The sequence below is a fragment of the Rhodomicrobium sp. R_RK_3 genome (genome assembly GCF_002198715.1).
GTDB lineage: Bacteria > Pseudomonadota > Alphaproteobacteria > Rhizobiales > Rhodomicrobiaceae > R-RK-3.
Map to the genome: position 1 here is coordinate 1 of NZ_MWLK01000002.1, position 44,541 is coordinate 44,541.

Genomic DNA, 44,541 nt, shown 5'->3' on the forward strand with positions numbered 1-44,541 from the left:
CATCACGCATCGACGAGCTGATGCCCTGGGCTTACGCAAAACCAGCCTGAGCCAGGATCAAGGTGGGGTGGCTGGCCCGCTTACGGTGAAAAGATAGCCGGGGCGGATTTCCAGCGTCGGCTGGATGTGGGCATTGCGGCAGGTAAGCTACTCACTAAGCTGACCGAATTGCTGGCCAAGGCCAGCAGCAATCGATTGCTGGGCGTTCAGCCCGTTCTCCGAAGGGGTTTGGCCGCCGAGCAAAATCTGCACGCCGGCACTGAGCACTGCACAAGATAGACGGCAAGACTGAGCCCAGTCAGGATGCGAATTCAAGGATGAGGCTTGCGATGCGGGGATATCCCCCTTATATTGAGCGATATGGGGATATACCCGCTTTAGGGTCCCGTTCGCGGATACGATGTCATGAGCTTGCCTCTTCACTCCACCAGCCCCTGCATCGCGGCGGCGATGCGCGCCGCCTCGCGTCGGCTGACATTGCTTTTCGATGAAGCGCTGGCGCCGTCCGGGCTGCGGGTCACTCAATTCCATATTCTCTCCGAACTTGAGCGACGTGCATCGGAGCCGCCGACCGTCAGCGAGTTGGCAGAAATTCTGACGATGGAGCGATCTGCGCTTGGTCAGACGCTTCGGCCGTTGGAGCGCGATGGCTTCATCGCGCTTGGCCGGGACAAGCGCGACGGCCGCCGCCGGCTCATTCAGCTCACGCCGGTCGGAGGGGACGCCGTGGCACGGGGCCGGCCCTACTGGGCCAAAGCCCATGCACAGTTTCAGTGCTTTTTCGGCGATGCACCGCTCGCGGCATTGCGCACGACTTTGCGCGACATCGCCGAAAATCCAAGCCTTTCCGAAGTACTCCAGACAGAGACCAACGCGCGTTGAGCAACACACCATTCTCGATCCGTGGAGAGAAGCATGATCCGTCAGATCACTGTAGAGCACGTCACCTTCGTCACTGATCGCCCGTTCGATGCGGTCGTAGAGGCCTTTAACGAGCAGGTTGGCTCGCTGGAGCAAATGGGCTGGCCAGCAATCCCGGCGGCTTCGCGTGACCAGGAAGACTTCGAGCGACGTGTTCGAGACGTTTTGGGCCCGAGCGGGTTCACGCGGTTTCTCACGATCGATCATGGCGAATGGGTCACCAAGCAGGGGCATGCGACGCGATTTTTCATGTACACGATCGGCAATCCCATGATCGCGATCACCATGATCGAGCATCACGTCGAGGCGGGCCTCGACGTGCCGGTGCGTCTCGCCATCTACGAGCATCCCGATGGCAAGACGCGGCTGGTCTTCAACACGCCGTCAAGTCTGATGAGCGGCCTCGAAAACGAGGCGGTTCATCGTGCCGCGCTCAAGCTCGACGCCAAATTGATGGCACTCGGCGAAGCCGTGACAGGCGTAAAAGCATAATTTGCGCAGGGCGGCGCCGGAGGCATTCGATGGGCAGGCACCTCAAGTCAGACCACGACGACGGCGCGGTCACGCAGAACCGTCGGGCGATGGAGAAACCGGCGCCGGAGCGGATCCCCGCCTTGGCCGTAAAGCCACAGCGGGAAACCGGGCATGCCCTCACCCCGCTTTGGGTCGTGTTCGGACTGGCCATGGGCCCGGCCGTCGCCTTGGGACTCTCGCGGTTCGCCTACGCGCTTTTGCTTCCGGCGATGCGAGCCGATCTCGGCTGGAGTTTTGCCGATGCGGGCGCGATGAACACCGCGAACGCCGCCGGCTATCTGGCCGGCGCACTCGCGGCCGCACCGATCGGCCGCCGCATCGGTGATAAGGTCGCCTTCATACTCGGGCTGCTGTTGACTGCGGCGGCAATCGGGATCTCCGGTCTCACTGCAAACTTTACAGTGCTGCTCGCCTTGCGATTGCTGGCCGGCGTCACCGGAGCCATCGCCTTCGTCTCCGGCGCCGGGCTTACATCGGCCGCCGCTGCAGGAGGGTCCCGGGCGCGCGCGCCGACCTTGCTTGGGGTTTATTTCGCGGGGGCGGGGATTGGCATCACGGCGTCGGCTCTCGCAGTCCCGCCGCTCCTTGCCACGATGGGCTGGCGCGGCGGCTGGCTGGTGCTCGGCGTATTGTCGCTGTCGGCGACGCTGTATGGCTGGCTCGTTTTGAGCCGAGCTCCAGAACCTTCTTACGGCGTCCACACTGCGCGCGGCGGTTGGTCCGCCCGGTTCATGGCATTCAAGTTGGTGTCCTACGCTCTCTTTGGCGCAGGCTATATTGCCTATGGAACATTCATCATCGCCTATCTGCGCGCCAGCGAAGGATTTGACAGTCGATCGGTCACGGTCTTTTGGGCGATCCTCGGACTGTCGGCAATCGTCGCGGCGTTCGCCTGGGGACCGATCCTTGCCCGTCTTCGAGGCGGCTGGGGGGCTTGCGCGACGATCGGCACCGTCACCATCGGGGCAGCACTGCCACTCCTCTGGCACGGTCCGATAGCGGCCTATCTCTCGGCCATTCTGTTCGGCGGTTCCGTTCTCGCCGTCGTCGCCGCAGTCACATCGTTCGCACGCAGGGCCGCAAAGCCCCATGCCTGGACGGCCGCGATCGCAGCATTGACGATCGCCTTCGGTATCGGTCAGTGCATCGGCCCCTTGCTCAGCGGCGTGCTCTCCGACGGGCCCAATGGCGTCCGTACCGGCCTTTGGCTGTCCGTCGGTATCCTCATGGTGGCGACCGTTGTCGCCGCCTTTCAACCCGAGCCGACGGCAATTGACGACGGTCATGGGCTACGAAATCGGCGATGACACAGGCTGCGCCGGTCACGGGTTTGAGCGCGGCCTCATCGGCTCAAACTTTGCAGGACTTTCAACTCGGGATCAGGCCAGATTCGCGAAAGCTAGCAATCAGCGCGTCGAACAGACTCAAATCCGCACGGCTCCGCGCCATGAGTTGCGCACCGACAACGGCGGCGTAGATTGCGCGCGCGCTTGCCTCACCCTCGCGTCCAGCAACGGAAGCCGCGGCAAGCATCCTAGTGAGCCACGCCACGTGAATATCGGCGAAGGCCTGCACCTCGGTCTTCACGGCGTCGGGCAGGTCGTCATACTCGGCCGCCATGAAGCTGCACAGGCACATCCGGTTATTCGCCTCAAGCGATTGGCGGAAAAGATCCGGATAAGCCTGGAGCGCTTTTATCGGATCGCCGGTCGCCGCCGAAATCGCTTCAAGGTCCCCCGCCGTGTCCTCCCAGTAGCGCTTCGCCACCGCGGCACCCAGATCGGCCTTGCTGGGAAAGTGGTGGTAGATGCTGGCCGCCTTGATGCCGACGTCAGCCCCGATGTCACGGAAGTTCAGGCCGCCATAGCCATGGGCCTGAGCCATCCGCCGAGCCGCCGCAAGGATCGCTTCTTTCGCATTTGCGTTCATCGCCATATCTCACCCAATCCTACCGATTGTTAGGTAGGGATTGAAAAGAGAAAAAGGAAGCCCAAGTCTATACCTAACAACTGACAGGTAGGACCAACGTCATGACTGATCCCATCATTCACATGGATGCCAGCCGCATCGCCGAACTCATCGCCACACGGGAGCTTTCGCCGGTCGAGGTCATGCAGGCCCATCTCGATCGTATTGCCGAGGTCAATCCCAAGGTAAACGCGATTGTGACGATGGCCGATGGCGCACTGGACGCTGCCAAAAAAGCCGAGGCGGCGGTCACGTCGGACGCTCGATTGGGTCCTCTCCATGGCGTACCATTCACGGTCAAGGATGGAATTGACACCGCGGGCGTGTTGACACAGCGCGGTTCGCCGATCTTCAAGGGACGCGTTGCCGAGACTGATGCAACCGTAGTAGGCCGGCTGAAGGCCGCCGGCGCCATCCTCATCGCAAAGACGAATCCGCCGGAATTTTCCTACTCGATCGAAACGGACAATTTCCTGACGGGCCGAACGAACAACCCCTGGAATCTTGACTACACTCCAGGCGGATCGAGCGGTGGTGAATCCGCCGCCATCGCAGCGGGCATGTCGCCACTCGGCGTGGGCAGCGATCTCTCGATCTCATTGCGCGGCCCGGCGGCGCATACCGGTGTCGTTGGATTTAAAGCCACGCACGGTCGGCTGCCGATGACAGGCCAGTGGCCCCGCGTGCCGCGCCGCTTGTGGCACATCGGTCCGATGGCGCGCTCGGTTCGCGATGTGGCGCTCGCTTATTCTTTAATGGCAGGCCCCGACGGTGCCGACGGCTTCTCAATCAGCTCGCCCGACATGGATACAGGGGTCGGCCCGAAATCGACCCGTCCGCTTCGTGTGGGTTGGTTTGCCTCTCCGGGCTTCTTCGGACCGATCGATCCGGAGGTGGTCGCCACCGTGAAGGCCGCGGCTCAAGCGCTCAGCGGTACCGGCTGCAAGGTTGAGGAAGTCCGCCTGCCCTTGCTGGAGCAGACGGATACCAGCACCGTCCTCTGGCAGCTTCAACAGATGGAAAGCCGGCCCGAGTTCGAGAGGGTCACCGCCGGTCATGAGGCCCAGATCTTCAGGCATGCCAGATTCGTCCTTGACGCACCTGACACGCCGATCGGCGACTTCGTCGCCGCCGAGCAGACGGTGGAGCGTCTCCGCGACACCTTCGCCGGCTATTTCCAGCGATATGATGCGCTGCTTTGCCCGGTGACCCCGTTCCCGGCGACCAAGCACGGACTGAATGAGCTCGTCGTCGATGGCAAGACGGTTTCGCCATTTCACGTGCAGAGTGCGACTGCGCCCTTCAGCCTGACCGGCCTCCCAGCCCTAGCGATGCGGTTCGGAACAAGCCACGACGGTCTGCCGATCGGCGTGCAAATCGTCTCCTCCTGGTTGGCGGAATCGACGGTGCTCGATGTGGCGGCGCGCCTCGAAGCGGTGAGCCCCGTCCGCGACCTTCACCCCGCTCTCTAACGCCAAAGGGCGGGAGCTCGATCGCCAGCTCCACATGGGCTGGAAGTTGGGCCCGCCCTGGCGGCCAGTCGATCCGAGGGCGTCGCGACCGTGCAGTCGATAGCCGAGGCGCTGCCGGATCTCAAGATGCAGAATGACCTATCTTAGAGCGCAATGGTGTCGATCAAAATTGAAAGGCGATTCACATGCCCCTCGCTCGCATTGATTTGCTCAAAGGCAAGGATGCCGCTTATCGGCAGAATGTCGGTCGCGTCGTCTATGAGGCGATGATCGGTGTTGGCGTTCCGGAGAAAGACCGCTTCCAGATCATCAACGAGCACGACGCCGACAATTTTCTTTTCGACCCTATCTATCTTGGTATCGAGCGTTCAAACGACCTCATCATAATACAAGTAACCTGGAACGACGGGCGGACGGTCGATCAGAAGAAGGCATTCTACAAGTCCATCGTTGACGGCTTGGTCCAGGCAATCGGTATCCGGCCGGAGGATGTGCTGATCAACCTTATCGAGGTGAGGAAGGAAAATTGGTCATTCGGCAACGGCATCGCGACCTACGCGGGCTGAGCCGAAGGTATCGCGAAAGCATGCAGGCCGAACTCTGGGGAATCCTTCCCTTCTCAGCCGGCCCCAGAGCATATTGCGTCCGGTCTGGTTGCATGATTCATCGGTTCGGATGAGCGGCGCGAGAATGGGCGGTGTAGTAGGCGACACCGGACACCTCGCCGAGGTCGATGCTTGGCATCAATCGGACGCAGGCCATCGGCGTGGGCGGCCGGCAGAGAGTCCAAGGCGAATGCTGCTGCAACAAGCATGCTACGGATCGACATAGCGATCTAGCGTAAAGGCTGAAGAGCACCGCGACGGGCCGGCTGGGCGGTGTTACGTCCACCCGGACCCTTTTGGCATCTAGGCGTTCGCGCCGCCGTCGACGGTCAGCGTCGAGCCGGTGATGTACTGAGCCTTTGCGCTCGCCAGGAACGCTACCGCGTTGGCGATGTCCTCCGGCGCGCCAAACCGACCTAATGCCATGAACTGTTTGAGTGTCTCCGCGTACGGGCCGTTTGCCGGGTTCATGTCGGTGTCGATAGAGCCCGGCTGCACGAGGTTGGCCGTGGCCTCCTTTGGCCCGAGCTCCCGCGCCAGCGCCTTCGTGAGCGCGGCCAGCGCCAACTTGGTTGCCGCGTACACGCCGAGGATCGGATTAGGGACGCGGTCTGCGAAGTAGCTGCCTACGGTGATAATGCGACCGCCCTTGGTAAGGTGGGCCAGAGCGGCCTTGCTTGCGATGATCGGCGCGCGCAGGTTGACGTTCAGGAGGACGTCGATGTCGGCGAGCGAAATGTCCTTGAGTTCGCTCAATCGAAGAATCCCGGCGTTGTTGACGAGGATGTCAAGCCCGCCCAGCTCGGCGACTGTCTTCTCGACCGACGCCTGAACTGCGGCGGCGTCCGCGCTGTCAGCCTGGATCGCCACGGCTCTACGCCCCTTCGCCTTTATGGCGCTGACCACCTCTGCGGCAATCTCCGCGGACTTCTCATAAGTGATCGCCACATCCGCGCCTTCGGCGGCGAGCGCTTTTGCGATCGCTGCGCCAATACCTCTGCTTGCCCCCGTCACCAGAGCCCGTCTTCCCGTTAGCGTCATTGTAATCTCCTTTTCTGTAGTGATCGACACAGAGGTCTTTGGCCTCTTGTTCGCGCATCTCAGCGCACCCTGCGTCTCGGCCTGTTGCGCCTGCGGGGACCGCGAGGCGCGCAGTTCGAGTTCACCCTCGCCGGATCGCGCAAAATCGGCGCCGGCTTGCCAAACTGGCCGTCCATCCCCCGGACATGACGACAAAGTGCATGGCGTAAGCGTCAGTTCGTCCGGGTGCGTGAGCGTCGTCGCGTGAACGGGGTGGCGCTGCCGCTCTCCATGGAGCGCGCGGCGCGAACCGGGTTGGCCAGGGCTTCAATCAGCTCAAGCACCAAGTGCCTCCTCCTCACACTCCTGACTTTTGCAACAAAATCGGCCGACAGCGGCAACAACGCGCACCAGGTCGTAAACGCCGTCGCCAAACTCCCGTGCCTACGCTGGAGATCGTCAAGCGCACGGACGCCATGAGCGGTTTCGTCGTCCTACCGCGCTGATGGGTGGTCGAGCGCACCTTCTCCTGGTTCGGACGAAACCGACACCTCAAGGACTGGGAAAACCTCGCCGACGCACTCCACGCCTTGGTCACTATCGCCGCGATCCAACTCACCCTCAGAAGACTCGCGCGGAGGTAGGCTTTTGAGCCAGGCTCTCAAGCGACGGTCGCACCGTAGCGCGCGGCTGGAGAAGAACTCGACAGGTTCTGGAACAGCGCCCGACGGGCCTGATCGAACGTGTCCCATTGGGCCGTGTCGGGCAGGGAGGGAGCGGTGACGAATTCGCCCTGATCGAAGCCGGACAGGGCCGCATCGACCATGACGCCCGGCGACATCACCATCTCCTGCGGCAAGGTCTCGATCGGCATGCCGTTATTGGCCCAGCTGTCGGTCGCGACCACGCCCGGCAACACCACCTGAATGCGCACGCCCTTGTCCGCGAGCTCGTGCCTCAGCGACTGGCTGAAGGCGAGCACGAATGCCTTGGAGGCGCTGTAGACGCCGTTCAGAAATTCGGGGCCGATCGCCACGCCCGAGGACATGTTGATGATAGAGCCGGCGCCGCGTTCGGCGAATCTCGGCGCGGCGGCGTAGGTGAGGCGCATCAGGGCGTCGATATTCAGCGTTACGACGTCGCTCATGGTCTCGACATTGGAATTCAATAGCGGGGCCACCGGGCCGAGGCCGGCATTGTTGACCAGCAGGGAGATCCGCGCGTCGTCGCGCAGGATATGCTCGACCCGCCCGAGGTCGGCGCGGTCGCCGAGATCGGCCACGACAGTCTCGACCTTGCGGCCCGTCTCGGCGGCAATGCGCTCGGCAATGGCTTGCAGGCGAGCGGTATGGCGGGCGACCAGGATCAGGTCGTAACCCCGACGCGCCAGGCGATCGGCGTAGGCGGCCCCGATCCCGGCGGAAGCGCCGGTGATCAGAGCGAAGCCCTTGGTCTGCTCAGTCATGTGAACATCTCAGTGGTTGGGCGGCGGCACATGACATCTGCGCGTGTCTCTGCACTCCATTCGCGAGCGCCGCCTCCGCCGCGAGCCGAGCGTCGACGTGTCGCGATGCGACCGGCCAGTTGGTGATTGAGGTATTATGGTGCCTGGATGCTGCAATCTGTATCGTCGCATCTGCCATCTTTAGAGGCATTTACGCCAAACGATATCGGACCCGCCGCTTCGCGCTTCAACATCATCCAATGCCGGCCAAGGAAGGTGATCCGGGGGACAGATTGGCGGCGCTCAGCGCAATTCGGCACGAAGATCCCGCACGCCCCTGCCCAGGCGCTCACGCAGGAGCGTTCGCAATGTGGCTCCGTCGAGATAGCCAACTTCGGCTGCGATGGCGTCCACGTCGAGGCCGCTGCCGTGAAGCAGCGACTGCGCGCGCTCGACCCGCAGATCCTGGAAATAGGCCAGCGGCGACTTGCCAAGGACGGCTTGGCAGCGGCGCTGCAACGAGCGCGCGCTCGTCCCCAGGGCCTTGGCGGCCCCCTGCAGCGAGAAACCCTCCTGGAGGTGTTCCCGTGACCATCGCTCGAAGCAAAGGATGAGGGGATCGGCTTGCGCGATATGATTGGGGATGATGTAGGACGCCTGAGACGAACGGATGTCGGCCAGAAGGTAGCGCGAGACGAGGGTTGCCAGTTCCGGGCTGGCCTTGCGGATCAGCCACAAAGCGAGATCGAGATGGCCCATCGCCGCGCCGGCTGTCACGCCGACATCTGTCGGCACCAGCATGCGGCCCTCGTCGAGCGAGACCTTCGGATAGCGTTGCCGGAACAGGGGCGCGAGCCACCAGCTCGTCGTCGCTTCCCGTCCATCGAGAAGGCCGGCATCCGCGAGCAGGAAGGTGCCGACGCAGGAAGCGCCGATCTGCACGCCTTCGCAACGCCATTTCAGGAGCTGCGCCTTGGCCTGACGGACGTCGGCCCGATCTAGGGCCGGCACCAGCGTCTCCAGAGTCGTCGCTTTGAGCGCCGGAACCACCACCCAGTCCGGCTTCAGATCGGGCGTGAGGGGTTTCGCAGGGATCGTCAGACCGTGCATCGAGCTGACCTTCCGGCGGACGCCGACCACCCTCACCTCGAAACGCGGTGTTCCCGCGACCAAATTGCCTGCAAGAGCGTTTGCGGTGGCAAAGGCGTCGAGCGTTACGGAGAGCCCTGAATCGAACAGGTCTTCCAAGGCAAGTACGGCAATCCGCATGGCGTGAATGACCCCAACGTTGGCGTTTACGACAGTAGCCGTTTAAATGCTGAAAGAAAAGGTACAAACATGAAGATCCCCCGGACGATGCGCAGGGGAAATTATAAAGGCACTGCGCTCCGGCATGCCATTGGAAATGCAACGGGAAGCTCCCGCGAGATCTGCTTGATCGTCTTGCCCTTGACATGAAAGGCATGCCGTACACGGCCGATCGTCTCCACCCTCACCATCCCCCGTTGAGCCCCCGCTCGCGAATCGCTTAGCGGGAGAATGAGCAATCGGGGACGGGGTCAAAATTGAACGCCGATTACCCCTGGCAGGGGGTCAAAATTGCATGCCGGTTCACAGGCCGGATCGCCGTGCAGACGCTTTATATCGAACCCGGCAGCCCGTGGGAGAATGGCTACAATGAGAGCTTCAATTCGAAGCTGCGCGATGAGTTGCTCAACGGCGAAATTTTCACCACGCTCCGCGAGGCTCAAGTCCTGATTGAGTGCTGGCGCCGGCATTACAATACTGTCCGGCCACACTCCTCGCTCGGCTATCGTCCGCCGGCCCCAGAAACGATCTTGCCGCCAGCGTTAGACCTGTCCTACGCTTCGCTCCGGCCAGCTCTAACGCTGGCACCTGAGCGCCGGATTCTAACTTAGGAACTGGTATCGCGATGTGGGGCAGGCCAGCTCGGATCGCTCAACCGCCGATGTGCTCAGGGGGGGCAACGCCAGCAGCATCGGACTGGGCCAGCGCCACTTTTTCTGGAGGGTCTATAGTGCGCGCATTGAATGTCTGGATGTGGGGAGCTTCTTCCCGCTTGTTTGCCGCTTAGCAGCGTGAGCCCTGAGGTTACAGGCAAGATTCAACTACGTGGCAATGCGAATTGCTTCCGATATGCAATCCGTCCCAAGAACGCGGGATGATCGCGATATCGCCCAAGATCGGCAATTTCCGGCCGTTTCAAGCAGCTTCAAAGCGAATGAGGCACCTGCTATTCGCCATCGTCGGCATGGCGATTTCGTCCTGCTCATGCCTCGCCGCTGGTCCGGTCTCAATCGAACTCCAAGGCCAGATTAAAACGGAGTGCCGCCTGACCGCGGTTGCTCCAACCGTTGATCTCGTTCAGATGACAAAATCCGGCACTCGAACGGTTGATTTTGGCCTCTATTGCAATGCGCCGTTCCGTTACGCCGTCAGGTCCCGGGAGGGCGGGCTCAGGAATAGCGGCCACACGATCGTCCGCGCACCGTTTACCGCGCTGATCCCTTATGTGCTCCGCGTATCAATCCTCACCGATGCGGGAGGGATCTCCGATACTTGCGGGAGCGCTCAGCTCACTGGCGGCGGCAGCTGCGCTATCAGCGACTCCGGGCAAGGTATCGCAATCGCCCAGACCGGTTCGCTCGCCTTTTCATGGTCCGTCCCCCAGGAGTTGCTCGCCGGCGATTATGCCGACGTCGTTACGCTCAGTCTTCAGCCCATCTTCTGACAAGGCCACTCCGCGTCCGGTGAGGACCACCTTACAAGCGCTCCCGCCGGAGCTGGCCATCTCGCGGCGCCCGCTCGTCGAACCAAACCTCGATAAGTGCTTGATGCGTAAGTTTCCTACTAAGCATTGTTGCGTCTGATGAGGGCGCACTCCGAGGTGCTAGACGTGGTCATGGCACAACCTAGGGACAAGGCGATGCCACGGAACGGCTCAACACTTTGGTTCGGGGCGCCATCGATTTTGCTGGGGGGCGGCGTGTAGGCAGGGTGCATGCTGACGGTCGCGGGCCGGCCGTCAGCGCCTCTCCGGCCAGGCCACGATCATTCTCAAATTACCTTTTCAAATCGGTTCATCCTTCAAGTAACGCCAGAACGATAGGAAAAAGCATGAAAACCGCACATTTGTTTTATGCTCTCGCGTCCGCAATTTTGCCGCTATGCGCCGCCGCCGGGGTGAACGCCGCCGAGAGCCAGTCCAGCGATTTCACCATCAAGGGAACGGCACAGCCGGTCTGCCTGATGCCCGAGCCGCAGCCGGGAACCCTGACCAACACCACAGTCGCGGGCAGGACGGCGACGATCGGCAATCTGGTGAACCAGACCGACGCCAAGATCAATCCGTGGTCGGTCACGTTCAACTTCGAGCAGGTCATGTGCAACTACAATTCCACCGTCAGCATTCGAAGCGACAAGGGCGGCATGATGCCGGTCGGTGCGCAGGACGCCGCGGTCAGCGGCAGCGGGGAGTTCCTTTCCCGGGTCGACTACACGGTGGTCGCGAACTGGGGCGCCGTGCAGATCCAGCCATTGAATGCAGCAGGCGGCAGCCCCGTGGCGGTCCAGGCGCAGCCCGGCGGAGCCAATCTGGCCAACCTGACCATGATCATCTCAGCGCCCGCCAGCACAAAGCCCCTGATCAAGGGCGACTACCAAGACACGATCCGCATCAACGTTGGGCTGTTGATGTAGCAGCGATCTTTTATACTCTATATGCAATTTTGGGGGTTTCCATGTTTTCGGTCAGGGGCTTCGGCTATTTTCGAATATTTTGCGCTTTTGCATTTCTGCAGCTTGCTGCCCCGACCGCTCAGGCCATGAGCGTTACCCCTCTGTCGATGGAACTGACAGCGAGCGGAGCGACCAACAAGTCGACGCTCCGCGTGCACAATGACGGCGCGGTCCCGATTCCGGTGGAAATACAGATCTCGCGGATCACCCTGAACGAGGAGGGAGAGAGTCAATCCGACCCCGCGGCCGGACAATTCCTGCTATTCCCCGCGCAGGCAATCATTCCCGCCGGCGCCAGCCAATCCTTCCGCGTGCAGTGGCTCGGTGCTCCCGATCTGAAGGAGAGCCAGACTTTTATTTTTTCGGTGAACCAGCTTCCCGTCGATCTCGGCGCGAGCAAATCCGGCGTCCAGATTGTCTTCAATTTCTCGGTCATTGTGAATGTCGCGCCGCAAGCGGGGCAGAGTCTTCTGAAACTTGTCTCCTCCAACCTCGTGGCGGACGGTAAAGGCGCCAAGCGCACGGTGATCCGGGTACAGAATGCCGGCAATCGTTATGCGCTTCTGGGCGACGGCGCGGTCGTGCTGTCGAGCGGCACCTGGTCGAAGACCATCACCGGCGGCGAGTTGCGCCAGATGATCGGCCTTGGCCTCGTCCAACCGGGCAGGACGCGCAAATTTTCGCTGAGCGCGGAGATACCGCTGCAAATAACCAAGGTCGATGCACGGGTTGAGTACGCATCAACATCGACCTCAAACTGAACGTCCCCTACCGATTGAAATTGTCTTCGAGCGCGATTTTTTCATGCGTCCGGCCGGAGATCTACAGTGCCGCTTGTTCAAAAGTGGGCTCTTGGTGCCGGCATTGCGTTTGTCTCGGTGCTCAGCATGTTCAGCCAGCCCCTGCTCGCCCTTACATCGCCGCCTATCATCGAGGCCAAGCCGGGCGCCGCAACGTCTGATTTTGCCAAGGCGACGGAGTTGACCATGCCGGTGAAGGATGGCGGGTTCAAGCTCGGCGAGGTGATCGTGCTCGTCGGCACCGACCAATCCTTGCGGGTCCAAAAGGCCAGCTTGCTGACGGCGATCCGCGGGGCATTTCGCGCGGAGGCTTTGAAAGAGCTCGATGGCAAAATTCCCGGCGCTGACTATGTCGATCTTGCCGACATCACGCAGGCGGGTCTCAAGACGAGCTACAACCCAGCCGATCTGGAAATCTCCATCGAGCCGACGGTCGAGCAGCGCCCCCGCGGTGAAGTGACCGGATCGATCACCAGCAGCAGATCGCCAGCCGACCTTAGGGCCCCGGCCGATTTTACCGGCTTCATGAACGTGCATTTCGGCGCTGCCTATTCCGCCGACGAAAAGGCTTATTCCGAGCAATTTGAGTTTCCAGCCTTGTCGCTCGATGGTGCCGTCCGTTGGCAGGGTTTGGTGCTGGAGGGTGACGGTCAGGTAAGCATCGACGGGGCGGTCACGCGCCGCTCGACCCGCCTGATCTATGATTTTCCCGAAGAAGCCATCCGCGTCTCGGCGGGAGATTTGCTGCTTCATCCGGGTCCGTTTTTTGTCACGCCGCCTCTGCTCGGCGTCGCGATTGAGCTGTCCTACGCCGATCTGCAACCGATGCGCAACGTGCGGCCTACCGGAAAGCGGTCCTTCCGAGTTGAGCGCCCTTCTGAGGTAAGTGTGCTCATCAACAACAGCGAAGTGCGAAGACTCCGCCTCGCGCCGGGCGAATACGATCTGGACGACCTGCCGCTCGGCGCGGGCAACAACGATATCCGGCTGGTGATCAAAGACGAGTTTGGCAATGAAGAGAACGTCGATTTCACGATCCTTTTCAACCGCACCCTCCTCGAACCAGGCCTGTCCGAGTGGTCGGTGGCCGCGGGGCGGACGGCGACGGTCGGTCTGTTTGAGCCGGACTATGAAGACGGGGAGCCTGCGATCTCAGCCTCGCTGCGCGCCGGCCTTTCTGAGACGCTCACCGCCAGCTTCGGCGTCCAGGCGACGAAGCGCGCGACCCTCAATAGTGCCGGCGCGTTGACTCAGACCGATCTCGGTCTGCTGAGCCTCGATGCAGCAACCTCCTTGGGCGTGGAAATCGGATTTGGCTGGTCGGTGGCGGCGGGGCTCGATCTTGAGACGGACAGGATCTGGGAACGCCTTGGGACGATTCGCTTGGGGGCTGAGTTTCAAAGCAAAGGCTTTACCTCCTCCTTGGATGAGGTGTCGGACAGGCCGGCCCGGATCCGCCTCAACGGCTCGCTGTCGCAGCCGCTGCCCGCGCGCTTCAGCATGGGCGTCTCGGGCTATTATCTGTTTTCGCAATCCGAAGCGGACCAGGGTTTCGGCACCAGCCTTTCGCTGTCCCGTCTCGTCAGTCCCGAACTCATGCTAGGGCTTTCAGGCGGCTATGAATATAGCGGGAGGGATCGCCAGGAGGAGAGCGAGCTGGAAGGCTTCTCGATGCTTGCGCGGCTGAACTTCCGGCCGAGTTCATCGACAAATCTGGCCTTGGAATATGATGGCATCGCGAGATCCGCGACCATGTCGATCGGCACCGAATATCAGCAGGGTGCCTCCCAGGCCAGCATCGACGTGGATTTGGAACGCCTGCCGAGAAACGGCAGCGATCCTATCGAGCACGCTCTCGAAACCGACGTCAGCTACGCGAATAGCCGTGTCGAGGTCAATGCCAGCCACTCACGTCAATTCGAGCGCCTCGGCACCACCCAGCTCAGTTCACGGACGTCCGCCAATATCGGAACAGGTGTCGCATTCGCCGACGGCAAGGTCGCCGTCGGCCGGCCGATCCGCGGCGCCTTCGCCATCGTCGACACGCACCCGAACCTGGCGGCCAGCGGCGTCCATGTCGATCCGTTCCAAGAAAGCTATCGCGCCTCGTCCGACGGGCTCGGACCGTTGGTCGTCTCCGACATCACCGCCTATGTACCGACAGATCTCGCCTATGATGTAGACGATCTTCCTGTCGGCTATGACCTGGGTAGCGGCGCCTTCAATCTTTTTGCTGCCTATAAATCGGGGTTTGCCCTTTCCATCGGTTCGGATTCTCCCGTGACCGCAATGGGCGTGCTCCTGGACAACGACCATAAGCCGGTCGCCTTCAAAGCGGGCTTCGCCTCCTCTCCGGTGCAGCAGGACAAGCGCATCCTGCTGTTCACCAATGCCGCCGGCAAATTTTCAGCACAAGGGCTCAACGCGGGCGATTGGACCATCGAAATGAACCATGATCCCCGCATCCGCTACGCGCTGAAGATCCCAACCGAGGCGACTGGTTTTGTCGACCTCGGCGACCTCCAACCTGAGGGCGGAGTGAAATAATGAAGATCAGCCTCCTCATCGCCAGCCTGTCTTTTCTGGCTGTCCCGCCGCCACTCGCGGAGGCAAGCTGCCAGGGCCACATTGTAGGATCCAATCGGATCTTCCTCAGCGATTACGACCCGTTCGCGCCGACGGATGCGCGTTCGCCTCAAACGCTCAGCGTCCACAATCACAGTGATGAAGGGTGCCGGTATCGGATCGCCTTGATCCGTACGCCTCCAAATGACCGGCTGGGCCAGTATCTCAACTATAATTTGACGACGCCCGCGGGTGTCAGTCTGCTGCAGAGCGAGGACGCCCAGCTCGACACCGGCAAGCTCTTACAAACATCCAATCTCCTGCCCAACAATACCGGTTCGGTCAGCTACTCCGTCTTCCTCGGGCGCGGTCAATTCGCCCCGCCCGGCGTCTATGGCGATCATTTTCTCGCGATCTTGCTGTCCGATCACGGCTCTGCGGAACTCGATAGAAAGTCCATTCTCCTGCTGCAGCGGGTCCAGCCGATTGCCAATGTCAGCATCGCCGGCGGCGGTTTGGCGACATCCATCAACTTCGGATATTTCCATTCAGGCGAGCGCCGCTCCGTCGTCCTGCAGGCACAATCGAACGAGGCTTACACAATTCGCCTCAGCTCTCAGCACAAGAGCCGTTTGAATCTTGATCCGCCCATCACGGGCCAGAACTGGTCGGTCGACTACCGGATGGAGGTCGACGGTGCCGCCGCCGATCTGACTGGAGACGCCGCGCTCGTACAGGCCGGCATGCCCAGCGCGGGTCTGAGGTCGCATTCGCTTTCGTTCAAAATCCTCGACATCGCAAACAAGCGGGCAGGTCTTTATAAGGACGTAGTTACAGCAACGATTAGTCCAAACCACTAAAAATTGGAGGATTCTATGCGTTATTTCTATGGCGTCTCGGTATTTTTGAACTGTCTGTTGATCGCAATACTGATGTGGCCGGAGGCACGGCCGCTCGACGCGTCGGTGGCCAAGCTTGTGGTGCAAGAAGAAATCCAGAACATATCCAACGAGACCTTTGGCGGTCAGGTTAGCATGGGCGCCGCATGCGCCGAACAAGCTGGAAATGAAGGCATTGTGTCCGGCAAAGGGCAAACCATGCGCCGCGCGCGCACCATGGCCGGGGTGAATGTGATCGAGCAAACGCAATTTTCCTATGAGGCCGAAGTCCTCAACCGCTGCACCCCGGGTAATCTGAATTGCTATGACATTCGCAGCCTGGGTTTTTCGGGCATAAATTATGTTGAGCCCAAGATTTAGCGCGCGAGAGGTCTACCTGATGGACTGCCGCTTTTTGGCAGCCCATCAGCGCCTGTTCTGCCCGTCTCGGATTTGCTGAAGGTTGCGAGCGCCCCTTGCCGGCCGCTTAAGCCGCCGAAGCCGTCCAATCGCCCCGCGCCTTGCTGGAGCGAGCTTCCTCAGCCGCCATGTGTAGCAAATAAGCGAGAAATCTGTTCTCCATCTTCGCGCTTATCCGGGTCAGCTCCGACGCCATATTCTCAATGTAGCCGTAGGCCTCTTCATTCGACATCGGTTCGGCGGAACCCTGAATCATTACGAGGATTTGCGCCTCTACCTTATCGTTCGTTAGACCACCCAAGTTCTCGTCTCGCCGAGTAAGCTTACGCATGCCACACATCCCTTGCTTTGTTATTGCACGCCTTGTTTACGCCTTAATTGCCTTGATGTTGCCTAAATCTATGCCCATGCGTAAGCTCGGGCTCATACGGATGTGGGTAACTCGCATCGGTCGGCGCTTCGCGTGCCGCCTGGACGAAGTTTCTATTTAATTTACTGAAATCAATACAGTTTATTTGATGAGCTTGAGCGCGCACACTCAGAATCAACGCTTAGGTTTGCGGTCCGAGGGCGTGGTTTCATGGACCAAATGCGGCGACACAGGGGCGAAATTGCGTTTACTTCGCGGCGTCAAAATTTGTCGCCCCCGCCGGCGTGGCGTCTGACCCCAGGGAAAAACTGCTCGTAGGTGGCTGCTTGCGGTCCGCATGAGGGCGTCCTTACCGGCGGGAAACGCAGCTCGCCTTCTTCGTCCAGGCGGCCGCGAGGATTGCCCGGCAATCAGACCTTGGGCCCGAACTGGCACATGAGCTTGCTTGGAGGGCACGCCCGCTTGAGGCCAAGTTCGGCCATAGCAAGCCGTAGTGAATTTCCGGGCTATCGGCTTCGGAGTGCCTGCGTCGGCGGCCGGCGGCTGCATGACTGGTCAGCTATCCAATCCCCCCTCTCCTAGGCAACAATCCGTCCGTCAGCGGACAAGTCCATGAAACTCACCTGAGCGGGATCGACGCCTTGACCACCGAAGGTCCAGTGTAGTCGGGCGCGGGTACGATACGACGAACACCGATAGCGACGCTCCTCCGGGATGGACATGAGGGGCCCTCCGGTGAATGTCGCGCCTGGCTCTGGCGACGCTTGATCGTGATGATCATCTTAGTCATGGATCATCACAGCGCGGATCGAACGGCTGGCAGTCAATTCTGAGACCCGAGCGATGTCGTCGGTCGTGCGCGGACTGTCAGTCGATGACGCCGGACGTCGGGACGACATTACCGCGCGAGCCTTGCGTAAAGGGATGAGCGAGTTCTTGGCGGGAGGGTGAATCTCCTAGGCATGCGAGCCTGATGCCTTACTCCCGCAAACGTCGTTGAGAGAAGCCCTTCTCTTCCTAGCTGAGACGATTCTCTAAAGACACGTCGAGCGCGCTGACTTTCGGCGAAGCCCCCGCAACTGCTATGTGGCGCCTACCGCTCTCATGGCGTAAAGCGCGCCAATACTGAGCAAATACAGTATTATCGAAAAATATTGGCTATAAAATTACTACATTAATTGTACATTTTTCAGGTTGAAATCCTGCTACTTCATTAACTTGCGAGCTATAAAATGTTGAATCGACCTGATATTCCAAAATGACTCGGATCCAACTATGGAGCAGTTGCCGGCGAATCAGTGCCCAACGGAGGTCTTCCCGAAGCCATCGGCGGCGGAGATCAAAGCAGAGCAAATCCAGCTGCTATACGGCGCGGCGATCGTCCCGATGTTCAATCTCATCACGGCGCCGATCGCGGCGATCCTGCTCGCGCCGGTCTACCCACTTTGGGCGCTCTTGAGCTGGCTTGCGCTGGTTGCCACAATTATCGTTGCCCGGTTCTTACTATGGCGCCGCTTCCAGAGGAGTCAGCCTGAGCACCGCGACGCCGAACGCTGGGGGCGGGCCTTTGCAGTCGGGGCCGCCGCCACCGGCTTGGCCTGGGGGATGCTTGGCTCGGTCGCGCTCATGACCGACGACCCGGCGTATTACGTCTTCGTCGCCTTCCTGCTGGCAGGGATGACCGCCGGCGCGACCATGCGAGATTCCGCCTATCTGCCCGCTTTATACGGCTTTATCGTCCCCGCAGTCCTGCCGATGATCGCCGCCTTCCTGGCGCAGGGCAGCCTCATCTCGGGCGGCATGGGATTCTTGCTCACGACATTTGCCGTCGTCTTGGCTCTGATGGGGCATGAAAATAATCAGCGGATCCGCGAAAACATCCGCATGCGCCTCGAACAAGTTGGCCTGAACAAAGTCCTGCGAGACGTGACCCGAACCCTGACTAAAGAGATGAACGACCGTGCAAGCGTCTCCATCGCTCTGGATGAGACTAGTGCGCGGTTCAACGCCATCGGAGATCGCGCACTTGACCCCATTATCATCACAAATGCCGAAAATGGGGTGGTTTATTGGAACTCCGCTGCGGAGCGTGCTTTCGGCTATCCGCGAGAGGAGATGATGGGACGCAGCGTCCATGAGATTCTCACGCCAAAGCGCTACCGTGAGAAAGCCATCGCCGGGTACAAACGCTTCATTCTAACCGGACAGGGGCCTGTGGTGGACAAGACCCTCCCGTTCAGCGCCCTTCGCAAGGATGGCTCCGAATTCCCCATCGAGCTTTCGGTATCGGCGATCCAGATGGGCGGGAGCTGGCACGCGCTCGGCATTGCCCGGGACGTCAGTGAACGGGAACTAACCGAAACCGCGCTCAGGGAGCGGGGCGAAGAACTCAGGATCGCGCAGCGACTTGCCCATGTCGGAAGTTGGATGTGGCAAGAAGATACCGACATGCTGGAATGGACTGAGGAGCTGTACCGGATGTTCGGCCGGGATGTGGCACTTCCGGCGCCAAGCATCGAGGAACATTCCAAGTTTCTCACGCCTCCGAGTTTTGGGCGGCTGCGTGGGGCCGTGTTGGCTTGTCATGCAACGGGAAGCCCCTTCGAGATCGACCTGGAAGGTGCAAGGCCGGACGGCAGTCTGATCTGGATCTCGATGCGCGGCGAATTCCAAAAGCCCGTGGACGGCCGGCGCGTGCGCATTCGCGGCACCGCGCAAGACATAACGGAGCGCAAGAGCGCCGAACTTGCAAGCCGCGAAGCCGAGGCGATGCTGCGAGCCCTGGTAGAGCAGGGCATGTCCGGCATCTTCATTGTCGGAGAGGACGCGACGCTCGCCTATGCCAATCCGCGCTTTGCGGAGATGATTGGCTATACCGCGCCGGCTGAGGCCATTGGCCGTTCCATGCTCGAATTCACCGTCGAGGCCGAGCGACCAGCCATCAGCGACGCGATCGGGGCTCTGTTTTCCGGACGAGAACTTTCTAGGGAACTGGCGCTGACGTTATTACGCAGGCAGGGCGGGACCGTGAATGCGCTCGCACAAGGCGCGCTCGCGACTTTTCAAGGCAAGCGCGCCGTTATCGCTGTTGTCATGGACATCACTGAGAGGCGCCGGGCTGAGGAGAAGGTCGCGGTGCTGAACGAGCAGATGATGGCTGCAGTCGCGGTACTGGAGCGGCGCGCCGGCGACCACGGTGCTATCGCCCAGTTGAGTGACATCCTGCAAACCTGCCACGCGCGCACCGAGGCATATCCGATCATTGCCGCGAGCGCCGCCAATCTCTTCCCCGGCACCAGCGGCGGCCTGGCGCAGGTCAGGCAAGAGACGCGCGAATTGGTAAATGTTGCACATTGGGGCCGCGATGCCGCGATGCTGCCGAATTTTTTGTTCGACGATTGCTGGGCGCTGCGGACCGGGAGGCGCTATGAGGTCGACCAGCCCGCGACCGGCACCCCTTGCCGCCACTTCACCTCGCCTCCGCACGGGCCCTATATCTGCCTGCCATTGACGGTGCACGGGGAAACCAGCGGTTTGCTGCATCTCTATATCGGTGCGACCGCGGTTATCGACGATGAGCTGCGCCAACTCATGCTGACTTTCGGCGACGTCGTTAAATTGTCTCTGTCGAATCTGAAACTGCGCGAGACTTTGAGCGAGCAGGCCGCACGCGATGCGCTGACCGGCTTGTACAACCGGCATTATCTAAGCGACAGCTTGAAACGCGAGGTCGGGCGGGCACGGCGGAACGATGAGCCGCTGTCGGTAGCGATCATGGATATCGACCACTTTAAGACCTTCAACGACGCGCAAGGGCACGATGCGGGCGATGCAGTGTTGAGCGGCCTAGGAACCCTATTGCTGGATCAGATGCGGACGGGCGATATCGCCTGCCGTTATGGCGGAGAGGAACTCCTGCTTGTGTTCCCTGATTGCAGCGTGGACGACGCCAAGGCTCGCCTGGAACAGATTTGTCAGGACATCAAACGCAAGAGCTTCGTGTTCCGCGGCCGCGCCATGCAGCGCGTTACCATGTCAGTCGGCCTCGCCCAACTCAGCGACACTATCAATTCTGCGGCCGGATTAATCACCGCGGCGGACGAGGCGCTCTACGCGGCCAAGCGCGGCGGGCGAGACCGGATCGAGATCTTCGTTCCCCCCGGCGCGCAGGCGGCTTTGTCGGGTCAAACCTCGTGATGCTTGCAAACTCCGGAACCGGAAGCGGCCCGCGGAATGTTACCAAGCCCGCAAGAATGCCCCGCCCGAACGGACCGGATGAAGGCCCGCGATGACGCGGCCGGCTTCGGGCACCCCGCGCCTGGGCGCGGAGCAATAGCGGCGCCGGGCCGCCGGCGAATCCCCGCTCGTGCCGCTTTCAGCGCGGCGGCTGTGCGTATCGCGCCGTCCGCTAAGCGCCAAGCCGGCGAGGTTACCTCAGGCGACTTCATGCTGACCCCTGATACGAAGCGGCGTAGAACATGGGCCTGCCGCTAGCGGCTGCCATCGCTGGCAACTTCATCGCCGAGCCGCAGAACATATCGGCCATGGCACCGGCGAATGAGGCGATCTCCACGTCGCATCGCGCAACTTCGGAAAAGCTGCTGCCCTCCCCGGTCAGGGTCGCCTCGATCAGCTCGGCGGGCAGCCGCTGCGTGGCCTCATCGGCATCCGGCAGCGCTTCCGCGACGAATACAGTGGATATCCTGCCTCCGACGCGTGTCCGGGCAGCCCATTCGTACCCAAGTCGGCAACGCAGGGCGTACTGCTATCCGCAATGCAGGAGCCGCTGAATTTAGAGGTGGCGTCTGCGGAGGACGCGTATGAATGAGCGTCCCACCCCTCTTGAGCGCGCATTTGAGCTTGCTGCGTCCGGGAGCTACCGCTCGGTCGATGAGATCAGAGCGCGCCTGAAGCGTGAGGGCTTCGATGTCGCTCAGCTAACCGGAAGAACGCTCGCGAGCCAGTTGCGCCATCAAATCAAGCAGGCAAGAGAGGACCGCGCCCGCTAGCAATCCACGCCGGAAATGGGTTGATATGCCTGCTCGCGATAACATTCCTTAAGGCGGCCGAACCCAGCCGCGACGACTCCCGCCGATAACCTGACGACCGCCCGGGAATGGGATGGTGGCGCAATCGTTGACCGCCATCTGATGGAGGCGTCACGATGCATTTCTTCCAGATCTTGCTTCCGAGCGCGGACAACGATGGCAGGCAGTTCGCCCGGGAAGAGTTCGACCGCGTCAAAGACGAACTCGCCAACCGTTTTGATGGCGTCACAGCCTATTTGCAGGCGCCCGCGGAGGGGGTCTGGCGGAATGGCGGGCAATCCAGCCATGATGAGATCGTCATTTTCGAGGTGATGGTCGAGGAGGTCAACCTGCCGGAATGGCGGAGCCGGCGCGCCGAACTCGAACGGCGCTTTCGGCAGGAGAAGGTGATCATTCGCTACATGCCGATGAGCCTCGTGTAGAGGAGCAGATCATGCCGTCCACATGCATCCGCAAAGCCAAGTATGATCCCGCCACCCGTGTTCTCTCCGTCTGGTTCGTCGCGAGCGGCAAACGCTATGACTATGAAGCTGTGCCGCCGGAGACGTATGCTGCCTTCCGGGAGGCGTTTGCCAAGGGCCGCTTTTTTAACGAGCAAATCCGCGATCGATACAAATATCGGCCGGAAATCTAATCGAATACTGCCGCTGTGGCGCTATGCGCCGGTGTCGGAATGCGCTGCCGCGGCTGGCTTCGATTCCGGCGAGCCCTTCTGCCGCAGGAAGATCGACAGCACCACCAGCACCGCCGTCGACATGAACTCGGACTGCCAGTTCTGGAAGGACTCAAACCACATCTGCGCGTTCAACAGGTAGCTTCCGAGCGATTGCACCGCGCCGCCATGCCGGAGCGCCTCCGCGTTCGCTGCCGCAAGGCTCGCCCACCAGTGCAGGGCAAAGGACGCGACGAACAGCAGGGCGAGCGCGATGCCGAGCGAATAGGAATACAGCCACGACCGGACCGGGTGGCGGTTGCGCATCGCCGCAGGGAGCTCGTCGCCGGGCCGGTCGGGATCGTCGGGATCGCGCGACTCGGCCGAGCCGCGCTGGAACAGCATGGCGGTCAGCATCACATAGGCCGACATCTGCAAAAATTCGCTTTCCCAGTTCTCGAACAGCGCGGAGAGAAAATCGCCGCTGATCAGATAGGCCGGAAGGCCGACCCCCGGCGAGCCATGCTTTCCCAGCTCCTCATTATAGGCCGCGTGGCCGGACCAGATCATGCCCNCATGCCCACGGCGCTGATGAGGAACATCCCCGCCAGGACGAGCGTCAGGGCGTTGTCTCGAAAAAAGGCTTTCACGGGCGTCTCTCCCTCGCCGGTTCCGGTTATCGCCAGGCCTCCAGCACCTCGCCCATCGTCACCGTCTCGACCTGCTCGGTAAAACGGGTGCGGTAGAGCTCCAGCAGCGCGTCATGTGTCCGGTCTTCCGAGCTGCAAATGGCATCCGTCACAAGGATCACGCGGAAGCCGCGGTCGACGGCGCCGAGCACGGTCGCCAGCACGCAAACGTCGGTCTCGCCGCCGGTGATGACGAGCGTGTCGACCTGCGACCCTTCGAGCAACGCGTCTAGGCGGCCTTCCGTCCACGGGGAATAGACGCGTTTGTCGAGTGTCTTCGCCGGGGGCACGAACCGCGCCAGCGCCGGCATCAGTTCGATCAGACCGGCATCGATGTTCGCAAGCGTGACGTCCGCCCAGCGACGGTAGTAGCGCGCCCACATGCCGGGCGCCTCGCCGGGCCCGTCGGCGGGGATGAAGCGGGTGAACAGCGTTCGCCGTGGATGCCTTGCCGCCAGTTCCTCAATCGCCGGCAGCACCCTCTCGCCCCAGGGCACAGCCCATGGCCCTCCCGGCGCGAACAGGCGCTGCATGTCGACGCACAGATGCAGGGAGTTTTCCCCGATCGGGCCGTGCACGAGGCCTTGTCCCCCCATGATCAACCTCGATGATTCAGAACGACTCGAATTTCAGCGCCATCGGGCCACCCCGCTCCATCTCAAGCGCCAGCCTTTTCAGCATTGCGTTTGCGGGTCGCCGCGGCCTTCTTGGCCGATGCCGATCGGGCGGCGGCCGGGCGGGAGGCCGCCGCCTTGCCGCCCTTTTCTCCGCCCTTGTGGGCGGCTGGATGGCCGGTGTCCTTGCCCCGGCCCGAACCGCCGGGCTGCTTGCCGCCGCCGTCGTCCTTGTTGACGGTCGCCCAGGCCCGGCGCTCGGCCTCCTTTTCGGATACGCCCTGCTTCTCATAGCCCTCGGCGATGTGATCGGCCTTGCGTTCCTGCTTGTCGGTGTATTTGGACTTGTCGCCACGCGGCATGATCGTCTCCTCGCGTTTCCGGACCAGTAGAACGGAAGCAGTGCGAACCGGTTCCGAGACGGAGGTCATGGATCGCGCAATCGCTGGGAGGCCGGATGGAACCGTCTTCTCGATATCGAAGTTCACCGAAGCAAAGGCCGCTAGAGCCTGACTGGAGGCGTCCATGCCGACGACCGGCAATATTTCCCAATTGCGCCGCGATATCGACCGGCGACTAACGGGCGACAAGGTCGCCGCGCCCGACCCGGCAGCAGCTCCGCTCGGTACTGACGATGAGGCCGCGGGCACGACGCCCTCCGCCGAACGGGTTGAGATCGCCCGCAAAGCCGAGTTGCAGTCGGGAGCCTCCGTGGAAAAGCCGTCGCCTATGTCCGGTATCTCGATCTATGTCATCGCCCTAGGCGGGTCTTCCTCGTGATGATCACGGCTCTACTATCAATTTAGGTGCGAGCGAATGGACGGACAGCACCCTGACCAGCATCCGGCCAAACGCAATTTTCCGGTCGCAGCCGGAATTTTCTTCGGGCTGGGCCTTGGAGGATTCTTCGACGGCATCGTGCTGCATCAGATCCTGCAATGGCACCATATGCTGTCGAGCGCAGGCTATCCTCCGGACAATCTCGATAATCTGCGGTTCAATATCGTCTGGGACGGGATCTTCCATGCCAGCACCTACATCTTCACCGCCGTCGGGCTCGCCCTTCTCTGGCGAAGTGGACGCAGGCAGCATATCCGATGGTCGGGCAAGCTGCTGCCCGGGTCGATCCTCATGGGCTTTGGCATATTCAATCTGGTGGAGGGTGTGATCGATCATCATCTGCTCGGCTTGCACCACGTCAATGAGACAGTGCCGATCGATCAGTGGCTGTACTGGGATCTCGGCTTCCTCGCCTGGGGTGCAGCGATGCTCGTGGGCGGATGGTGGCTCCTGAGGGAAGGCCAGGCTGAAACATCGGCTCCGCTGCACGACGCGAATTCGCCAGCCAAGCGCTGAGCGCACAAGAGCAAGGCACCGATCCCTTGATCGCGCCGTGGGTCCGCTCTCCGGGTGCAGTCAAGGAACCAGGCATAGTGCTTTACGGTTGATCTGGCCCCGCGGACGCTGTTGTCGCGGCAATTCGTGCGGTCCGATCCGCCGCGCAGCGCCGCCAAGCTCGCCCCTGCCGAACCCAATCCCCTTCCACCATAAATTTAAAATTTTAAGGAACTCGCGCCAGAGGTGCGTCGTTTGCTGAACTCGGAAAATATTAACCTGTACGGAGAGTTGGATGCCTTCCAATAATATGCGAAATGAAGAACGGCGGCAGCGCGACGACGACGGACGGTTTACGAGCGCAGCATCATCGCGCGGCAATTCCCGCCGCGATGACGACGACGACGATCGCCGAAATTCGACGGGGTCGTCCCGCAGCCGATCGAATGACGACGGGCGCGGCGAGGTGCGCGACCCGGAGCACGATGGGCGCCTGAAGCAAAATCGCGATCGCGGGATCTCGATCTCCTCCAGCAGCCGGTATGATGACGAGGACGATGACCGCCGGTCGAGCCGCCCCTCGCTCACCAGGTCGAGTTCGACCCTCGGGCAGCGCTCGAGATAGGCCGGCACCATATGACGCATGAGGAACCGCGCAGCGCCCTTGCTCGCATTGATGCGCAAGGTGCCGCTGGGGCTATGGCAGAATGCAGGTCCCTCACAAGGAAGTGTGATCGCGAGCCGACCAAGCGTAGGCGATCCTGCGGCTGGCGTGAGAGACGATCCCCCAGAATCTCCCAGGCGCAAACACCAACATGTTGCCGAGGGCAATCAGCAGCAGGCCCAGCGCTGCGGCCGGCGTCCAATGATAGCCCTCGAAAAAGGTCGAAACCGTCAACGCGATCGCGGGATAGAGCACTGTCGAGAAGGCTGCAAGCGGCGCGCCGAGGCGCCTCACCACCTCAAGATAGCTGAGAAAGCCGATGACGGTGCCGGGGATGGCCAGATAAAAGAGCGCCAGATACCAGTTCCACGACAGATCGAGCGGCAAAGACTGGCCACGGCTGAAGGTAAGTGCCGCCAGAAACAGCGTGCCCCAGGCCATGCTCCAAGCGGTCGCGGTTGGCAGATCGATGCCGGCGGCGTTGTTGCGCCGCGAGACCATGTTCCCGAGCGAGAACACGTAGGTCGCAGCCAGCACCAGCGCGCCGCCGATCAGCGATGCACTGCCGAGATCGAGCTGGGTGAGATCGCGCCAGAACAGACATCCGAGCCCGGCCATACCGAGCACCGCGCCGAAGATGAAGCGCAGGCTCTGCCGGTCGCCATAGAACAGCATGCTGTTGAGGGCATTGAAAACCGTGGCTGTGGAGAACACCAGGGCCACCACGCCGCTGGGAATGAAGCTCGTGCCGTTATAGACGAGCAGGTAGTTCAGGAAGAACAGGCAGAGCCCCATGAGTGCGAGATATGGCTGCTGGTGCAGGCGCACGCGGCGCAATCGGCGGGTCGCGGCGAGCGCCAGGAACAGCACAAGCGCCGCCAATCCGAGCCGGTAGAGCAGCGCGACCTCCGCCGACGTCTCGCGGATCTGCACGGCGATGGCGATCCAGGAGAATCCCCAGACGAGAACGTTCACACTGAAAAGAAATCCGGTCATTGCTGCCGCCCCTATGATTTGCCCTGGCAGTGATTACGCGGTGCATGCCGGGGCGGCTTCCGTCTTCCGGCGGTTTTTGTCGGAATCTTGCGGTAAAGATGCTTGGCCATCAGAGGCATGATTTTCCCTCGTGCCGGCTCTGGTAGAATGCACGGCAAGCGCTCTGCCGATAAGGACGACCAATGAAACAGCGGCAATTGCCCTATGCCGTTTTCCGCCAGCTCGCCAGCGAGGGCGTAGCTCTGCGTGGCTGCGGGGATTTCGGGGAGGGGCTGGCCGCCGCCCGTTGGTCGCGCAATGAAACCGCGGAGACCAGCTATATCCAGCCTAATCATCACACGCTCAGTCTCTATATCCAGGGCGGCGAGTCTTTCCGGCGCCGGAAGGCCGACGGCGAGTTGCGCAGTCATGGCGCAGGCTCGCTGTGCCTTATGCCCAAGAACCAGACCAGCGACTGGCTTGTCGCCGGGCCGATCGATCTGTTCCATCTCTACATTCCCAGCACACTCTTCGACCGGGCGGCGGTTTCGGCGCTCGATCGCGATCCGGCTCGGGTCATGCTGCCGGAGCGAACCTTCTTCACCGATCCGATGCTGGAGCAGGTCATTCGGCTCGCCTTCCTGGGCAAGGACTGGGCGGAGCCGGCCGAGAGCCTTGCTTTGTCCTCGGCCGGCCATCTGCTGATAGCGCATCTGATCACAGCCTACAGCGAAGCGGGCCGGGGTGGACTGATAGCGAAAGGCGGCCTCCCGCCTCGCGTCCACAGGCGCGTGGAAGATTATATCGATGCCAATCTCGATGCGCCGATCCACATTTCCGATCTGGCTGAATTAGCAGGTCTCAGTGAGTTCCACTTTGCCCGCATGTTCAAGGCCGCAACCGGCGAGGCTCCACATGGCTTTCTCCAGCGTCGCCGCATGGAGCGTGCCAAGCGGCTGCTGATCGAGACGCAGATGCCCATGGCCGAACTGGCGCTGGCCTGCGGCTTCTCCAGCCAGAGCCACTTCACCGTCTCTTTCCGCAAGCACGTCGGCCTGACGCCAAGCAAGTATCGTGCGGCCGCCGGTTAGTCAGACGTGTCATTGTGGCCGGACTTGACAGTGATCTGATACTGCCGCTGTGGCGCTATGCGCCAGTGTCGGAATGCGCTGCCGCAGCTGGTTTCGATTCCGGCGAGCCCTTGTGCCGCAGGACGATCGACAGCACCACCAGCACCGCCGTCGACATGAACTCGGACTGCCAGTTCTGGAAGGACTCGAACCACATCTGCGCGCTCGACAGGTAGCTTCCGAGCGACTGCGCCTCGCCGCCATGCCGGAGCGCCTCCGCGTTCGCCGCCGCAAGGCTCGCCCACCAGTGCAGGGCAAAGGACGCGACGAACATGAGGGCCAGCGCGATGCCGAGCGAATAGGAATACAGCCACGACCGGACCGGGTGGCGGTGGCGCATCGCCGCCGGGAGCTCGTCACCGGGCCGGTCGGGATCGTCGGGATCGCGCGACTCGGCGGAGCCGCGCTGGAACAGCATGGCGGTCAGCATCACATAGGCCGACATCTGCAAAAATTCGCTCTCCCAGTTCTCGAACAGCGCGGAGAGAAAATCGCCGCTGATCAGATATGCCGGAAGGCCGACCCCCGGCGAGCCATGCTTTCCCAGCTCCTCATTATAGGCCGCGTGGCCGGACCAGATCATGCCCACGGCGCTGATGAGGAACATCCCCGCCAGGACGAGCGTCAGGGCGTTGTCTCGAAAAAAGGCTTTCACGGTCGTCTCTCCCTCGCCGGTTCCGTTTATCGCCAGGCCTCCAGCACCTCGCCCTTGGTCACTCGCGTTCTCGTGAGCAGTTAATCTGAAGCCCTGCCGCCGGGTTCCGAGGTCCGCAGGCCATGCCATGGCTAGGGGCTCATGGTGAGAGTGGCGTCAGTTCGGCCCGCTCCGCCCCCTGGCGCGCCACCAGACGCATCGGCTGGCCCCGCACCCAGATCCGGTCGATCTCGATCGACGTCCAGCCCGCGGGCAGCGTGACCGGGCGCTCGGCCCAGCTTTCGGGCGTCCCGGAGCTGGGCTTCAGTCCGGCGAAGCCGTAAAGCAGGCCTGTCAGGAAGCCGCCGATATTGGCAAAGAACGGTCCGGCCTGGGGCTGTTCCGAAAACCGGTCGGCGCGATATTCGAGGGTTTGCAGGAACCGCCCCGTCAAGAACTGGCCGTAGCCGTCATCGAGCAGCTTCAGCGCAAGCTGGCGATGGCCGGCCCGCGCGGCCCAGGCGCCGTAGAGCGCGGAGAGCATCGGGCTGCCGATATAATCCTGCGCCGAGCCCAGATAGAGCTCCAGCGTCGCCTGCTCCTCGGCCGGGCTCAGGGGAAATCCCAAGGGGAAGATGCCCATCAGCGGATCGGGCGTGGCGCCCTTCTCTTCATTCGCGCGGTAGCCGTCGTGGGAAATGACGGCCTTGCCGCGCTTGGGGATGATCATCCCCTCGGCAATTTCCAGCCACGCCGGGGCGGCGGCAAAGCCGAGGCGCTCTGCGGCCCGGATCGCGGCGCGAAGCACGACGACCGCTCCCATGTTGGTGAAGGCCGCGTTGTCGACCGGCTCCTCGCGTTCCGCGATGCCCATCGAGTCATTGATGGCGTAGCCGTCACGCGTCTTGGTGACCCGGCTGCAAATCCACTCGGCCACGCCGCGCAGGACCGGCCAGGCCTTCGTCCGCAGGAATTCCGCATCGCCCGTGATGTCCGCATAGAGGGCAAACGCCCAGGCGACGTCGAGCGAGACATGATCCTCGTGCCAGGCGGCGGTGCCGGGCAGGGGCGCAGCCTCCTCGCCGCTGCGCGGGGCGCTCTCCCAGGGAAACTGCAGGCCGCGGCGGCCCCAAAGCTGTGCATTGCGCTTGGCGCCCTCGAGATTGGCCGAGCGATAGTCGAGCAGCGAAAAGGCCGCGTCCGGCTGCAGCAGGCAGAGGGGCGGCACCGCGAAGGCCTCGATGTCCCACATCACATGGCCGAAATAGTAGTGATAGTCGTGCCAGGTCGCCAAACCGAAGATCGAGGTCGAAGCGGGCGAGGCGGCGTGGACGGAGCTGTTGAGATAGAAGAAGGCGGCATCGGCCAGGCTTTGCCAGCGCTCGCCCGCGCCTTCCAGCCGGATCCTACCCTGCCAGAGCTCCTGCCAGGCCGCGCGGTTCTGCTTGCGGATCTTATCGAAGCCGTCCTTGCGCGCCTTGGCGGCGGGCCGAGCCGCATGCTGGTCGGGCATCTTGTGCATCGCCTCGGGGATGATGCTCGCCATCTGCCGTAGCCTGACCGTGCGTCCCGCCCGCGCCCGGACCTGATAGTCGGTCACCAGCCGGTGATCGCGCAGCGGCGGCCGGCTCGGCTCCTGCTCGCCGGCTCCCGCGCCGGTGAGTGCCGTGACGATGGCGACGCCGCAGGTCGACAGCGCGCCGGCGGATTCCCAGAGCAGCGTTCCATCCGTGGCGGGGGTCTCCTCCGCGGGCGTGGTGCGCGCGTGCCTCAGCGCCTTGCCGTCGACGCCGCTCGCGTCGACGATCGCCCGCAGGCCGAGCGAACAGGCCTTGTCGACGGTCACGGCGATTTCCTGGCAGACCAGCGTCGGGTCATGCCGGCTGCAGAAAGTGAGCACCTCCACCTGCGCGGTCCGGCCCGCCGCCTGAAAGGAAAACCGGGTGGTCAGCTCGCCCGCGGAGAAATCATAGGCCTGCTCGAGCTCGCCGACCTGCTGCGGCACGTCGGAGAGCCAGACGCCGTCCAGCGCCAGATCCGCCGCCACCGGATAGGGCGCAACGGCTGCCGCCTCGATCTGGCGCTCGTAGTGCTCGCCGGTATAGCCGCTCAGCAGCGCCATGCCCGCTGCCAGCGGCATCTCGCGCACCCGCAAGCCGACGAGGCCATTGGCCAGATATGCGGGAAGCTCCTGACGGCCGGAGCCGAAAACCGGCGGTGGGCTGATCGGTGCGCTCATGATGGTCCTGACGAGCGAAGACGGTTGGCGGTATATAGCGTTTCGCCGACGGACAACGTTTCACCGGGCCGGTTCGTTCGAGCGGCCGGCGCCCGCGAACTCAAAGGGTGACTGGCGCGTTGGAGGATCGAGACAGAGGGGAGATCGTCATGAGCAGCGAGAATGCAGCACGCCTTGCGCGGCGCGACTCCAAGGATTTCCTCTGGTGGAAGCACGGCATCGTCTACCAGATCTATCCCCGCTCGTTTCAGGATTCGAACGGCGACGGCGTCGGCGACCTGGGCGGCATCATCGACCGGCTGGACTACCTGGAAGGCCTCGGCATCGACGCCGTATGGCTCTCGCCGTTCTATCGTTCGCCGATGGCCGATTTCGGCTACGACATCAGTGACTATCGCGCGATCGATCCGCTGTTCGGCGACATGCCGACCTTCCAGCACTTGCTGAAGGAACTCCACGCCCGCGGCATCAGGCTCATTGTCGACTACGTCCCCAATCACACCTCGGACCAGCATCCCTGGTTCCAGGAAAGCCGGGCCAGCCGGGGCAATGCCCGGCGGGACTGGTACATCTGGCGGGATCCCGCGCCGGACGGCGGCCCTCCGAATAATTGGCGGGCCGAATTCGGCGGCTCCTCCTGGACCTGGGACGAGCCGACCGGGCAATATTACTACCATGCGTTCCTTGCCTCCCAGCCCGACCTCAACTGGCGCAATCCCGAAGTCGTCGAGGCCATGCTGGACGTGCTGCGGTTCTGGCTGGATCTCGGCGTCGATGGATTTCGCGTCGATGCCATCCATCATCTGATCGAGCGCGCCGATCTGGCCGATAATCCCGTGAACCCGCTATGGCACGAGGGCATGGATCCGGCCGCCCAGTTGTTGAGAGCCCATACGGTGGACCAGCCGGAGGTGCATGAGGCGATAGCCGCCATGCGCCGGGTCGCCGACGCTTATGACGGCGACCGAGTGCTGATCGGGGAGGCGTATCTGCCGCTCGACCGGCTCATGGCCTATTACGGGGCCGCCGGCGACGGCTTCCACCTGCCCTTCAATTTTCACCTGATACGCACGCCGTGGACGCCGACCGCGCTCGCCAGCCTGATCGCCGCCTACGAGGCGGGGCTGCCCGCGCATGGCTGGCCCAATTGGGTGCTGGGCAATCACGACAGGCCGCGGCTGGCCAGCCGGCTGGGAATGGCGCAGGCGCGGGTCGCAGCGATGCTGCTGCTGACCCTGCGCGGCACGCCCACGCTCTATCAAGGCGATGAGCTTGGCATTGCCGACGTGCCGATTCCTCCCGACCGCGTCCGCGACCCCTGGGAGCTCAACGTGCCGGGCCTCGGCCTTGGCCGCGATCCGGTGCGCACGCCCATGCTTTGGTCGGCGGCGCCCAATGCGGGGTTCAGCAGCGGCGAACCCTGGCTGCCGCTCAGCGAAAACTGGCGCGACATCCACGCCGAGCGGCAAGCGGCCGTGCCCGGCAGCCTGCTCAACCTCTACCGCGACTTGATCGCATTGCGCCGGCGCGAGCCGGCCTTGTGGGGCGGGGCCTATGTCCCGGTTGCCTCGACCGACTCGCTGCTGATCTACGAGCGGGTCGCGGGCGACGACAGGCTACTGGTTATTCTCGAGCTTTCGGGGCGCGGCGGCGAAGCCAATATCCCGGCCGGGACTGTGCTCCTCACCACGGACGGTTTGGCATCGACCCCGCCGGTCGGAGGCACGGTGAAAATTCCGCCTAACCATGGCTTGATCGTTCGCTTGCAACGCTAGCTCGGCGACGGAACTGGCGGCGACCCATATCGTTAACACGTCAACAATGGGAGGCCCTCATGCGAAATAAAAAATCGCCGAACCAGCTGGACGACAAACGACCCGCAACTGTCCCCGCCGACAAGGATCGGGAACCCCTTGAGCGGCGGCCGGACAATGTGGGCCAAAGCGGCCGCTGGCGGCACAAGCCGGATGAGGGCGGCCCCGGCCGATATGGCCGCGAAGAGAATACCCACTCCACCGACCAAGGCTGGCCCGCGCCCGGTAGCGAATCCGATCCGAACGATCGACCGTAATTTCGTTCGGGGCAGGCGTCCCAATGACCCCAACTGATCCGTCGCAGCACGGTTTAGGCGAGCAGGAATTGCGCGATGAAGCGCGGCTCCTTGCGGCCCTGAACGAGGTCGGTTCCGTTGTCGCTGCGGAATTGGATCTGGAACGCGTCGTGCAACTTGTGACCGACGCTGCGACCGACCTATGCGGCGCGGCCTATGGGTCGTTCTTTTACAACGTCACCGATGAGAACGGCGAGGCCTATACCCTCTACACCCTATCGGGAGTGCCGCGCGAGGCCTTCGCCGGGTTCCCCATGCCTCGGAACACAGCGGTGTTCGGGACGACTTTCCGAGGCGAGGGCATTGTCCGCTCAGCGGATATTACCCAAGATCCGCGCTATGGACGCAACGAGCCATATTCCGGGATGCCGAAGGGGCACTTGCCGGTTCGGAGCTACCTGGCCGCGCCGGTGTTATCCCAATCCGGCGAGGTGCTGGGAGGCTTGTTCTTCGGGCACCCCGATGTCGGGAGATTTTGCGAGCGTGCCGAGCGACTTTTGACGGCAATCGCATTGCAAGCTGGGATCGCGATCGACAAAGCCAAGCTGTACCGATCCGCGCAGGACGAGATCAAACGCCGGAAGGACATCGAGGTCGCCTTGCGCGAAAGCGAGGAATCCCTGGAGGCCAAGGTCGCCGAGCGGACGGCTCAGCTCGCAGCATCCAACGCGAAATTGCTGGCCGAGGCCGAGCAGCGGGAAAAGGCGGAAACCCGATTTGGCCTGCTCGTCGATGGTGTGGTCGACTATGCCATCTACATGCTTGACCCCCGCGGCTTCATCACGAATTGGAATGCAGGCGCCGAGCGGATCAAGGGATACCAAAGCACGGAAATCGTCGGCCAGCACTTCAGCCGCTTCTTTACTGACGAGGATCGTGCTGCCGGGCTTCCAGCGGCCGCCCTTCGAACTGCTGCCGAGGACGGTAAATTCGAATCGGAAGGTTGGCGCGTTCGCAAGGACGGCACCTTGTTTTGGGCGAACGCGATCATCGACGCGATCCACGATAAGAACGGGTCACTTCTGGGCTTCGCCAAAATCACCCGCGACATCACCGAACGGCGCGAAGCCGCGCTCGCTCTGCAGCGGGCACAGGAACAACTCGCCCAAGCGCAAAAGATGGAGGGTATAGGGCACCTCACGGGCGGCATCGCTCACGACTTCAACAATTTGCTCACGATCATCATCGGCAATCTCGAATCCCTTCAGCGCGCGTTGGAGAGCCCGAACCCGAGCACGGAGCGGCTGCAACGATCCGCAAACCACGCGATGATGGGGGCCCAGCGCGCCGCCACTTTGACGCAACGGCTGTTGGCGTTTTCGCGCCGGCAGCCACTCGATCCCAAGATCGTCGAGGTCGGCAAACTGGTCACGGGGATGTCGGATCTCCTCCGCCGCTCGCTCGGCGAGCAAGTGGTCATCCAGACGGTCCTCGCAGGAGGATTGTGGCGCGTGCACGCCGATCCCAACCAGTTGGAAGTCGCTATTCTCAATCTGGCCGTCAACGCCCGTGATGCAATGCCGGACGGCGGAAGCCTGACCATCGAGACCGCCAACGCCTACCTCGATGAGGGATATGCTGCCGCCCAAGTGGAGGTCCTGCCCGGGCAATATGTCGTAATCAGCATTACGGACACCGGCTCGGGAATGACGCGCGACGTCGCGTCCCGCGCCTTTGAGCCATTTTTTACCACGAAGGATGTGGGCCACGGGACGGGGCTCGGCCTCTCGCAGGTCTACGGCTTCGTCAAGCAATCGGGAGGGCACGTTAAAATTTACTCGGAGGTGGGCGAGGGGACCACGGTCAGGCTTTATTTGCCCCGGTGGCATGCGGCAGAAAACGATCTCCCGGCACCAACACCCGGGCTAACGCCTCCTCCCAGCGAAGCGACCGAGACGATCCTGGTCGTCGAAGACGACGAAGATGTGCGCGCGTATACCACGAGCGTGTTGAAGGAACTCGGATACCGAATCCTCGACGCAGGCACAGGCCTTGCCGCGTTGCAACTTCTGCAAGCCCATCCTGAAATTCGGTTGTTGTTCACCGATGTCGGCCTTCCCGGCGGCATGAATGGCCGGCAGCTCGCAAATGAGGCCCTGCAACGGCGTAAAGACCTGAAAGTTTTGTTTACGACCGGTTATGCGCGCAATGCCATCGTCCACGAGGGGCGCCTGGACCCGGGCGTTGAACTGATAACCAAGCCGTTTACCTACGCAGCGCTGGCGTCAAAGCTCAGGGACATTCTAGATGCCCCACCTGGGCTGAAGCGGGTGCTTTTGGTTGAGGATGAACCTTTGATCCAGCTCAGCGCCGCCGAGCAGTTGCGAGAGCTGGGCTTCAGCGTCGAGACCGCAGGCTCAGCGACGGAAGCTGTCAACAAGCTTAAACTCCTTAAAGGGGCCGTAGATGCGGCGATCGTTGATATCGGTCTCCCTGACCGGACGGGTGACCTGCTCATCAATGAGATTCGCGCAATCTATCCCGATATACCCATCGTTATAGCCAGCGGGCACCCAGTTGAAGTCGTCAGTGAGCGCTTTAACCATCATGGCAAAATTGCTTTTGTAAATAAGCCTTATACTGCGCAGAGCCTCAGAAGTGCGCTCTCTTCACTTAAGGCGCTCGGGGAATAAACTGAATCGCCGCAATAAGGGCCTTCGTTGCCTGTTGCATCCCGTGCGGCCAGCCAGTCGGGGACAGTTGCAGGACCGATGACATGAACCGCACGCCTATTAAGCCGCGTCCCGCAACGGATGGCTTTCGCGCTTCCGGTTTATGAGGTTGAGAAGCTTGGCGGCACCTTCTGCGTCGCACAACGCCCGTGATGTTCGAGTGAGATCTCATAGATGCTGCAGAGGCTGCCGAGGCTATAGGAGCCGTGGCCGGGATAGTGCCGCCGCATCCCCGCGCAGGTGCAGAGTTTTCGGCGATCTCCGCCGCGAATAGCGTGGCAAAGCTGCGGTTCTTCAGGCATTGCGGCATCCAGTCGAAGCCGCTGTGCAACTGGCCCGATTCGAACAGCTCGTCCCAGAACAGCAGGCCGAACAGAGTGTGCCAGAGCAGGTTCTCTGCGTGGTAGACCGTGAAGCCGTCGCGCCGCATGACGCCCGCGACACCCGCTTTGAGATTGCCGCGATAGATCTCGTCGACGACGACCTGACGGCCTGCGCGCAGCAGCGCGGTGCAGGCGCCCGTCCTGCGTCGTCGAACTTACGGGCATAGAAATTCTGCGCAAAGACGTGCTCGTCGTCGCTGCTGAGATCGTCGATCATGCGCTCGAGCAACGCTTTCGCCTCGCCCTTCGCGCGGACGCGTAGAGCAGCGGTACGAGGCGCTCGTTGCACCCCGGAGACGGCGCCGCCAGATAAAGCTCGATGGCGCGGTCGGTCTGCTGCCGCTTCTCGAAAAACTGGCAGATCTCGAAGGCCGAGCGCTCGCGCAGGGACCTGGCCGCCCTCGTCAGGGCCTTCGATCAGCTTCCGCGCCGCCGCCTCAAAGGTGATCAGGGTCGGGACGGCGAGCGTGTCGAGCAATTGGCTGTAGTAAAAGCAGGCCCTCGCTTCGGTCGCATCCGAGAAGCGCGACTTGAACGACCCGCATCGTTGACGCGCAGAATGCCGAGATCGCGCAGGGCGAAGCTTTTCAGATCCTCCCGCGTTTTTCCGAAATACAGGTACAGCAGAAATTCCAGCGGCTGCGTTCCCGCGAGTGCGACGTGCGAGGTTGGGTCCAATTGGCGCAATGCGTCGGCGAACGGCAGGTGTGTCAGCAGATGCTCCATGAGGCGCGGTTTTGCCCATGAATTTCTGGGGCCTTCGCAGTCCGCGCCGCGAGCGATGTCGAGCACCCGTGCTTTCGGCATGACGCAGAGCCACGCGGCATAATCCTCCTCACGCAATTCGCGGAGATAGCCGCGCTCGAAGAGCCCCTGGACCGCCTTCGCGACATCGGCGACCTCCGCGTATTTGAGCGCAGCGGGCTCGAAAATATGGCCGCGCCGGTTGACCATGCGCACGAAGAGACATTGCTTGTCGCCGCGAGGATTGCCCGGCAATCAGACCTTGGGCCCGAACTGGCACATGAGCTTGCTTGGAGGGCACGCCCGCCAAAGGGGTGTTCTTAGAAACCGTTCGTCACCGCAGGGCTGTCCAGCCACGTTGAACTCTTCGGTGTCTCGCAAGCCGTAGCGAATTTCCCAGGGGGATCGCCTTCGCATGGCCTGCATCGGCGGCCGGCGGCTGCATGACTGGTCGACTATCCAATTACGCGCCCTCCCGGGCAACATCCGTCCGTCGGCGGACAAGTCCAAGAAACTCAACTGATCGGTATCGACGCTTTCCTTGACCACCGAAGGTCCGAAGAGGGGGTTATCACGCTCTTAGGCGGGCAAGCGGCGGACAAAATCGCCGCGCTGGAACATCAGCCCCAAAATGAAAGGCCCGCGAAGCTTTTGCCTTTGCCGCCCTGCAAACGGGCCTCGAGGCCCAGCCTGCCTGTTAAATCGGCCGCACGCGCGCGCTCGATATCAAAGGCGCGCCCGGGCGCTCGTTGCGCGCTATTCGCTCAATTCAGCGGAATTGCGATCGACCCCCAGGCCTCATAGGCGCTGAAACGATCCGAACCGAGACCTTCATATGATCCGGAACCGCGGATGAGGATCCCAGTGCGCGACGTCAACGTCACTCCTATTTCAACCCGGACCTGGAACCCGTCATCATCGCCTTCAGGGATATCGAGCCGCACAGGCTCTTCGGATTGCGCGCTGACCCAGACGCCCTTGAGGCCGACATAGGGCTCGAGTACGGAGCCGTTCTCAAGCCCGAACGGATAGCCGACCTCGGGCCCAACGCTGATGCGAGTGAGCGAGATCGACTGCTCGGGGATATTGAAGTCCAGTTCGTTGACGTAGCTGAGTTGGGTTTCCTCGAAATAGGCGATCTCGGCGCTCGGCCTGAACCAGAGGCGGCCGTAGGACCAGTTGCCCGTCAGCTTGGCGGAGACGAGGCCCCGGTCCGTCGAGAAATGATCCGTGTAGACACCCAGCGGGTCGACATTGTTTTCCGACTGGCCCCAGGCCGCGCGCGCATCGAAGAACAGATTAGGCGTCAGGCCAATACTGATATAAGGGCCTGCCATCCAGCCATTGCCGCTCGCGCTGGTGCCCAGACCGGCCGATCGCTCGCTGACCCAGTCGGACTGCACGAGCAGGCCCACAAGGATGGCGGGGCGGATGAGATAGTCGACGCCCGCGAAGATCAAGCTCGCGTGGCCTTGCTGGCGCGCATCAAAATCATCGTCGTCGTAATAATAGATGCTACCCTGCGCCCACACATCGACGCCGGGAGTCGGCACGACATAAGTCGGTCGCGCACGCGGCAGGCTGCCGAAGCCCATCCCGGTCTCCTCGTCGATCGCCGCCTGTTTGGCGCGGGCGGCTTCGGCGGCGGACTGGCGGAGCTTTGCAAGGCTCGTTGAAAAGGCAAACTGGCCGATGCCGTTCGCCGCGTTGCCGTTGAAGCCGAGCGGATTGATGCCGGTTCGCGGGCTCTTCTGCGTCGCGGTCGGGAAATCGTCGCCGGCCGCGAAGCCCTTGGCCCGGGGTTCGCCCTCCAGCTTGAGGACCGGAGGAGCCGAGCGGCCCGGCAGCCGGCCGTCGCCATAGCCGTCCGGCGCCGGATCGGCGGGGCTCTCGCCGCCGAACAGCGATCCTTCCAGCCGCTGGTGCATCCGCGACGTGTCGGGCGAGGCCGACGCGATCAATCTGGCCCGGTGGTCCATGAAGCTGCGGATCGCCTTCAACGTTACCCGGCGGACGGCATCGATATCCAGCAGCATGGCGGTGGTCACGGCCGCGGATGACACCCCGAGCACCCCGGCCTGGCCGCTGGCCGTCGCGACGCTGGAGAAACGCCTCGCCATGATGTCGGCGCCGGTCGTGGTGTAGCTGCCGGTGCAGATGGTGCTGGCACCCCGCGCCAGCGTCGTTACGGGGCAAACAATCGCGCCGGCTCTCGTATCTGAGACGGAAAGCGCCGAGATCGGAACGGAGCCGGTGTTCGTCACTTCGAAGCTGTAGCCGATCACCTGCCGCGCATTGGAGAATTTTGCCGGATCGGTCGTCACGACAAGGGACAAGGCCCCGGCGCCTGCCGCACTATATGTGTAGGTGCCTGCGCCGGTCCCGGCTCCGGAAGGCGTGACGACGACGATGTTTACCACGCCCACTGCATGGGCCGGCGTAATAGCGGTAATGGTGTTGGCATTGACGACCGTCACGCCCGTCGCCGCCACGCCGCCAAAGGTGACGCCGGTCGCGCCGGTGAATTCGGTGCCGGTGATGGTGACCAGTTGCCCCCCGGTGGCCGGGCCGCTATTGGGCGAGGCGGTGGCGACCGTCGGCGCGGCGGCGAACCTGAACATGTTGGTCCCTTGCCCGGCGCCGGCCGGCGATGTCACCGTCACGTTCACCGTTGCCGCCGGATGCGCTGGCGTCATGGCAGTGATGGTGTTGGCGTTGACCACTGTCATATTCGTCGCGAGGAGGGCGCCGAAATGCACAGTGGTCGCGCCGGTGAAATTGGCGCCGGAGATCGTCACCAGGGTTCCGCCCGAGATATGGCCGCTCCCTGGCGAGGCGCCGGTCACGATCGGCACCACGGAATAGGTATAGAGCGCGGTGCCAGTGCCGCTGCCGCCGAAGCCGGTAACGACAATGTCCACCGTTCCGGCGGCATGGGCCGGCGTCGTGGCGGTGATCGTGGTGGCGTTGACGATCGCCACGCCCGTCGCCGCGACACCGCCGAAGGTGACGCTGGTCGCGCCGGTAAACCCGGTGCCGGTGATGGTGACCGCCGTGCCGCCCGTAATCGAACCTGCATCCGGCGATACCGCCGTGACCGTGGGCGCGACGGCGTAGGTGTAGAGCCCGGTCCCGGTGCCGCTGCCGGTCGGCGAGGTGACGACGATATCGACGAGCCCGGCGGCATGGGCCGGAGTGACCGCCGTGATCGTCGTGGCGTTGACGATCACGAATGGGGCCACCGCCGTCCCCCCGAAAGTGACGCCCGAGGCCGTCGTGAAATCAGTACCGGTGATGGTCACCGCCTGGCCGCCGGCGATGGGACCGCCGGAGGGAGTCACGCTGGTGACGGTCGGCGCCAGGGCATAGGTGTAGAGGGCGACGCCGGTGCCGGTGCCGCCGAAGCTCGTGACCGCGATGTTGACCGTCCCGGCGGCATGGGCGGGCGTCGTCGCGGTGATGGTGGTGGCGTTGAACACGACAACCCCTGTCGCCGCCGTGCCGCCGAAGGTGACGCTGCTGGCGCCGGTGAAATTGGTGCCGGTGATGGTGACCGTCTGGCCGCCAGCCGTTGAGCCGCTCGCCGGGGCGACGCTCAGCACCGTGGGCGGTGCGGCGTAGGTGTAAAGTCCGGTGCCGGTGCCGCTGCCACCGAAGGCGGTGACGGTGACGTCGACGAGGCCGAGGGCGTGCGCCGGGGTCGTCGCGGTGATGGTGGTCGCGTTGACCACGACGACGCCTGTCGCCGCTGTGCCGCCGAAGGTGACGCTGGTCGCGCCGGTGAAGCCGGTGCCGGTGATGGTGACAGCCGTGCCGCCGGCGACCGGGCCGCCAGCCGGGGAAACATTGGTGACGGTCGGTGCCGCGCCGTATGTATACAGGCCCGTTCCGGTCCCGGTGCCCGCCGGCACCGTGACGGAGACATCGACCAGTCCGGCGGCATGCGCGCCCGTGACGGCGGTGATGGTGGTGGCGTTGACGACCACGACCGAGGTCGCTGCCGTGCCGCCGAACGTCACCGCCGTGGCGCCCGTAAAGCCGGTGCCGGTAATGGTCACGGCGGTGCCTCCGGCCACCGGACCGCCCGACGGCGTGACACTCGTCACAGCCGGGACCAGGGCATAGGTGTAGAGGGCCGTTCCGGTGCCGGTGCCGCCGAAGCTGGTGACGGCGACATCGACCACGCCGACGGCATGGGCGGGTGTCGTGGCGGTGATGGTGGTGGCGTTGACCACGACGATGGCCGTCGCCGCCGTGCCGCCGAAGGTGACGCTGCTGGCGCCGGTGAAATTGGTGCCGGTGATGGTGACCCCTTGGCCGCCGGCCGTCGAACCGCTGTTAGGCGTCACGCTCAGCACCGTGGGCGGCGCTACATAGGTGTAGAGCCCCGTGCCCGTGCCGCTGCCGCCGAAGGCGGTGACTGTGACGTCGACGAGGCCCAGGACATGCGCCGGGGTGGTCGCGGTGATGGTGGTCGCGTTGACCACGACGACGCCTGTCGCCGCTGTGCCGCCGAAGGTGACGCTGGTCGCGCCCGTGAAGCCGGTGCCGGTGATGGTGACAGCGGTGCCGCCCGCGACCGGGCCGCCAGCCGGGGAAACATTGGTGACGGTCGGCCCCGCGGCATAGGTGTAGAGGCCGGTCCCGGTGCCCGTTCCGCCCGGCGCGGTAACGGAGACATCGACCAGCCCGGCCGCATGCGCCGGAGTGACCGCGTTGATGGTTGTAGCGTTGACGACGACGACAGACGTCGCGGCCGTGCCACCGAAGGTGACGGCCGTCGCCCCGGTGAAATTGGTCCCCGTGATCGTAACCGCCGTGCCCCCGGCGACCGGGCCGCCCGTGGGTGCAACGCTGGTCACGGTCGGCGCGGGCGCATAGGTGTAGAGGGCGGTTCCGGTGCCGGTGCCGCCGAAGCTGGTGACGACGATATCGACGACGCCCGCCGCGTGAGCCGGGGTCGTGGCCGTAATGGTCGTGGCATTGACCACAACGACCGCCGTCGCCGCCGCGCCGCCGAAGGTGACGCTGCTCGCGCCAGTGAAATTGGTTCCGGTGATGGTGACTGCCTGCCCGCCCGCCGTCGGTCCGGTGTCGGGCGCCACGCTTACCACGGTTGGCGCCGCCGCATAGGTATAGAGCCCGGTGCCCGTGCCAGTGCCGCCGAAGGCGGTGACGGTGACGTCGACGGGGCCGGCGGCATGGGCGGGCGTCGTGGCCGTGATGGTGTTGCTGTTGACGACATTGAAGGTCACCGCCGCCGTACCGCCGAAGGTCACGCTGGTGGTGCCGGTGAAGCCGGTGCCGGTGATGGTCACTGCCGTGCCGCCGGCAATCGGACCGCCCGCCGGCGTGACATTGGTGACGGTCGGCGTCGCGCCGTAGGTGTAGAGGCCGGTCCCGGTGCCCGTGCCCGCCGGCACCGTGACGGACACATCGACCAGCCCGGCGGCATGCGCCGGGGTGACAGCCGTGATGGTGGTCGCGTTGACGACCAGGACAGCAGTCGCGACGGTGCCGCCGAATGTGACGGCCGTCGCGCCCGTGAAATTGGTGCCGGTGATAACGACCGGCGTGCCCCCGGTCGTCGGCCCGCCCGAGGGCGTGACGCTGGTTACTGTCGGCAATGGCGCATAGGTGTAGATGGCCGCGCCGGTGCCGATGCCGCCGAAGCTGGTGACGATGATATCGACCACGCCGGCCGCGTGCGCCGGGGTCGTCGCGGTAATGGTCGAGGCGTTGACCACGACGATGGCCGTCGCTGCCGCCCCGCCGAAGGTGACGCTGCTTGCCCCCGTGAAATTGGTGCCGGTGATGGTGACGGACTGGCCGCCGATGGTGGGACCGATATTTGGAGAGACGCTCGCCACGGTGGGCGGCGCGACATAGGTGTAGAGGCCGGTTCCGGTGCCGCTGCCGCCGAAGGCGACGACGGTGATGTCGACAGGGCCGAAGGCGTGCGCCGGCGCGGTCGCATTTATGGTCGTGCTGTTCACCACGCTGAAGGTGATCGCGGCGGTGCCGTCGAACAGCACGCTGGTGGCGCCGGTAAAGCCGGTGCCGGTGATGGTCACCGCCGTGCCGCCTGCAATCGGGCCGCCCGCCGGCGAAACGTTGGTTACGGTCGGAACCCCTCCATAGGTATAGACGCCCGTTCCGGTGCCGGTGCCGCTTGGCGCCACAACCGTCACATCGACAGGCCCGGCGGCGTGGGCCGGAGTGACCGCCGTGATGGTGGTGGCGTTGATGACGACGACCGATGTCGCCGCCGCGCCGCCGAATGTGACGGATGTGGCGCCGGTCAGATTTGTTCCGGTGATGGTCACCGCAGTGCCCCCAGCGACCGGCCCGCCCGCCGGTGCGACGCTGGTCACCGTCGGCGCCAGCGCATAGGTGTAGATCGCCGCTCCGGTGCCGACGCCGCCGAAGGAGGTGACGATGATGTCCACCACGCCGGCGGCATGGGCGGGGGTGACCGCGGTGATGGTCGATGCGTCGACCACGACGACCGACGTGGCGGCCGCCCCGCCGAAGGTCACGCTGCTCGTCCCGGTGAAATTGGCGCCGCTAATGGTGACGGACTGGCCACCGCCGACCGGGCCGGTGTTCGGCAAAACGCTCGCGACCGTCGGAGGCGCCACATAGGTGTAAACGCCGGAGCCGGTGCCCGTGCCGCCGAAAGCAATGACGGTGACGTCGACCGGCCCGAAGGCGTGCGCCGGGGCCAGCGCGTTGATGGTGGTGCTGTTGACGACGCTGAAGCTGATCGCCGCCGTGCCGTCAAAGAGGACGCTGGTGGTTCCGGTGAAGTTGGTGCCGGTGATGGTGACCGCTGTGCCGCCCGCGATCGGCCCGCCGGCTGGCGATACGCTGGTGACGGTCGGGGCGTCCGCATAAAGGTAAAGGTTCGTGCCGGTACCGGTGCCGCTCGGCGCGGTGACGGCGACGTCGACAGGGCCCGGCGCATGGGCGGGCGTGACCGCGGTGATTGTCGTCGGGTTGATGAACACGAAGGACGTCACCGGAATACCGCCGAAGGTCACGTCGGTGACGCCGGTGAAAGCGGTGCCGCTGATGGTGACTGCCGTACCACCCGCTACGGGGCCGCCCGCGGGCGCAACGAAACCGACGACGGGCTGCGCGATCGCCGACGCGCCGCCGAACGCAATAAACCCGAGGGCGAGCATCAACAGGATCAAGCCGCGAACGCGGAACAAGGCCGTGCGCACTTCGCCCGAACGCCGTCGACGCTGATATTGCATCCATTGCGCCATCTTCCAACCTCCTGCTCGGTCAGCGGGCAATACCCATCCGTCGCCGAACCCGAGGGGGCGCGGACCTTCCAACCAAAAGCTTGTGGTGAAAGTCTTCAGGGCACCGAGCCGGCCGGCCTCTCGCGCTACGCCTCACGGCGCAATGCGACCGAATCCCGATTTGGCACAACCTTAGCGAGTATTTTGCTACAATTTGCTTAACCGCAAAAGCCGTCGGAGACCCGCCGTCGCGGAAAAGCGGCGGGGCTCTGGCGCCACACGCGCGGAGCTTAGGAGCGGCTCCAATAAGCAACCTCGAGCGGGCAGGCGTCGCCGATATAAAAGGTGACCGGTACCTGTCGCTCGGTTTTGGCGCGGATGTCGAACTGTCGGCCCGGCTCGGCTGACCGATTGCGGAGGCGACGCCGAAATGCGGATGACCGGCAACACCATCCTGATCACCGGCGGCACCAGCGGTATCGGCCGCGGCCTCGCCGAAGCATTTTTCGCGCGCGGCAACCGGGTGATCGTCACAGGGCGAGCGCCATCGCTGTTGGCCGAGCTGGCAGGAGCCTCGCCCGGGATCATCGGAATGCTGCTCGACCTGGATGATCCGGCGTCGCTGTCGGCCGCGAGGGAGGAG

The 44,541-nt window shown here is 63.1% G+C and carries 35 protein-coding genes and 2 pseudogenes; 24 read left to right on the forward strand and 13 right to left on the reverse strand.

All coding sequences use genetic code 11. The features are described from left to right. Nucleotides 1–405 precede the first annotated feature (405 nt). Genes BLEFHOIH_RS01045 through BLEFHOIH_RS01055 form a run of 3 tightly spaced genes read left to right on the forward strand, consistent with a single transcriptional unit; the run spans nucleotide 406 to nucleotide 2,762 of the window. On the forward strand, nucleotides 406–882 hold the full coding sequence (locus BLEFHOIH_RS01045) for a MarR family winged helix-turn-helix transcriptional regulator (protein WP_088342653.1): 477 nt from the start codon (nucleotides 406–408) through the stop codon (nucleotides 880–882). 33 nt (nucleotides 883–915) lie between these two features. After that, nucleotides 916–1,413 carry a DUF302 domain-containing protein gene (locus BLEFHOIH_RS01050; RefSeq protein ID WP_088342654.1) on the forward strand — a complete coding sequence of 166 codons (498 nt, stop codon included), beginning with the start codon at nucleotides 916–918 and terminating at the stop codon, nucleotides 1,411–1,413. Nucleotides 1,414–1,442: 29 nt separating this feature from the next. After that, nucleotides 1,443–2,762, forward strand: coding sequence for a YbfB/YjiJ family MFS transporter (locus BLEFHOIH_RS01055; protein ID WP_210191720.1), 1,320 nt, complete (start codon nucleotides 1,443–1,445; stop codon nucleotides 2,760–2,762). A 61-nt stretch (nucleotides 2,763–2,823) separates the two neighbouring features. On the opposite strand, the gene BLEFHOIH_RS01060 is transcribed toward BLEFHOIH_RS01055, so the two are convergent. Beyond that, nucleotides 2,824–3,384 (reverse strand): TetR/AcrR family transcriptional regulator, encoded by a 561-nt coding sequence (locus BLEFHOIH_RS01060; RefSeq protein ID WP_088342684.1) that lies wholly within the window; start codon nucleotides 3,382–3,384, stop codon nucleotides 2,824–2,826. Between the two features lie 101 nt (nucleotides 3,385–3,485). Here BLEFHOIH_RS01060 and BLEFHOIH_RS01065 point away from each other — a divergent pair, with 101 nt between their 5' ends. Together BLEFHOIH_RS01065 and BLEFHOIH_RS01070 are read left to right on the forward strand one after the other, a co-directional pair. Continuing rightward, nucleotides 3,486–4,895 carry an amidase gene (locus BLEFHOIH_RS01065; protein WP_088342655.1) on the forward strand — a complete coding sequence of 470 codons (1,410 nt, stop codon included), beginning with the start codon at nucleotides 3,486–3,488 and terminating at the stop codon, nucleotides 4,893–4,895. 185 nt (nucleotides 4,896–5,080) lie between these two features. Next, complete coding sequence (locus BLEFHOIH_RS01070; RefSeq protein WP_088342656.1) at nucleotides 5,081–5,461, forward strand: tautomerase family protein; 381 nt, start codon at nucleotides 5,081–5,083, stop codon at nucleotides 5,459–5,461. Between the two features lie 342 nt (nucleotides 5,462–5,803). On the opposite strand, the gene BLEFHOIH_RS01075 is transcribed toward BLEFHOIH_RS01070, so the two are convergent. Further along, on the reverse strand, nucleotides 5,804–6,541 hold the full coding sequence (locus BLEFHOIH_RS01075) for an SDR family oxidoreductase (RefSeq protein WP_088342657.1): 738 nt from the start codon (nucleotides 6,539–6,541) through the stop codon (nucleotides 5,804–5,806). 425 nt (nucleotides 6,542–6,966) lie between these two features. On the opposite strand from BLEFHOIH_RS01075, the pseudogene BLEFHOIH_RS27125 reads away from it, so the two are divergent. Beyond that, nucleotides 6,967–7,164: pseudogene (locus BLEFHOIH_RS27125) on the forward strand (IS5/IS1182 family transposase); the annotation flags it as partial. Nucleotides 7,165–7,181: 17 nt separating this feature from the next. On the opposite strand, the gene BLEFHOIH_RS01080 reads toward BLEFHOIH_RS27125, so the two are convergent. Then, complete coding sequence (locus tag BLEFHOIH_RS01080) at nucleotides 7,182–7,985, reverse strand: SDR family oxidoreductase (RefSeq protein ID WP_088342658.1); 804 nt, start codon at nucleotides 7,983–7,985, stop codon at nucleotides 7,182–7,184. Nucleotides 7,986–8,267: 282 nt separating this feature from the next. Continuing rightward, nucleotides 8,268–9,233, reverse strand: coding sequence for a helix-turn-helix domain-containing protein (locus tag BLEFHOIH_RS01085; RefSeq protein ID WP_088342659.1), 966 nt, complete (start codon nucleotides 9,231–9,233; stop codon nucleotides 8,268–8,270). Between the two features lie 362 nt (nucleotides 9,234–9,595). Here BLEFHOIH_RS01085 and BLEFHOIH_RS01090 point away from each other — a divergent pair. The 7 genes and pseudogenes from BLEFHOIH_RS01090 to BLEFHOIH_RS01115 form a co-directional block, all read left to right on the forward strand. After that, nucleotides 9,596–9,883, forward strand: a pseudogene (locus tag BLEFHOIH_RS01090) (transposase); the annotation flags it as partial. A 263-nt stretch (nucleotides 9,884–10,146) separates the two neighbouring features. Continuing rightward, entirely contained in the window at nucleotides 10,147–10,716 is a 570-nt protein-coding gene (locus tag BLEFHOIH_RS01095) for a hypothetical protein (RefSeq protein ID WP_088342660.1), read from the forward strand. Nucleotides 10,717–11,102: 386 nt separating this feature from the next. Continuing rightward, nucleotides 11,103–11,684: a hypothetical protein gene (locus BLEFHOIH_RS26505; RefSeq protein WP_170936934.1), complete on the forward strand. Its 582-nt coding sequence runs from the start codon at nucleotides 11,103–11,105 to the stop codon at nucleotides 11,682–11,684. 41 nt (nucleotides 11,685–11,725) lie between these two features. Beyond that, nucleotides 11,726–12,484: a fimbria/pilus periplasmic chaperone gene (locus BLEFHOIH_RS26510; protein WP_170936935.1), complete on the forward strand. Its 759-nt coding sequence runs from the start codon at nucleotides 11,726–11,728 to the stop codon at nucleotides 12,482–12,484. Between the two features lie 66 nt (nucleotides 12,485–12,550). Next, nucleotides 12,551–15,070 carry a fimbria/pilus outer membrane usher protein gene (locus tag BLEFHOIH_RS01105; RefSeq protein WP_125461529.1) on the forward strand — a complete coding sequence of 840 codons (2,520 nt, stop codon included), beginning with the start codon at nucleotides 12,551–12,553 and terminating at the stop codon, nucleotides 15,068–15,070. Next, nucleotides 15,070–15,948: a hypothetical protein gene (locus tag BLEFHOIH_RS01110; protein WP_088342663.1), complete on the forward strand. Its 879-nt coding sequence runs from the start codon at nucleotides 15,070–15,072 to the stop codon at nucleotides 15,946–15,948. Before BLEFHOIH_RS01105 ends, BLEFHOIH_RS01110 begins: the two co-directional genes overlap by 1 nt. Before the next feature lie 15 nt (nucleotides 15,949–15,963). Beyond that, nucleotides 15,964–16,347, forward strand: a complete 384-nt coding sequence (locus BLEFHOIH_RS01115; RefSeq protein ID WP_088342664.1) for a hypothetical protein — start codon at nucleotides 15,964–15,966, stop codon at nucleotides 16,345–16,347. A 106-nt stretch (nucleotides 16,348–16,453) separates the two neighbouring features. Here BLEFHOIH_RS01115 and BLEFHOIH_RS01120 read toward each other — a convergent pair whose 3' ends face one another. After that, nucleotides 16,454–16,717: a hypothetical protein gene (locus BLEFHOIH_RS01120; RefSeq protein ID WP_125461530.1), complete on the reverse strand. Its 264-nt coding sequence runs from the start codon at nucleotides 16,715–16,717 to the stop codon at nucleotides 16,454–16,456. A gap of 1,314 nt (nucleotides 16,718–18,031) precedes the next feature. Between BLEFHOIH_RS01120 and BLEFHOIH_RS01125 the strand changes: the two genes are divergently transcribed. From BLEFHOIH_RS01125 to BLEFHOIH_RS01140, 3 genes are all read left to right on the forward strand, one after another. Next, nucleotides 18,032–20,953, forward strand: a complete 2,922-nt coding sequence (locus BLEFHOIH_RS01125; RefSeq protein WP_088342666.1) for a PAS domain S-box protein — start codon at nucleotides 18,032–18,034, stop codon at nucleotides 20,951–20,953. A 967-nt stretch (nucleotides 20,954–21,920) separates the two neighbouring features. Beyond that, entirely contained in the window at nucleotides 21,921–22,226 is a 306-nt protein-coding gene (locus BLEFHOIH_RS01135) for a hypothetical protein (protein ID WP_088342668.1), read from the forward strand. Between the two features lie 11 nt (nucleotides 22,227–22,237). After that, nucleotides 22,238–22,438 carry a KTSC domain-containing protein gene (locus BLEFHOIH_RS01140; protein ID WP_088342669.1) on the forward strand — a complete coding sequence of 67 codons (201 nt, stop codon included), beginning with the start codon at nucleotides 22,238–22,240 and terminating at the stop codon, nucleotides 22,436–22,438. Between the two features lie 21 nt (nucleotides 22,439–22,459). Here BLEFHOIH_RS01140 and BLEFHOIH_RS27130 read toward each other — a convergent pair. From BLEFHOIH_RS27130 to BLEFHOIH_RS01155, 3 genes are all read right to left on the reverse strand, one after another. Next, the coding region (locus BLEFHOIH_RS27130) for a DUF6766 family protein (protein WP_245296817.1) at nucleotides 22,460–23,030 on the reverse strand (571 nt) is incomplete at its 5' end. A 102-nt stretch (nucleotides 23,031–23,132) separates the two neighbouring features. Further along, a complete protein-coding gene (locus tag BLEFHOIH_RS01150; RefSeq protein ID WP_088342670.1) occupies nucleotides 23,133–23,741 on the reverse strand; it encodes an isochorismatase family cysteine hydrolase in 609 nt (202 codons plus the stop codon). A 62-nt stretch (nucleotides 23,742–23,803) separates the two neighbouring features. Then, nucleotides 23,804–24,121 (reverse strand): plasmid stabilization protein, encoded by a 318-nt coding sequence (locus BLEFHOIH_RS01155; RefSeq protein WP_088342685.1) that lies wholly within the window; start codon nucleotides 24,119–24,121, stop codon nucleotides 23,804–23,806. A gap of 163 nt (nucleotides 24,122–24,284) precedes the next feature. On the opposite strand from BLEFHOIH_RS01155, the gene BLEFHOIH_RS01160 reads away from it, so the two are divergent. Both BLEFHOIH_RS01160 and BLEFHOIH_RS01165 read left to right on the forward strand, forming a co-directional pair. Then, nucleotides 24,285–24,539: a hypothetical protein gene (locus tag BLEFHOIH_RS01160; protein ID WP_125461531.1), complete on the forward strand. Its 255-nt coding sequence runs from the start codon at nucleotides 24,285–24,287 to the stop codon at nucleotides 24,537–24,539. Nucleotides 24,540–24,575: 36 nt separating this feature from the next. After that, on the forward strand, nucleotides 24,576–25,115 hold the full coding sequence (locus tag BLEFHOIH_RS01165) for a DUF2243 domain-containing protein (protein ID WP_088342671.1): 540 nt from the start codon (nucleotides 24,576–24,578) through the stop codon (nucleotides 25,113–25,115). A gap of 697 nt (nucleotides 25,116–25,812) precedes the next feature. Here the strand turns inward: BLEFHOIH_RS01165 and BLEFHOIH_RS01175 are convergent. Next, entirely contained in the window at nucleotides 25,813–26,754 is a 942-nt protein-coding gene (locus tag BLEFHOIH_RS01175; RefSeq protein ID WP_088342673.1) for a DMT family transporter, read from the reverse strand. Nucleotides 26,755–26,936: 182 nt separating this feature from the next. Between BLEFHOIH_RS01175 and BLEFHOIH_RS01180 the strand changes: the two genes are divergently transcribed. Beyond that, a complete protein-coding gene (locus BLEFHOIH_RS01180) occupies nucleotides 26,937–27,824 on the forward strand; it encodes an AraC family transcriptional regulator (protein WP_088342674.1) in 888 nt (295 codons plus the stop codon). A 55-nt stretch (nucleotides 27,825–27,879) separates the two neighbouring features. On the opposite strand, the gene BLEFHOIH_RS01185 is transcribed toward BLEFHOIH_RS01180, so the two are convergent. Then, nucleotides 27,880–28,518, reverse strand: coding sequence for a DUF6766 family protein (locus BLEFHOIH_RS01185; RefSeq protein ID WP_088342675.1), 639 nt, complete (start codon nucleotides 28,516–28,518; stop codon nucleotides 27,880–27,882). Nucleotides 28,519–28,657: 139 nt separating this feature from the next. After that, the gene (locus BLEFHOIH_RS01190; protein ID WP_088342676.1) at nucleotides 28,658–30,736 is read right to left on the reverse strand and encodes a glycoside hydrolase family 65 protein; all 2,079 of its coding nucleotides are present in this window, start codon (nucleotides 30,734–30,736) and stop codon (nucleotides 28,658–28,660) included. A gap of 149 nt (nucleotides 30,737–30,885) precedes the next feature. Here BLEFHOIH_RS01190 and BLEFHOIH_RS01195 point away from each other — a divergent pair, with 149 nt between their 5' ends. The 4 genes from BLEFHOIH_RS01195 (at nucleotide 30,886) to BLEFHOIH_RS01210 (ending at nucleotide 36,068) form a co-directional block, all read left to right on the forward strand. Then, nucleotides 30,886–32,511 carry an alpha-amylase family glycosyl hydrolase gene (locus BLEFHOIH_RS01195; RefSeq protein ID WP_088342677.1) on the forward strand — a complete coding sequence of 542 codons (1,626 nt, stop codon included), beginning with the start codon at nucleotides 30,886–30,888 and terminating at the stop codon, nucleotides 32,509–32,511. A 59-nt stretch (nucleotides 32,512–32,570) separates the two neighbouring features. Then, nucleotides 32,571–32,807, forward strand: a complete 237-nt coding sequence (locus BLEFHOIH_RS26010) for a hypothetical protein (protein WP_125461532.1) — start codon at nucleotides 32,571–32,573, stop codon at nucleotides 32,805–32,807. 23 nt (nucleotides 32,808–32,830) lie between these two features. Beyond that, nucleotides 32,831–35,479: a response regulator gene (locus tag BLEFHOIH_RS01205; protein ID WP_088342679.1), complete on the forward strand. Its 2,649-nt coding sequence runs from the start codon at nucleotides 32,831–32,833 to the stop codon at nucleotides 35,477–35,479. A gap of 364 nt (nucleotides 35,480–35,843) precedes the next feature. After that, entirely contained in the window at nucleotides 35,844–36,068 is a 225-nt protein-coding gene (locus tag BLEFHOIH_RS01210) for a hypothetical protein (protein ID WP_088342680.1), read from the forward strand. Between the two features lie 280 nt (nucleotides 36,069–36,348). On the opposite strand, the gene BLEFHOIH_RS01215 is transcribed toward BLEFHOIH_RS01210, so the two are convergent. Then, nucleotides 36,349–36,900 carry a hypothetical protein gene (locus tag BLEFHOIH_RS01215; protein ID WP_088342681.1) on the reverse strand — a complete coding sequence of 184 codons (552 nt, stop codon included), beginning with the start codon at nucleotides 36,898–36,900 and terminating at the stop codon, nucleotides 36,349–36,351. Between the two features lie 509 nt (nucleotides 36,901–37,409). Further along, nucleotides 37,410–43,919 (reverse strand): IPT/TIG domain-containing protein, encoded by a 6,510-nt coding sequence (locus BLEFHOIH_RS01220; protein ID WP_088342682.1) that lies wholly within the window; start codon nucleotides 43,917–43,919, stop codon nucleotides 37,410–37,412. Between the two features lie 409 nt (nucleotides 43,920–44,328). Here BLEFHOIH_RS01220 and BLEFHOIH_RS01225 point away from each other — a divergent pair. Next, nucleotides 44,329–44,541, forward strand: a 213-nt coding sequence (locus BLEFHOIH_RS01225) for an SDR family NAD(P)-dependent oxidoreductase (RefSeq protein ID WP_125461534.1), incomplete at its 3' end; no start/stop codon positions are given.

Excerpts from the sequence above, each read along its gene's own strand:
- BLEFHOIH_RS01045 (WP_088342653.1), top strand. The coding sequence starts at position 406 with ATGAGCTTGCCTCTTCACTCCACCAGCCCCTGCATCGCGGCGGCGATG.
- BLEFHOIH_RS01050 (WP_088342654.1), top strand. The coding sequence starts at position 916 with ATGATCCGTCAGATCACTGTAGAGCACGTCACCTTCGTCACTGATCGC.
- BLEFHOIH_RS01055 (WP_210191720.1), top strand. The coding sequence starts at position 1,443 with ATGGGCAGGCACCTCAAGTCAGACCACGACGACGGCGCGGTCACGCAG.
- BLEFHOIH_RS01060 (WP_088342684.1), bottom strand. The coding sequence starts at position 3,384 with ATGAACGCAAATGCGAAAGAAGCGATCCTTGCGGCGGCTCGGCGGATG.
- BLEFHOIH_RS01065 (WP_088342655.1), top strand. The coding sequence starts at position 3,486 with ATGACTGATCCCATCATTCACATGGATGCCAGCCGCATCGCCGAACTC.
- BLEFHOIH_RS01070 (WP_088342656.1), top strand. The coding sequence starts at position 5,081 with ATGCCCCTCGCTCGCATTGATTTGCTCAAAGGCAAGGATGCCGCTTAT.
- BLEFHOIH_RS01075 (WP_088342657.1), bottom strand. The coding sequence starts at position 6,541 with ATGACGCTAACGGGAAGACGGGCTCTGGTGACGGGGGCAAGCAGAGGT.
- BLEFHOIH_RS01080 (WP_088342658.1), bottom strand. The coding sequence starts at position 7,985 with ATGACTGAGCAGACCAAGGGCTTCGCTCTGATCACCGGCGCTTCCGCC.
- BLEFHOIH_RS01085 (WP_088342659.1), bottom strand. The coding sequence starts at position 9,233 with ATGCGGATTGCCGTACTTGCCTTGGAAGACCTGTTCGATTCAGGGCTC.
- BLEFHOIH_RS01095 (WP_088342660.1), top strand. The coding sequence starts at position 10,147 with ATGATCGCGATATCGCCCAAGATCGGCAATTTCCGGCCGTTTCAAGCA.
- BLEFHOIH_RS26505 (WP_170936934.1), top strand. The coding sequence starts at position 11,103 with ATGAAAACCGCACATTTGTTTTATGCTCTCGCGTCCGCAATTTTGCCG.
- BLEFHOIH_RS26510 (WP_170936935.1), top strand. The coding sequence starts at position 11,726 with ATGTTTTCGGTCAGGGGCTTCGGCTATTTTCGAATATTTTGCGCTTTT.
- BLEFHOIH_RS01110 (WP_088342663.1), top strand. The coding sequence starts at position 15,070 with ATGAAGATCAGCCTCCTCATCGCCAGCCTGTCTTTTCTGGCTGTCCCG.
- BLEFHOIH_RS01115 (WP_088342664.1), top strand. The coding sequence starts at position 15,964 with ATGCGTTATTTCTATGGCGTCTCGGTATTTTTGAACTGTCTGTTGATC.
- BLEFHOIH_RS01120 (WP_125461530.1), bottom strand. The coding sequence starts at position 16,717 with ATGCGTAAGCTTACTCGGCGAGACGAGAACTTGGGTGGTCTAACGAAC.
- BLEFHOIH_RS01125 (WP_088342666.1), top strand. The coding sequence starts at position 18,032 with ATGGAGCAGTTGCCGGCGAATCAGTGCCCAACGGAGGTCTTCCCGAAG.
- BLEFHOIH_RS01135 (WP_088342668.1), top strand. The coding sequence starts at position 21,921 with ATGCATTTCTTCCAGATCTTGCTTCCGAGCGCGGACAACGATGGCAGG.
- BLEFHOIH_RS01140 (WP_088342669.1), top strand. The coding sequence starts at position 22,238 with ATGCCGTCCACATGCATCCGCAAAGCCAAGTATGATCCCGCCACCCGT.
- BLEFHOIH_RS01150 (WP_088342670.1), bottom strand. The coding sequence starts at position 23,741 with ATGGGGGGACAAGGCCTCGTGCACGGCCCGATCGGGGAAAACTCCCTG.
- BLEFHOIH_RS01155 (WP_088342685.1), bottom strand. The coding sequence starts at position 24,121 with ATGCCGCGTGGCGACAAGTCCAAATACACCGACAAGCAGGAACGCAAG.
- BLEFHOIH_RS01160 (WP_125461531.1), top strand. The coding sequence starts at position 24,285 with ATGCCGACGACCGGCAATATTTCCCAATTGCGCCGCGATATCGACCGG.
- BLEFHOIH_RS01165 (WP_088342671.1), top strand. The coding sequence starts at position 24,576 with ATGGACGGACAGCACCCTGACCAGCATCCGGCCAAACGCAATTTTCCG.
- BLEFHOIH_RS01175 (WP_088342673.1), bottom strand. The coding sequence starts at position 26,754 with ATGACCGGATTTCTTTTCAGTGTGAACGTTCTCGTCTGGGGATTCTCC.
- BLEFHOIH_RS01180 (WP_088342674.1), top strand. The coding sequence starts at position 26,937 with ATGAAACAGCGGCAATTGCCCTATGCCGTTTTCCGCCAGCTCGCCAGC.
- BLEFHOIH_RS01190 (WP_088342676.1), bottom strand. The coding sequence starts at position 30,736 with ATGAGCGCACCGATCAGCCCACCGCCGGTTTTCGGCTCCGGCCGTCAG.
- BLEFHOIH_RS01195 (WP_088342677.1), top strand. The coding sequence starts at position 30,886 with ATGAGCAGCGAGAATGCAGCACGCCTTGCGCGGCGCGACTCCAAGGAT.
- BLEFHOIH_RS26010 (WP_125461532.1), top strand. The coding sequence starts at position 32,571 with ATGCGAAATAAAAAATCGCCGAACCAGCTGGACGACAAACGACCCGCA.
- BLEFHOIH_RS01205 (WP_088342679.1), top strand. The coding sequence starts at position 32,831 with ATGACCCCAACTGATCCGTCGCAGCACGGTTTAGGCGAGCAGGAATTG.
- BLEFHOIH_RS01220 (WP_088342682.1), bottom strand. The coding sequence starts at position 43,919 with ATGGCGCAATGGATGCAATATCAGCGTCGACGGCGTTCGGGCGAAGTG.